Origin of the sequence: Peribacillus glennii (genome assembly GCF_003429105.1) — a bacterium.
Classification (GTDB): domain Bacteria; phylum Bacillota; class Bacilli; order Bacillales; family DSM-1321; genus Peribacillus; species Peribacillus glennii.
Genome location: NZ_QVTD01000007.1, coordinates 1 through 57,671, shown reverse-complemented (window position 1 = coordinate 57,671; position 57,671 = coordinate 1). Strand labels below are relative to the sequence as shown.

General features: G+C 40.9%; 44 protein-coding genes, 2 pseudogenes and 2 riboswitches (1 of these 48 running past the window's edge). Of the genes and pseudogenes, 40 read left to right on the top strand and 6 right to left on the bottom strand.

Translation table 11 applies throughout. The annotated features are described in order from the left end of the window. Positions 1–1,346, bottom strand: partial view of an ABC-F family ATP-binding cassette domain-containing protein gene (locus D0466_RS12615; protein ID WP_117322935.1) — the 5' portion only. It extends 580 nt beyond the left edge of the window; only the first 1,346 of its 1,926 coding nucleotides appear in the window; it begins with the start codon at positions 1,344–1,346; the stop codon falls past the left edge of the window. A gap of 138 nt (positions 1,347–1,484) precedes the next feature. Here D0466_RS12615 and moaC point away from each other — a divergent pair, with 138 nt between their 5' ends. After that, complete coding sequence (moaC, locus tag D0466_RS12610) at positions 1,485–1,985, top strand: cyclic pyranopterin monophosphate synthase MoaC (protein WP_117322934.1); 501 nt, start codon at positions 1,485–1,487, stop codon at positions 1,983–1,985. A gap of 42 nt (positions 1,986–2,027) precedes the next feature. Continuing rightward, the gene (locus tag D0466_RS12605; RefSeq protein WP_117322933.1) at positions 2,028–2,699 is read left to right on the top strand and encodes a redox-sensing transcriptional repressor Rex; all 672 of its coding nucleotides are present in this window, start codon (positions 2,028–2,030) and stop codon (positions 2,697–2,699) included. A gap of 36 nt (positions 2,700–2,735) precedes the next feature. Here the strand turns inward: D0466_RS12605 and D0466_RS12600 are convergent, their stop codons facing one another. Both D0466_RS12600 and D0466_RS12595 read right to left on the bottom strand, forming a co-directional pair. Next, the gene (locus D0466_RS12600) at positions 2,736–2,942 is read right to left on the bottom strand and encodes a YdiK family protein (RefSeq protein WP_117322932.1); all 207 of its coding nucleotides are present in this window, start codon (positions 2,940–2,942) and stop codon (positions 2,736–2,738) included. Continuing rightward, the gene (locus tag D0466_RS12595) at positions 2,939–3,673 is read right to left on the bottom strand and encodes a CPBP family intramembrane glutamic endopeptidase (protein ID WP_117322931.1); all 735 of its coding nucleotides are present in this window, start codon (positions 3,671–3,673) and stop codon (positions 2,939–2,941) included. The genes D0466_RS12600 and D0466_RS12595 overlap by 4 nt, the downstream gene beginning before the upstream one ends. Positions 3,674–4,070: 397 nt before the next feature. On the opposite strand from D0466_RS12595, the gene groES reads away from it, so the two are divergent. Further along, positions 4,071–4,355, top strand: coding sequence for a co-chaperone GroES (gene groES, locus D0466_RS12590; RefSeq protein ID WP_117322930.1), 285 nt, complete (start codon positions 4,071–4,073; stop codon positions 4,353–4,355). 48 nt (positions 4,356–4,403) lie between these two features. Next, complete coding sequence (gene groL / locus D0466_RS12585) at positions 4,404–6,038, top strand: chaperonin GroEL (RefSeq protein ID WP_117322929.1); 1,635 nt, start codon at positions 4,404–4,406, stop codon at positions 6,036–6,038. A 286-nt stretch (positions 6,039–6,324) separates the two neighbouring features. On the opposite strand, the pseudogene D0466_RS12580 reads toward groL, so the two are convergent. Next, positions 6,325–6,769: pseudogene (locus tag D0466_RS12580) on the bottom strand (helix-turn-helix domain-containing protein); the annotation flags it as partial. Between D0466_RS12580 and D0466_RS12575 the strand changes: the two are divergent. Beyond that, a complete protein-coding gene (locus D0466_RS12575; protein ID WP_117322940.1) occupies positions 6,741–6,974 on the top strand; it encodes an Atu4866 domain-containing protein in 234 nt (77 codons plus the stop codon). The pseudogene D0466_RS12580 and the gene D0466_RS12575 overlap by 29 nt on opposite strands. Positions 6,975–7,429: 455 nt before the next feature. Then, positions 7,430–7,795 carry a winged helix-turn-helix transcriptional regulator gene (locus D0466_RS12565; protein WP_117322928.1) on the top strand — a complete coding sequence of 122 codons (366 nt, stop codon included), beginning with the start codon at positions 7,430–7,432 and terminating at the stop codon, positions 7,793–7,795. Between the two features lie 434 nt (positions 7,796–8,229). Here the strand turns inward: D0466_RS12565 and hxlB are convergent, their stop codons facing one another. Together hxlB and hxlA are read right to left on the bottom strand one after the other, a co-directional pair. Next, on the bottom strand, positions 8,230–8,787 hold the full coding sequence (gene hxlB, locus D0466_RS12560; protein ID WP_101592846.1) for a 6-phospho-3-hexuloisomerase: 558 nt from the start codon (positions 8,785–8,787) through the stop codon (positions 8,230–8,232). 8 nt (positions 8,788–8,795) lie between these two features. Continuing rightward, positions 8,796–9,428, bottom strand: a complete 633-nt coding sequence (hxlA, locus tag D0466_RS12555; RefSeq protein WP_101592847.1) for a 3-hexulose-6-phosphate synthase — start codon at positions 9,426–9,428, stop codon at positions 8,796–8,798. A gap of 214 nt (positions 9,429–9,642) precedes the next feature. Here hxlA and D0466_RS12550 point away from each other — a divergent pair, with 214 nt between their 5' ends. From D0466_RS12550 to ptsG, 34 genes and pseudogenes are all read left to right on the top strand, one after another. Continuing rightward, positions 9,643–10,008, top strand: coding sequence for a winged helix-turn-helix transcriptional regulator (locus tag D0466_RS12550; protein WP_117322927.1), 366 nt, complete (start codon positions 9,643–9,645; stop codon positions 10,006–10,008). Between the two features lie 691 nt (positions 10,009–10,699). Next, on the top strand, positions 10,700–12,172 hold the full coding sequence (zwf, locus tag D0466_RS12545) for a glucose-6-phosphate dehydrogenase (protein ID WP_117322926.1): 1,473 nt from the start codon (positions 10,700–10,702) through the stop codon (positions 12,170–12,172). Between the two features lie 197 nt (positions 12,173–12,369). After that, positions 12,370–13,263, top strand: coding sequence for a phosphogluconate dehydrogenase (NAD(+)-dependent, decarboxylating) (gnd, locus tag D0466_RS12540; protein WP_117322925.1), 894 nt, complete (start codon positions 12,370–12,372; stop codon positions 13,261–13,263). A 212-nt stretch (positions 13,264–13,475) separates the two neighbouring features. Next, positions 13,476–13,967 (top strand): hypothetical protein, encoded by a 492-nt coding sequence (locus tag D0466_RS12535; RefSeq protein WP_117322924.1) that lies wholly within the window; start codon positions 13,476–13,478, stop codon positions 13,965–13,967. 216 nt (positions 13,968–14,183) lie between these two features. Next, positions 14,184–15,521 (top strand): glucose-6-phosphate isomerase, encoded by a 1,338-nt coding sequence (locus D0466_RS12530; RefSeq protein WP_117322923.1) that lies wholly within the window; start codon positions 14,184–14,186, stop codon positions 15,519–15,521. A gap of 162 nt (positions 15,522–15,683) precedes the next feature. Then, a complete protein-coding gene (locus D0466_RS12525; RefSeq protein ID WP_117322922.1) occupies positions 15,684–16,541 on the top strand; it encodes a YitT family protein in 858 nt (285 codons plus the stop codon). Between the two features lie 521 nt (positions 16,542–17,062). Then, positions 17,063–17,224 (top strand): hypothetical protein, encoded by a 162-nt coding sequence (locus tag D0466_RS22220; RefSeq protein WP_158555899.1) that lies wholly within the window; start codon positions 17,063–17,065, stop codon positions 17,222–17,224. A gap of 101 nt (positions 17,225–17,325) precedes the next feature. Continuing rightward, positions 17,326–18,852 carry a glucose-6-phosphate dehydrogenase gene (zwf, locus tag D0466_RS12520; protein WP_117322921.1) on the top strand — a complete coding sequence of 509 codons (1,527 nt, stop codon included), beginning with the start codon at positions 17,326–17,328 and terminating at the stop codon, positions 18,850–18,852. A 23-nt stretch (positions 18,853–18,875) separates the two neighbouring features. Then, positions 18,876–19,771: pseudogene (gnd, locus tag D0466_RS12515) on the top strand (phosphogluconate dehydrogenase (NAD(+)-dependent, decarboxylating)). Positions 19,772–20,048: 277 nt separating this feature from the next. Continuing rightward, positions 20,049–20,309, top strand: coding sequence for a hypothetical protein (locus D0466_RS22935; RefSeq protein WP_233522634.1), 261 nt, complete (start codon positions 20,049–20,051; stop codon positions 20,307–20,309). Between the two features lie 156 nt (positions 20,310–20,465). Beyond that, positions 20,466–21,017 carry a DJ-1/PfpI family protein gene (locus D0466_RS12505; RefSeq protein ID WP_101592857.1) on the top strand — a complete coding sequence of 184 codons (552 nt, stop codon included), beginning with the start codon at positions 20,466–20,468 and terminating at the stop codon, positions 21,015–21,017. A 786-nt stretch (positions 21,018–21,803) separates the two neighbouring features. Next, the gene (locus D0466_RS12500) at positions 21,804–22,901 is read left to right on the top strand and encodes an L-dopachrome tautomerase-related protein (RefSeq protein WP_117322920.1); all 1,098 of its coding nucleotides are present in this window, start codon (positions 21,804–21,806) and stop codon (positions 22,899–22,901) included. Positions 22,902–23,150: 249 nt separating this feature from the next. Next, a complete protein-coding gene (locus D0466_RS12495) occupies positions 23,151–23,858 on the top strand; it encodes a hypothetical protein (protein WP_117322919.1) in 708 nt (235 codons plus the stop codon). 840 nt (positions 23,859–24,698) lie between these two features. Then, positions 24,699–25,463 carry an SDR family oxidoreductase gene (locus D0466_RS12490; RefSeq protein ID WP_117322918.1) on the top strand — a complete coding sequence of 255 codons (765 nt, stop codon included), beginning with the start codon at positions 24,699–24,701 and terminating at the stop codon, positions 25,461–25,463. 379 nt (positions 25,464–25,842) lie between these two features. Further along, positions 25,843–26,694, top strand: coding sequence for an STAS domain-containing protein (locus D0466_RS12485; RefSeq protein ID WP_117322917.1), 852 nt, complete (start codon positions 25,843–25,845; stop codon positions 26,692–26,694). A gap of 1,258 nt (positions 26,695–27,952) precedes the next feature. Continuing rightward, on the top strand, positions 27,953–29,119 hold the full coding sequence (locus D0466_RS12480; protein WP_117322916.1) for an iron-containing alcohol dehydrogenase: 1,167 nt from the start codon (positions 27,953–27,955) through the stop codon (positions 29,117–29,119). A gap of 133 nt (positions 29,120–29,252) precedes the next feature. Next, the gene (locus D0466_RS12475) at positions 29,253–29,804 is read left to right on the top strand and encodes a DJ-1/PfpI family protein (RefSeq protein ID WP_117322915.1); all 552 of its coding nucleotides are present in this window, start codon (positions 29,253–29,255) and stop codon (positions 29,802–29,804) included. A 202-nt stretch (positions 29,805–30,006) separates the two neighbouring features. Then, positions 30,007–31,224, top strand: coding sequence for an NO-inducible flavohemoprotein (gene hmpA, locus D0466_RS12470; protein ID WP_117322914.1), 1,218 nt, complete (start codon positions 30,007–30,009; stop codon positions 31,222–31,224). Between the two features lie 436 nt (positions 31,225–31,660). Next, complete coding sequence (locus D0466_RS12465) at positions 31,661–33,112, top strand: aldehyde dehydrogenase family protein (protein WP_117322913.1); 1,452 nt, start codon at positions 31,661–31,663, stop codon at positions 33,110–33,112. 161 nt (positions 33,113–33,273) lie between these two features. Then, positions 33,274–33,897, top strand: coding sequence for a nitroreductase family protein (locus tag D0466_RS12460; protein ID WP_233522633.1), 624 nt, complete (start codon positions 33,274–33,276; stop codon positions 33,895–33,897). Between the two features lie 420 nt (positions 33,898–34,317). Beyond that, positions 34,318–35,703, top strand: coding sequence for a VWA domain-containing protein (locus D0466_RS12455; RefSeq protein WP_117322912.1), 1,386 nt, complete (start codon positions 34,318–34,320; stop codon positions 35,701–35,703). A 399-nt stretch (positions 35,704–36,102) separates the two neighbouring features. Further along, the gene (locus tag D0466_RS12450) at positions 36,103–36,396 is read left to right on the top strand and encodes a WXG100 family type VII secretion target (protein WP_117322911.1); all 294 of its coding nucleotides are present in this window, start codon (positions 36,103–36,105) and stop codon (positions 36,394–36,396) included. An 84-nt stretch (positions 36,397–36,480) separates the two neighbouring features. Further along, positions 36,481–36,720 carry an EsaB/YukD family protein gene (locus D0466_RS12445; RefSeq protein ID WP_117322910.1) on the top strand — a complete coding sequence of 80 codons (240 nt, stop codon included), beginning with the start codon at positions 36,481–36,483 and terminating at the stop codon, positions 36,718–36,720. A gap of 55 nt (positions 36,721–36,775) precedes the next feature. Next, positions 36,776–38,119 (top strand): type VII secretion protein EssB, encoded by a 1,344-nt coding sequence (gene essB / locus D0466_RS12440; protein ID WP_158555898.1) that lies wholly within the window; start codon positions 36,776–36,778, stop codon positions 38,117–38,119. 36 nt (positions 38,120–38,155) lie between these two features. Beyond that, complete coding sequence (gene essC / locus D0466_RS12435; RefSeq protein ID WP_117322908.1) at positions 38,156–42,622, top strand: type VII secretion protein EssC; 4,467 nt, start codon at positions 38,156–38,158, stop codon at positions 42,620–42,622. A gap of 17 nt (positions 42,623–42,639) precedes the next feature. Beyond that, positions 42,640–45,444, top strand: a complete 2,805-nt coding sequence (gene esaA, locus D0466_RS12430; protein WP_117322907.1) for a type VII secretion protein EsaA — start codon at positions 42,640–42,642, stop codon at positions 45,442–45,444. Beyond that, the gene (gene essA, locus D0466_RS12425) at positions 45,434–45,922 is read left to right on the top strand and encodes a type VII secretion protein EssA (protein ID WP_117322906.1); all 489 of its coding nucleotides are present in this window, start codon (positions 45,434–45,436) and stop codon (positions 45,920–45,922) included. Before esaA ends, essA begins: the two co-directional genes overlap by 11 nt. A 254-nt stretch (positions 45,923–46,176) precedes the next feature. After that, positions 46,177–47,136 carry an AAA family ATPase gene (locus D0466_RS12420; RefSeq protein ID WP_117322905.1) on the top strand — a complete coding sequence of 320 codons (960 nt, stop codon included), beginning with the start codon at positions 46,177–46,179 and terminating at the stop codon, positions 47,134–47,136. Beyond that, positions 47,136–48,356: a DUF58 domain-containing protein gene (locus D0466_RS12415; protein WP_117322904.1), complete on the top strand. Its 1,221-nt coding sequence runs from the start codon at positions 47,136–47,138 to the stop codon at positions 48,354–48,356. The genes D0466_RS12420 and D0466_RS12415 overlap by 1 nt, the downstream gene beginning before the upstream one ends. Further along, positions 48,353–50,560 carry a transglutaminase domain-containing protein gene (locus tag D0466_RS12410; protein ID WP_117322903.1) on the top strand — a complete coding sequence of 736 codons (2,208 nt, stop codon included), beginning with the start codon at positions 48,353–48,355 and terminating at the stop codon, positions 50,558–50,560. Before D0466_RS12415 ends, D0466_RS12410 begins: the two co-directional genes overlap by 4 nt. 145 nt (positions 50,561–50,705) lie before the next feature. Further along, positions 50,706–50,807: riboswitch (purine riboswitch) on the top strand. Between the two features lie 128 nt (positions 50,808–50,935). Next, entirely contained in the window at positions 50,936–52,489 is a 1,554-nt protein-coding gene (gene guaA / locus D0466_RS12405; RefSeq protein WP_117322902.1) for a glutamine-hydrolyzing GMP synthase, read from the top strand. 107 nt (positions 52,490–52,596) lie between these two features. Beyond that, a riboswitch (purine riboswitch) is annotated at positions 52,597–52,698 on the top strand. Between the two features lie 113 nt (positions 52,699–52,811). Further along, positions 52,812–54,149: an NCS2 family permease gene (locus D0466_RS12400; protein WP_117322901.1), complete on the top strand. Its 1,338-nt coding sequence runs from the start codon at positions 52,812–52,814 to the stop codon at positions 54,147–54,149. Between the two features lie 134 nt (positions 54,150–54,283). Further along, on the top strand, positions 54,284–55,126 hold the full coding sequence (glcT, locus tag D0466_RS12395) for a glucose PTS transporter transcription antiterminator GlcT (protein WP_117322900.1): 843 nt from the start codon (positions 54,284–54,286) through the stop codon (positions 55,124–55,126). 188 nt (positions 55,127–55,314) lie between these two features. Next, complete coding sequence (gene ptsG / locus D0466_RS12390; RefSeq protein ID WP_117322899.1) at positions 55,315–57,381, top strand: glucose-specific PTS transporter subunit IIBC; 2,067 nt, start codon at positions 55,315–55,317, stop codon at positions 57,379–57,381. Positions 57,382–57,671: the final 290 nt, after the last annotated feature.

Sequence of the window (57,671 nt, the reverse complement as noted above, 5' to 3'; positions counted from 1 at the left end):
CTTAAAGTAGAAACTGTTTTTAGGACATCATCGCCTGAAAACAGGAAATTACCAAGAATGGTACGGATTTCTTTTTCCGGTTTAAGCGGGTGTTCGTCCCATAATTCGTTAAGTACACGCTTATTTGAAAAAAGTTCAGCCTGTTCCTGGTCATAATAGCTTACTTGGACATTTGTCCCGAAACGGAATTCTCCATCCCTCGGATGTAGCTTCCCGATCAACGTCTTAAGCAGTGTCGACTTCCCTACACCGTTTGGGCCAACGAGAGCGATGCTGTCTCCTTTTGTAATCCTCAATGAAATATTTCTTGAAATGGTGTCCTGTTCATAGCCAATGGCCAAATCATGTATGTTCAACACTTCATTGCCGCTTTGCCGTTCTATTTCAAATGAAAAAGTGGCGGATTTTTCATCTCCCTGGGGCTTGTCCAGGACATCCATTTTTTCTAATTGCTTTCTGCGGCTCTGTGCGCGTTTTGTGGTAGAGGCCCTCGTGATGTTTTTCTGCACAAAATCACGTAGCTTTTCGATTTCTTCCTGTTGTTTTTCATATTGTTTCAGGTCCCTTTCATAATCTTCCGCTTTTTTCACCAAGTAGCTACTAAAGTTGCCGTGGAACTTTTTGATGGCATTGCGGGAGATTTCATATACCTGATTGACTACTTTATCAAGAAAATAGCGGTCATGTGATACAATCAGGACAGCCCCATGATATCCTTGAAGATATTGCTCAAGCCAGGAAAGGGTTTCGATGTCTAAATGGTTCGTCGGCTCATCGAGTATGAGGATATCAGGTTTCTTTAGCAGTAGTTTCCCGAGGGCCAGCCTCGTTTTTTGGCCGCCGCTCAAAGTGGAAATCGGGGTTGAGACATCATGGTCGGCAAATTGCAGGCCGTGAAGGACAGAACGGATATCTGCCTCATACTGATAACCTCCCTGATCCTTGAAGGAATGCTGCAATTCATCGTACTCCTTCAACACCTTTTGATAGGAAACTTCGTTTTGAAAAATATATGGATCTGCCATCATTTCTTCCAGTCTTCTTAGTTCCTTTTCCTTTAGAAGAAGCCCGGAGAAAACCGTCAACATCTCATCCCAAATGGAAAGATTCGATTCCAGTCCTGTATCCTGTGCGAGGTACCCGATTGTAACACCCTTAGGTCGGATCAATTCACCGCTATCGAAGGACATTTGCCCGGCGATGATTTTGAGAAGTGTGGACTTACCGGCTCCATTGCGGCCAACTAATGCAACTCTATCTCTATTTTGTACTTCCAGCTTGATTTTGGATAAAATAAGCTCTGCACCATAATATTTGGATAATTGATTGATCTGCAATAAAATCATTATTTTCACCTCTAATGCAATATTAATAGTGTAACTCATTGAGGCTTATCTCGCCAACAGGGCTGATTTGTGAAAAAGTCAACAATCTTCACACAAAAATGGAGAAATAGTGTATTATCAATTTGAGAGGTGTTCATTTTGGCTGAATTTACGCATTTTAACGAGCAAGGCAGGGCGAAGATGGTCGATGTCAGCGATAAGCCAGAGACCGTGCGGACTGCCATCGCGCAATCAAGTATATTATTGAATGATGAAATATTTGAAAGTATTGCTGCGAATACCATGAAAAAAGGGGACGTCCTTGCTGTGGCTCAGGTTGCAGGCATAATGGCAAGCAAAAGTACTTCTACCATAATCCCGATGTGCCATCCAATCCCGCTCTCAGGGGTTAACATATCTTTTCAGTGGGAAAAAGAAAAACGTGGCCATCGGCTGGTGATTACCGTTACAGCTAAGACAAAAGGAAGTACAGGAGTAGAAATGGAAGCGCTAACAGCAGCGTCTGTTACCGCACTTACCGTATACGACATGTGCAAGGCTGTCGATAAGGGAATGGTCATAGGCCCAACCTATTTAGTAGAGAAGACAGGCGGAGTATCGAGCCCAGACTATAAACGGCAAATCAATCAAAAAGAATGACGGTCCATACGGAGGAAAGATGTAAGAAAGCGGGGGAAAACAATGAACCAGGAACCAATGAGGATTCCGCAAGCAACGGCCAAAAGGCTGCCATTATACTATCGCTTTTTGCAAAATCTTCATTCATCAGGGAAACAAAGAGTTTCTTCCGCAGAGCTTAGCGAAGCTGTAAAAGTTGATTCTGCGACGATCAGGCGGGATTTCTCCTACTTTGGCGCTCTTGGGAAAAAAGGGTATGGCTACAATGTAAATTACCTGTTGTCCTTCTTCAGAAAAACGCTTGACCAGGATGAATTGACGGAAGTTGCATTGATCGGTGTAGGGAATCTCGGAACCGCATTTTTAAATTACAACTTTTTAAAGAATAATAATACAAAGATTGAAATGGCCTTTGATGTTGACGAAAATAAGGTAGGAACAAAAATAGGGGATGTGCCTGTTTACCATATGGACGAGATTGAAAAAAGGCTGGAGGAACAAAACGTGACTGTTGCCATATTAACAGTTCCGGCACAGGTAGCGCAGCCGATTACGGACAGGCTGGTCCAGTCAGAAATAAAAGGCATCCTGAATTTCACACCTGCAAGGCTGAATGTGCCTTCCTCAATCAGGATTCACCATATCGACCTCGCTGTTGAACTGCAATCATTGGTCTATTTCTTAAAGCATTACCCGGTAGCGGAGCAAGAAGAGACCGTTTCAACCGATAAGTAAACAAAACGCTGCCTTCGTATGGGGCAGCGTTTTTGTTTACTTCTTATTCTTTTGGATGGATTTTATTTTAATATGCAGCATGATCATGCGAATCCCGGAGCCAAAATCGAGGGTGGCCAGGATCACGAATAGATAAGAGAAAAATCCCCAGCCGGACTCAGAAACATTCTGAACGGCGAAAATGGTAAACAGTACCCCTAAACCCAAGTAAAGTAATCCTGCTGTTAATGGTGAGCGTCTCATAGTAAACCTCCGATGAAGGCCATTGCATTTTCCATTTCCCGAACCATCTTTTCAATATCATCCCGATAAACCGACTGAAAAACAACAACCAACGTGTTCATCGCTATATGGGCAAAAATGGGGACAAGGATCCGTTTTGTCCTGACATATAAAAAAGCAAAGGTGAAACCCATTGCTGAATACAAGAGGATGTGGACCAATTCAAAATGCGCGAGGCCAAAAATGACTGAGCTTATGAAAGCCGAAATAAAAAAATTAAATCGTTTATACAGGGAACCAAATATTATTTTTCTGAAAATGATTTCCTCCAGAATAGGCCCAATGACAGAGCTTACAAAAATCACCAAGGGGACGTGTTCAATGAGTGAAAGGATTTGCTGGGTGTTCTCAGATCCGGGTTTTATGCCAAGCATTTGTTCAATCGCACCTGCAATCGATTGGGAAAAAAGGGCAAGAAATACACCGGCAATCGCCCATCCCACTGAGACGGGAATTGAAGCCTTATTCCTAACGTTGACATCATTCTTCATATCTTCCCGCATAAAGAATAGAACGAGCAGGAGTGCCACAAAAAAACTGATGACAATCCAGTATGCCCCAGATTTCATGGCGACCTCATCTGCCGGATATCCGAGTTTCAATCCGATAACGGTCAGGATGGGCACCCCCACAATGGTTGATAATTGCATTGCGATATAGGTGATGATTACAAACCAGTACTCTCTCTTCAACTAATATTTCTCCTTTAATGGATGGTGGTGACGCCTGCGTATTTATTTTATACGAACATCCGGGGGTTGATGTTGGATGCCGCGTTATTTCAAATAGAAAAACATGGTTGCCAAAAGGAAATTATGGTCATAATAGTTAGGCCCTAACCTAAAGGGTATCAAATTTCCCATCATAACTCCAATGTATGAATCGCAGCCCATTCTTTTTTCTAAAAACGAGATGGATCCTTTTTTATGCTCCCGAATTTTTTCAGGAAATTAATGAGAATTTTTTTATCTTCAGGCTTGCAAAAAAGCAATGATTTATTTAATATAATAATTGTGTTAGCACTCGAGGTTATAGAGTGCTAACAAATTTCAGAACAATATTCAAAGAATCCCGAGGAGGTTGTTTCACTTGTTAAAACCATTAGGTGATCGCGTGGTAATTGAACTGGTTGAATCTGAAGAAAAGACAGCTAGCGGTATCGTATTGCCGGATACTGCGAAAGAAAAGCCGCAAGAAGGCAGAGTAGTAGCTGTTGGAACAGGCCGCGTGCTTGAAAACGGCGAACGTGTTGCCTTGGAGGTTGCACAAGGCGATAAAATCATCTTCTCAAAATATGCAGGCACTGAAGTGAAATATGAAGGTACTGAATACTTAATTTTACGTGAAAGCGACATCTTGGCTGTAATCGGCTAATTGCAAACATACTTAACTGATTTATTAAATTCTGGGAGGTATTCATAAATGGCTAAAGATATTAAATTTAGTGAAGACGCTCGCCGTTCCATGCTTCGCGGTGTGGACGCCCTTGCGAATGCAGTAAAAGTAACTCTTGGACCAAAAGGACGCAACGTGGTACTTGAAAAGAAATTCGGTTCTCCGCTTATCACCAATGACGGTGTAACAATCGCAAAGGAAATCGAATTGGAAGACGCTTTCGAAAACATGGGAGCAAAGCTTGTAGCTGAAGTAGCAAGCAAGACAAATGATGTTGCCGGTGACGGTACAACAACTGCAACAGTTCTTGCCCAGGCGATGATCCGTGAAGGACTTAAGAACGTAACAGCAGGCGCTAATCCAATGGGTATACGCAAAGGGATCGAAAAAGCGGTAAACGCTGCTATCGAAGAATTAAAAGCTATTTCCAAGCCTATCGAAGGCAAAGCATCTATCGCACAGGTTGCGGCTATTTCTTCAGCTGATGAAGAAGTGGGCCAATTGATTGCTGAAGCTATGGAGCGCGTTGGAAATGACGGTGTTATCACAATCGAAGAATCCAAAGGCTTCACTACTGAGCTTGATGTAGTAGAAGGTATGCAATTCGACCGTGGATATGCATCTCCATACATGGTAACAGATTCAGATAAAATGGAAGCTGTCTTAGAAAATCCATATATCTTGATTACTGACAAGAAAATTGCAAGCATCCAGGAAATCCTTCCTGTCCTTGAACAAGTCGTTCAACAAGGCAAGCCGCTATTGTTGATTGCTGAAGATGTTGAAGGTGAAGCATTGGCAACTCTTGTTGTGAACAAGCTTCGTGGTACATTCAACGCAGTAGCTGTTAAAGCTCCTGGTTTCGGTGACCGCCGTAAGGCTATGCTGGAAGACATCGCTGCTTTAACTGGCGGTGAAGTGATCACTGAAGAAGTCGGACTTGACCTTAAATCTGCAACTATCCAATCTTTGGGACGCGCTTCTAAAGTTGTCGTATCTAAAGAAAACACTACAATTGTCGAAGGCGCAGGCGAAACGGCTGCAATCCAAGCCCGTGTTAGCCAAATCCGCGTTCAATTGGAAGAAACTACTTCCGAATTCGACCGTGAAAAACTGCAAGAACGCCTTGCGAAATTAGCTGGCGGCGTAGCGGTAATCAAAGTTGGTGCTGCTACTGAAACAGAATTAAAAGAGCGCAAACTTCGCATCGAAGACGCTTTGAACTCTACACGCGCAGCGGTTGAAGAAGGAATCGTTTCAGGCGGTGGAACTGCTCTTCTTAACGTGTACAATAAAGTGGCTGCTATTCAATTAGAAGGCGACGAAGCAACAGGCGTTAACATCGTATTGCGTGCAATCGAAGAGCCTGTACGCCAAATCGCTCACAATGCAGGACTTGAAGGTTCAGTCATCGTTGAACGCTTAAAGCGCGAAGAAGTAGGCACTGGCTTCAATGCAGCTACTGGCGAATGGGTAAACATGATCGAAGCTGGTATCGTAGACCCTACGAAAGTAACTCGCTACGCCCTGCAAAACGCTGGATCTGTAGCGGCTATGTTCTTGACAACTGAAGCAGTTGTCGCTGACAAGCCTGAAGAAAACCCAGTCGGCGGCGGAATGCCTGATATGGGCGGCATGGGCGGAATGGGCGGCATGATGTAAGCATCATAAAGCCTTGATATATAGGAGTTTTTAAGTGGAAGAAGAATGAATGCTCATGCATTTACTCATAGTGAGTAAAAAATGCTCATTCTATAAACTAAAAGCTCATTATATTAGAGAAGGTCTTTCATCAGTTTAATGAACTGGTGGGAGGCCTTTTCTTCATTGTTGGCAGTGTATGAGCAGAAACATCATAGTTCCATTAATGCTGAATGTCATGAATTCTCCTTAATCTCCTATACTGCTACACCTGCTTCAATCAAAAGGGACAAGTGAAGAGTTATGATTAACGAAAGCGTTTTATATCGCTGAAAGGAGGCAGACCAAACAATCGAGCATATTCACGACTGTATTGAGAAGGACTCTCATATCCAACTTGAATGCAGCATTTGCAGCGTCCTCTGTCTCAGAAAGCATGAGGCGACGAGCCTCTTGTAACCTTAATTGTTTTTGATATTGCAAAGGACTCAATCCCGTAACTTGTTTAAAATGATGATGCAAGATGAAGAACTCATGTTAGCAGTTAAAGCTAGTTCTTCAATGCGCAAAGGCTTAGCAAAATCTTGCTTTATGATATGAATCACTTTGGCGATACGCTGCGCATGACTACAGATCATGGCTGTCTGTTTTACAGAATCACCTTGTTTATCTTGTAGAATTCGGTATAGAATTTCACGGATCACTAAAGGTGCGAGTACGGGAATATCCTCTGGTGCATCTAAAAGAATAACGAAAGACGGATACATCCGTCATGAACTCCTGCCTAACTACCGATACAATGAGGCTCGCGGAAACAGAAAAAGTGCTTATAAAGGAAGTTACACAATTACAGGCGATCATATCGATTATGTAGATGATACTGGTTTTACTGCAGATGGTGATTTTCGACATGGAATTTTTTATCATGCAGGAATGGTTTTCTATCGAGAAGAATAAAAGTAACTCATAATCTGAATATGCGTATTTGGCATCTAAACAAGAGGAAGGGCTACTGCTGCATTCTTAATGTCAATGCTTTTTTGCTTTTTCAGCAATAGAAACTAAGCTTTTTGTTTCCCCGAAACCGGATCCGAGGATTAATATATCCATCTTTTTCATATCGAAATGCTCTCCACTTCTGTAACCAGTACAACTGCTTGTGGAATGTTGACTAAATCTTATGCTAAATGTAATTCCATCTATACTTCTCTCCAAATCATTTTTTTGTTTAACAGCATTGAAAATGCCCGGCTCCCCACTTTAGGTCTCCCGACAAGTGTATCCATGGTCCTAACCTTCTTACAGATGCCAGTTAACTGGATATGTTAAATAATTGGAGGTACGTACTTTATTTTACGTAGTGTCGAAAAGTATACTATATGTTATAATATGTGGTCGTGGAGGTGAAACAAATGGCACGTATGCATGACAAAACATTTAACTGTGAAAAAGAATTGACCCTTTCGGTTATTGGCGGGAAGTGGAAAATGCTTATTTTATGGCATTTAGGCAAAGAATTGACCAAGCGGTTTGGCGAATTAAAAGCCCTTATGCCGGGCATTACGCAAAGAATGCTGGTGAATCAGCTGCGGGAGCTGGAAGATGATTTTATTGTAAAACGTCAAGTATACCCAGTTGTTCCGCCAAAAGTAGAGTATTCACTAACTGAAGAAGGACATACTTTGCTCCCGATTCTGGATTCTATGTACAAGTGGGGAAAAAACTATATGGAAAATGTGATTGGCACTCCAGCAAATAAAAGTGCGTCTATTAAATAGCAATCCTCCCAACTAAAGACCACAAGTAGACGTTAAAAAGTCAAGACTTGTGGTCTTTTTTGTGCAGTGACTAAGGGGAACGTACCTATCACCATGTTATTGGAAATCGGCTATATCAAACGTTCAAGCTATTATAAATGGAAAGCAACTCAGCCACAATGTGAGAAAAGGCTAGGGAGGAACAGGATTTACGGGAACAACACAATGACCAAACGAACTCAAAACAAAATAAAAAACGCGCGCCAATTGAATATCGGCACGCGCTAATTGAACATTGTCTACTTGATGGGAACAAGACTATTATTATTTTAAAGTGTTTTTTTTATTTTACATCTTCGTTGACTCGCTGGTGTCTTCTCAGAATGAACCTTATCATTAATTGTTTAGAAAGCCCGAAAACTAATGTTGTTAATTTGGATAAATGGTTTACTACTTTATTCCAAATTGGCATGTTTGCCGTACATCGTATTGGTATCTAAGCCTTTTTTGTCCATGAACCTCAGGATCACAGCATCGTAAAAAAGTAAGAGAGTTTGCTCAAAAAGAGAGCCCATCGGCTGGATTGTTTTATAGTCGCCTTCTGACTGGTCTTTGGGTGAGCCAGGCAATTTTATTGCGATATCCGCTAATTTCCCGATGGTGGATTCAGGAAATATTGTTGCTGTTGCAATAGTCCCACCGATGTTTTTTGCATTCGCAGCCATGGAGACCAAACTTTTTGTTTCTCCTGAACCTGATCCGATGATCAAAATATCATCTTTTTCAAAGTTAGGGGTTACGGTTTCGCCAATCACATAAGCATCTATCCCCATGTGCATCATTCGCATTGCAAAGGATTTACCCATAAGCCCAGATCTTCCTGCACCAGCTACAAAGACCTTCTCTGATTCAAGAATCCCGTTAACCAGTTTTTCAGCTTCTTCGTCAGCTATTAAGTTTACTGTACGATTAAGTTCTTTTATGATTTCAGCTAAATATTGAGTAGTCTGCATATTGGTGGTTAGCCTTGTTTAACCAATTTTTGCATTTGGGCAGCTGCACCTTTAATATCAGCTTGTCCAGTGATACCGCCACCAACAATGACAAGGTCAGGTTGTGCTTTTATGACTTCCGGAAGTGTTTCTAATTTAATGCCGCCTGCAACTGCAGTTTTTGCATTTTTAACAACACGTTTAATGGTTTGAAGGTCTTCAAAAGAATTTTTCCCAACTGCTTGGAGATCGTATCCAGTGTGCACACAGATGTAGTCAACGCCAAATGCATCCACTTCTTGAGCACGAGTTTCAAGATCCTTCACAGCGATCATATCAACAAGGATTTTTTTGCCTTGTTTTTTAGCTTCTTCAACAGCACCTTTGATTGACATATCTTCGGCTGCACCAAGGATAGTGATGATATCAGCGCCAGCTTCAGAAGCCTTCATGACTTCATATCCGGCTGCATCCATAATTTTTAGGTCTGCTAACACTTTTAATGAAGGGAAAGCTTCTTTCATTTCTTTTACTGCTCTAAGACCTTCATTAATAACAACCGGCGTTCCGATTTCTACGATATCAATATGCTCTTCCACTTCTTTCACCAGTTCAATTGCTTGTGGAATGTTGACTAAATCTAATGCTAATTGTAATTCCATCTATACTTCACTCCTAATAATTTTTTTGTATAACAGTATTAATAATGCCCAGTTCCCAAAATTAGGTCTTTGGCAAGTGTAACCAAGGTTCTCCTTAACCATGTTACAGATGCCATTTTACTGGGTGTGTTAAATTATTGGAAGTACACACTTTATTTTTACATAGTGATAAAAAGTATACTATTGGTTATAATACAAGTCGGAGGTGATATGAATGTCAAGGATACAGGATAAAACATTTAACTGTGAAAAGGAATTGACCCTTTCTATTATTGGCGGTAAATGGAAGATGCTTATTTTGTGGCACCTCGGCAAGGAAGGGACCCAGCGTTTTGGTAAACTGAAGGCTCTCATGCCGGGCATTACCCAAAGAATGCTTGTTAACCAGCTTCGCGAGCTGGAAGAAGATTTGATTGTTCATCGCGAAGTTTATCCAATTGTACCTCCGAAAGTGGAGTATTCACTGACAGAACAAGGTAAAAGCCTGATGCCGATTCTTGATTCTATGTATAATTGGGGTAAAAACTATATGGAGAATGTCGTTGGGAACCAGGCAGAAAGTAAAGAGGCTATCAAGTAGAAAAACAATCCCTTCTTTTAGGATTCGCAATAACGGGCAGTAAAAGCCTACAAAAGGATGTTTCACTTTATCTCGTATCGATACGCATCAAATAAGATTGGAGAAAAAATACAACATTCATTAAAGGAATCAGTAACTAAAAAGCCAAGGGCAGCGATTTATGTATAGTCGCTGCCCTTGGTTTTTTACTCTTGGTATAGGATCAAGTTCACATTCTTATCAATAGTATTATTTTTTATACTATGTTATATAAATGTAACTATATGTCAATAAAGTGCGTACTTACAAAAATAAAACATAGATAATATACTAATTTGGCTCAAGTAATTGCTGGATTTGGGGATACTGCAAGTAAAAAACAACAAACTAATTAGAGCATCAAAAGGATATCAATGATGATAGGTCATTAGAATATAGCGGTATTCCAATAAAATATAGCAACACGCTTTTATTAATTTTTGCATGCATGCTGTTGCTTTAACAAAACATCTACGAGAGGAGAGTCCCAGCCCAAAATGTGGTCATGCTCAATTAAGAGATAATTTTTATCGTACAGGTTGGGAGAGTGAAACGAAACTTACATTCAAAGGTAGGATAAGGCATTAATGAAAATCCTTGTTGTTGTGTATTAGAAATAAAGAAATTAAGGCATTTTTTTTGAATATGTTTTGAAGAAGTGGAGGAATGAAAAGTGGATTCTATGACTTTTGTATTATTTGGGGCGACAGGAGATTTAGCCAAGAGAAAAATTTTCCCCGCCTTGTTTAATTTATATCTGGATCGAAAATTGTCTGACAGTTTTTTAGTTATTGGTGTAGGTTTAGAGGAATTGTCTGATGTGGATTTTCAAACACGTATAAAAGAATCATTATTTACTTTTTCCAGACATTTGTTAAATGACAAATCCAAAAAAGAAGAATTTTCCATGCAATTTCGTTATAGCCAATTAGATGTAACAAATGCTGAAGGGTATAAAAAGTTACTCCAACTCGTTCAACAAAATGAAAGAGAGCGGAACATTAAAGAGAATCGAATGTTCTATCTATCTGTTGCTCCTGAATTCTTTGATGTAATTGCTTTGAACATCAAGGAGAGTGGATTAGGCTCGACAAAAGGATGGAAACGATTAATGATCGAAAAACCATTTGGGCGTGATTTAAAATCTGCTCAAGATTTAAATGAAAAACTAAGCAAAGCTTTTGAAGAAGACGAAATTTTCAGGATTGACCATTATCTTGGAAAACCGATGGTTCAAAACCTTGAAGCTTTAGAATTTGCCAACCCTGTGCTGCAATCACTATGGAACAATCGGTATATTGCCAATGTGCAAATAACGGCTAGTGAAACGGTTGGTGTAGAAGAGAGAGCTAGTTATTATGAAAAAGCAGGGGCTATTCGTGATATGGTCCAAAATCATATGATGCAGCTGTTGATGATGACGGCCATGCATCAGCCAAAACAGATGAGCACGAACGATATCCGTACAGTGAAGAGAAAAGTTATGGACTCTCTTCGGCGAGTACAGAAAGATACTGTAGGTATCCACGTTGTTCGTGGTCAATATGGACCGGGGGAAATAAAGGGTAAACCTGTAGTCGGATATTTAGAAGAACCTGGAGTGAATGCTTCTTCCACAAACGATACATTTGTGGCTGCTCGTTTATGGATTGATAGTTCATTCTGGGATGGGGTGCCATTTTATATCCGGACAGGAAAAAGAATGAAGGAAAAGTCGACGCGGATTGTGATTGAATTCAAGAATCCAACGAAAAATGTGTATACTAACGAGAATCAGTTTGCAGAACCCAATCTATTAGTTATCAAAGTAAGTCCAAATGAGGGTGTGTCGATGCAATTAAATAGCAAAAATTTAACAAATGGAAATTTGGAGCCGATAATTGTTGACTTCTCAGCAAGTACAAAAGACATACCGGAAGCTTATGAACTCTTAATATTCGATGCTTTGCGCGGTGATTCTACCTTCTTTGCTCATTGGGACGAAGTTGAATTATCTTGGAAATGGGTACAGCCCGTTTTAGAGGCGTTTGAGGAAAATGCCCTTCCACTCCACCTATATCATGCCGGTTCGATGGGGCCGCAAGCTGCTTCGCAATTATTGGAGGAGGATGGTTTTAAATGGTGGGAAACTAGGGCGGAAGTTTAATCCGCACCTCCCTGGAATGCTATTGGTATGAAGAGAGCAAACCGGGGTTGGATTTGACCGGTCATTGTTACTCGATTACCCAGGGAACTTAAAGTATTTGTTGAATCCTTATGGTTCCAAAAGGAGACCATGAAGAACAACAAATGGGTAGCATAATAATACAGGCTATTTTTTGTAATTTAAAGGAGGAAACAAAAGTGAAAGTAGGATTAATTGGATTAGGGAAAATGGGACTGAACTTAGGAAAAAACTTAATTGACAACAAACACCATGTAGTGGCGTTTGATCTAAATACAAATGCTATTGAAGAAATAAAAAAATACGGCGTTGAAGGAGCATCCAGTTTACAGGATCTTGTCCAATCATTAGTAAAACCACGAATTGTTTGGATTATGGTCCCGCACTCCGTCGTTGATTCAGTTATCAAAGAAATCACACCATTTCTAAGTGAAGGAGATATCGTCATTGAAGCTGGTAATTCGCATTACAAGGAGTCCATTCGTCGTTACGAACAATTGAAAAAAGTTGGTGTGAGCTTTATGGATGCCGGTACTTCCGGGGGCATGGAAGGTGCTCGTAACGGTGCTTGTTATATGGTTGGCGGAGATGCTGAAGCATGGAGGATTATCGAACCGATGTTCAAAGATACAGCTGTAGAAAATGGGTATTTATATGCTGGAAAATCTGGTAGTGGCCACTACTTAAAAATGGTCCACAATGGAATTGAATATGGAATGATGGCTGCGATTGGGGAAGGATTCGAAGTACTGGAGAAGAGTGAATTCGACTTTGACTACGAACAAGTGGCCAGAGTGTGGAATAACGGTTCTGTCATCCGTTCTTGGCTTATGGAATTGACAGAGCGTGCATTTTTCAAAGACGCCAACTTGAATGAAATCAAGGGAATCATGCAATCTTCCGGTGAAGGAAAATGGACTGTAGAAACAGCGTTGGATTTGCAAGTATCTACCCCTGTCATCGCAATGTCCTTGTTGATGCGTTACCGTTCGTTAGAGAGTGATACATTTACAGGTAAAGTGGTAGCTGCCCTTCGCAATGAATTTGGAGGACATGCTGTGGAAAAATCATAAGGTTATCTCTTGTAATTGTGATATCTGGAATCACGTTGACAACATCCCGGGTCTTTGGAATATAAAAGAATTCGTTGAGATATCTGAAGTTTATTTGATAATACCTAGATTTGGTTGATTTTTCGGAAGTCATTTATAGCTCTGGGATCCGCTTTGCGTTCCTGCCAATATATAGTTTCAAGAACATACAAGACACAATAAGGAGTGACTTCATGAATATATTCGATGCAAAGATCGTAAACACACAATATGGTTTAGAAATGTATTTAGATAGGGTGAAGAATATTGAAATAAAAGAAATCCACTCCCCATCGGATAATGACACCTGTTATGAAATAGAATTAGGGGTAGAGTATTTTCTACTAAGGGATGGAAATTATTACGATAGTGCAAAGAATTATTTTCGGATTCGAATGAACGAAGATTTTAATTCCATCACGTTAAGAGAGACAGATACGGAAAGTTTATTTGCTGTCAAAACCGAACACGAGAGAGACTCAACTAAGCTTCTGGTAGGAGAATGGCTTTTAAAAACCAATGCGTTCAACCAAGTAATAAATGAACTGATCCAACAAAAGAAAAAGGAGAATGTTCAAAATGAGGGAGACACTCGAAAAGTATTAGGAACGATAAGATTCCTGGAAAGATTGCTTGAAATCAAAACCGAAGAGATATTAAGTGCCAAAGTAGAGAGGGAGCATTGAGAATTCTTGATACTACCTATTCTCTCTGTACGCTATGAAAAATTAAGCACTAATGCTTTTATGAAAATAGCTAGGGGAGTCATTAAAGAACTTCCCTTACTTACTGCAGCGAAGAAGAATGTACTACGTTTAATATGCCGAGAGATCCCTTTTACATGGAGAAGGATTTCCGATTGATATAGCTAAGTTAAAGTTGAGCGAAAGGGGAAGTACTGTATGACTATTTCGTTTGATTACTCCAATGCATTAGCATTTATGGAAAAAAGTGAAGTAGAAAATCTAAGTGAATTTGTAAAAGTGACCCATCAAAGGCTTCATGAAAAAACAGGCCCAGGCTCTGATTATCTTGGTTGGGTTGATTTGCCACTAAACTATGATAAAAGTGAATTCGAGAGAATTAAACAAGCTGCTGAAAGAATCAGGAATCATTCAGACGCACTGATTGTAATTGGTATTGGTGGCTCGTATCTAGGGGCAAGATCGGCTATAGAAGCTCTGTCCCATACCTTTCATAACCAGATGGACAATAATACACATATTTATTTTGCCGGTCAGAATATCAGTTCTACTTATATCTCTCATTTATTTGAGCTATTAGAGGGGAAAGATATCTCTGTTAACGTCATTTCTAAATCAGGAACAACGACAGAGCCAGCCCTTGCTTTCCGTATTTTCCGTGACTATATGGAGAAAAAATACGGAAAAGAAGAGGCAAGAAAACGTATTTTTGCTACTACAGATAAGGAAAAAGGCGCATTAAAAAAACTTGCGGATGAAGAAGGATATGAAACGTTCGTTATTCCGGATGACGTAGGCGGAAGGTATTCTGTGCTGACAGCAGTTGGTCTCTTCCCAATTGCCGTAGCAGGCCTTGATATTGATACAATGATGGAAGGTGCGGCAGCGGCTGCTCGTAAATACAACAATCCTGATTTATTGACAAATGAGAGCTATCAGTATGCTGCCGTGCGAAATGCACTCTACAAAAAGGGGAAAGCCATTGAACTGCTTGTTAACTATGAGCCATCCCTGCACTACGTATCGGAATGGTGGAAGCAACTGTTTGGAGAAAGTGAAGGAAAAGATCAAAAAGGGCTTTTTCCTGCTTCCGTCGATTTTTCAACGGATTTGCATTCAATGGGCCAATATGTACAAGAAGGCCGACGAAATCTTATAGAAACAGTTATACAGGTTAAAAAACCTCGAATTGATGTGACCATTCAGGGTGATCCGAGAAATGTCGATGGATTAAACTTCTTAACGGGTAAGACAATGGATGAAGTCAACAAAAGTGCATTTCAGGGTACCCTTATAGCCCATACAGATGGGGAAGTACCTAATCTCGTGATTGAATTGGATGAAATGAATGAATACACATACGGTGAGATGGTTTACTTTTTTGAGAAGGCATGCGGGATCAGTGGTCATCTGTTAGGAGTTAACCCATTTGACCAGCCAGGAGTCGAAGCATACAAAAAAAATATGTTTGCTTTACTTGGCAAACCTGGGTATGAAGCAGAAAGAGCTGCTATCCTGGAGCGTTTATCTAAATGACTCCTCTCAATTGCGGGTTACACAATAAAACGGACGTTGTTTTTCATTTGTTTACAAAAGAGTACACTAGATCGATGATCTAATAATATTTTTATGTTGTAAAAAATTTTTGCGGAACTGTTTATAGTAGGAATAAAAACAATAGACATTTCGGGTGTGATCATGGATAAATTTGTTGAATATTTGTTTATAACTTTCGGGTCGGCAATGGTTGCTATAGGAATAGAAACGATGTTAGCACCAAACGGGCTAGTAGATGGTGGTGTTACAGCGTTATCGATTATGGCGAATGCAATATGGGGAATTCCAATTTATGTTGTGTTATTGGGATTAAACATTCCTATCTTAATCTTTACATCCAAAGAAGTTGGGCAAACCTTTGTAATTAGAACTCTGTATGCAAATATCATTACCACCGTTGGTTTAGTACTATTTAAATCAATCCCGCCTATTACACAGTCAGATGTATTAATTGTCTTATATGGAGGAGTAGTCTTAGGTGTCGGGATCGGGATCGTTGTAAAATTTGGAGGTGCAATAGACGGCACGGAAATGCTTGCAATTTGGTTTAACCAAAACTATCGATTCCCAATTGCTTCATTTTTGTTAGTAGTGAATTCTGCCATCTTTACGGTTACGGCCTTTGTCTATTCGTTAGAACAGGCAATGTTCTCTCTAGCCGTTTTTTATATTGTGACGAAAATGATTAATTATGTTTTAGATGGATTTAATCACGGGAAAGCTGTAATGATTATTTCAGAAAAACCTGATGAAGTAGGAGATAGTATTATCAAAAATCTAAACATCAGCATCACATATTTGTATGGGGAAGGCGGGTTTTTAAGTCAAAGAAAGAAGATTATATATTGTATTACCGACAGATTCGTTTTTTCTAAATTAAAAAGTGTTGTTTTAGCAAAAGATCCATTAGCTATTATGGAGGCTTCCTATGTTTGTGAAACATCTGGTATAGATAGGTCGCTTATATTATCTAATGCAAATCCTTCCGAAAAATCCTAATATTGCTTGACCTGATATAATTTTTTGAGGTGGATACTATTTGATGGTAGGTAAATTATACCGATTTTTGTAATTACACCTACAGAAAACTGCAGGGCCGATGACGCAGTGATAAGCAAAAACATCTCCAAGAACCGTTTATGCTCGGTAATTTTTTTCAACACTATTATCTAAAAAAGTTTTAAAGATCCTCGTAAAACTGACGGGGATCTTTTTGTTTTATGTAATCTTATTTAAAACGAACAAAAGCAACGGTATATAAAAGTATACTATATATATTTTTATATACTATATATTAAAAAAGTGCGTACTATGAATATTTTATTGTAGGTATTATACTAACATCTATGCCGTGAGCAAACCTTATTTAAAGTAAGAGATCGTAAGGAATAAGTACACATAACAATTTTTTTTAGTAGGAAGAATGAAGATATTTTCATCTTTCTTACTCACACATTCCAAAAGATTTGGCGGGTAAAAAATATAGCTTTATTCAAAATAGATCAATTAAGAGGAAAGGAATGAAACGACTATGGTTAGGTCAAAAGCAAAGCACCGAAAAGTTTGCGAAAGATGTTTATCTATTACTACAGATAAAAAATGTCCTAAATGTGGTCATGACCATTTACGGGAATTCATTTTTAATGTTCAAGCTGGAAGAAAAAATCAAGTCTATAAAGTAGATATAGCATAAAAATAGATTTGTATATTTAGGCCGAAAACCACAATTTGAGTATGCACGGGTACCTATATTTGTTAATAAGAATTACTGGAGGATTGGAAAATGGATTCTATGACTTTTGTTTTGTTTGGAGCAACTGGCGATTTAGCCAAAAGAAAAATATATCCGGCACTTTTTAATTTGTTTTTAGATCAAAAACTGCCCCCTTCATTTTCGATTATTGGTTTAGGCAGGAGAGAGCTATCGGATGAAACATTTCAAAACAATGTAGAAAATTCATTACGGATTTTTTCTAGACGTTTTACCGAGAATGAAGCTATATTAAATAAATTTATCGACGCGTTTCGCTATAGCAAATTGGATGTAACAAATGTGCAGGGATACAAAAAACTGCTTGATATTATTCAAAGGCGTGAACGGGATTTAAATATTCCAGAAAATCGGTTGTTCTATCTGTCCGTTGCTCCCGAGTTTTTCGATGAGATTGCTGCTAATATCAAAGAGAGCGGTTTAGGCACTACGAAGGGATGGAAACGCCTGATTATCGAAAAGCCGTTTGGACATGATTTGATCTCTGCCCAAGATTTAAATGAGAAGCTAAGCAAATCTTTTAAAGAAGAAGAAATCTATCGAATAGACCATTATCTTGGGAAACCGATGGTGCAAAACCTCGAAGCCTTATCTTTCGCGAATCCTGTGCTTCAAGCCTTGTGGAATAATAAGCATATTGCCAACGTACAAATAACGGCTAGTGAAACGGTTGGAGTAGAAGAAAGAGCGGGCTATTATGATCAAGCCGGAGCGATTCGAGATATGTTCCAAAATCATATGCTGCAAATGTTGATGATGACAGCCATGCATTTGCCAAAGTCGATGAGTGCGGCAGATATCCGGAATGAGAAGAGAAAGGTATTGGAATCACTGCGACATCTACAGAACGAGGATGTAATTTCTCAAGTGGTTCGAGGCCAATATGCTGTAGGTGACATAAATAATAAGCCGGTTGTTGGATATAGAGAAGAATCAGGAGTAGCGCCTTTCTCAGCAAACGATACCTTTGTTGCAGTACGTTTGTGGATCGATAATGATTTTTGGAGAGGGGTACCTTTCTATATCCGCACGGGAAAGAGAATGAAGGAGAAATCAACACGTATCGTCATTGAGTTCAAAAATCCAGTGAAGGATCTGTATAAATCTAGCCAACAAGCTGAACCTAATTTATTAATTGTCAATATTAATCCCACTGAAGGGGTGTCGCTGCAGTTGAATAGTAAAAATCCTAGGAAAAACGGGAAGATCGAGCCGATTTCGGTTGATTTTTCTATTGGGGAAAGAGACATACCTGAAGCTTACGAATTATTAATTCTTGACGCATTACGGGGCGATCCAACATTCTTTGCACACTGGAATGAAGTCGAATTATCGTGGAAATGGGTGCAACCAGTGTTAGAAGCGTTTGAGTCAAACACTGTGCCATTACATTCATATCGGTCTGGTTCGATGGGACCGGATGCTTCAGATGAGCTATTACAAAGGGATGGATTTAATTGGTGGGAGTCACAAGAATCCAAGGATGGACTGATTTCAAACGATAAATTAGTAAAGGGATTAAAAATAGGTTGGCAGTAGTAATCAATAGGGAGGATAAAAAGATGAAAGTTGGATTAATCGGGTTAGGGAAAAGGGGGTTTAACTTAGGAAAAAATCTAATTGACCACAATTATGAAGTTGCTGCCTTCGATTTAGATGTAAATGCAGTGGAAGAAATCAGTAAATATGTTGCTAAAGGAACATCGAGTGTTAAGGAACTTACTGAAAACTTAGAGGTACCCAGAATTATCTGGATTATGGTTCCGCACGCTGTGGTTGATTCCGTTATAAATGAAAAACACCTCACTTGAGTAAAGGGGACATCGTGATTGAGGCAGGTAATTCTCATTATAAAGAATCCATTCGCCGCTACGGGCATCTGAAGGAATCAGGTATCCACTTTATGGATGTCGGTACGTCCGGGGGAATGGAAGGCGCACGCAACGGAGCTTGCTACATGGTTGGAGGAGATAAAGACGCACGGGATATCTTTGAACCCATATTTCGCGATACCGCGGTGGCTAATGGTTATTTATATGCTGGTCTGGCAGGAAGCTGTCATTTTTTTTAAATGGTTCACAATGGAATAGAGTATGGAATGATGGCTGCGATAGGTGAGGGGTTTGAAGTACTGGAAAAGAGTGATTTTGATTTTGATTATGAAAAAGTGGCAAGGGTTTGGAATAACGGTTCAGTCATTCGTTCGTGGTTGATGGACTTGACAGAGCGTGCTTTTTCAAAAGATGCAAACCTCGACCAAATCAAAGGAATCATGCATTCTTCATGCGAAGGGAAGTGGACTGTGGAAACAGCTCTGGATCTGCAAGCATCCACACCTGTCATCGCCATGTCTCTTTTAATGCGTTACCGTTCTTTAGATACTGACACGTTTACCGGGAAAGTGGTTGCTGCACTGCGAAATGAGTTTGGCGGACACGCGGTCGAAAAAAGCATTTAGGTTCATATGGGATAGATTTTAGTAAACAAGCTGTAAATATGAACTCAATCCGCAAGGTGTAAAAGGGAGTGAAAAATATGAATGTATTGGATGCAAAAATAATAAATACCAAATACGGTATGGAAACCTATTTAGACTTTGTGAAAAATGTGGAGGTTAAAAAACTTATTATCCTACAGAGATAGCCCCATTTTACGAAATTACAATAGGGGTAGAGTATTTTCTTTTAAAGGAAGAAAAATATTATGACCGTAGAAAGAATTATTTTCGTATCCGTATGAATGCTGATATGAGTTGCATGAGACTAAGGGAAACAAAGACGGAAAGCTTATTTGCTGTGAAAAACAAGTTTGAGAGAGATGCAACAAAGGAGCTGGTTGGGGAATGGCTCATCAAAACCAATGCGTTTAACCAAGTTATAAATGATCTGATTCAACAGAAGAAAATGGAAAACGTTCAAACAGAGGAAGACATCCAAATAGTATTAGGAACCCTAAGGTTTTTGGACAAGTTACTAAAACTCAGTCCAACCCATTAAAAAATCCTGTTATCTGGATAAAATCGAATCCTACTTGCGTCAGGCCGGCTTCGATTGTAGCTTATACGGGTATGGATGCCTTGACACATGGTATTGAAGCATATGTGTATGTAAACACTAATATTTCTAATAAAAAGTTGAATGAGAGGTATTTTTATGAGTAAGAAAATATTGATTGTTACTGGAGATGCTGTTGAGGCACTTGAAGTTTTTTATCCTTATTATCGTTGTCTCGAAGAAGGATTCGATGTATCCATTGCTTCTCCTTCTGTTAAAAAGTTGCGCACAGTTAGCCATGATTTTATAGAGGGAATGGAGACATTTGAGGAAAAACCAGCATACAACCTTGAATCACATGTAGCTTTCAAAGATGTTAATCCGGAGCAGTATGACGGATTGATCATTCCGGGAGGACGTGCGCCAGAATACATTCGCATGTTTGATGAAGTGCCAAAGATTGTCAGCCATTTCTTTGAAGCCAATAAGCCAGTTGGGGCGATTTGCCATGCGGCACAGCTGTTGACTGTCATTCCAGACTTAATGAAAGGCCGGGAGTATACAGCTTATCCTTCTGTTGAGCCTGATGTAAGAGCCTGCGGAGCTACGTATATAAATAAAAACGTGCATACTCACCAAAATCTTGTGTCAGGTCAGGCATGGCCGGATTTACCAACATTCATGAGGGAATTTATTAACATGCTGAAGTAATTGTAAACCTATTCAAGTACTGCACCCCAAAAGTTAGAGTGAAAACTACTTTTGGGGTGTATTATTATGGCTAAATTTAATGATGAATTTAAATTAAGGGGAAATTGGGATATATTTTGCTAAGAAGCATGGTATGAAAGAAAGTACCCCGATTAAAAGGTGGGGTTAAAGTCATTCGAGAAATCGGAGTGGAAGGATCAAAGAGGAAGAAGAATAGGGAAACCCAGCATGTAATCATCTCCCACCACCATCAAAGCCGTGTAATAGTTGAGGATGTTACACCTCAGATTATTTAAAACCTTGATATACCGCACTTTTGAAACACAGCGTTCAAGATATTACACACTCTCATCTGACGGGCGGCATGATGTAATAAACATCATAAAGCCATGATAAATAAGGGTTTTCAAGTGGAATAATGTAAATGGTGCTCCATATTTTGCTGCAGAGCAAGCGAAAAAGCTCACTTTCTTCACAAAAATCCCTCTTCAAGAGAAGGTCTTTCATCAGTTTACTGAACTGGTGGGAGACCTTTTTTTCATATTAGCGGTCATATTAGCATAAATGTTAATAGTTGTGTTTATATCTGTATGCTCAATCGTTGCATCGGCCTTTATCGCGAAAGGATTTTTATTATATGTAAATAATCCACAAAATTTGATTATAGATGGCTGTGTTCTCATTTGGCAGGTTAATTACGATTCGTTTTGATTTTACGGTAATGATCAAGAAATGATTTTTAATCATATATAGGTAATATCCCATTCGAATGTTGAGGAGGAAATTATGAAACCTATATTACCTGTTGAAAAATATTTCGGTAAGTTAGAGCAAGTTTATGCATTTTATGGTGCTATGCCTACAGGGGTTACTGTTTCAGAAACAGGGCGTATTTTCGTTTGCTTTCCGAAATGGGGAGATGATGTCAAATATACGGTGGCGGAAATTGATAACGGTAAATTGCAGCCTTATCCCAGTTTAGAAACCAATTTAGTAAGTCCCGAGAATATTGCACAGTCTTTTATAAGTGTCCAAAGTGTGGTTGCGGATGGAAGGGGGACACTTTGGGTATTAGATACTGCCGCACCAAATTTTTCAGAACCTATTATAGGTGGGGCAAAATTAGTCGCAATTGATTTAGAAACCAATAAAATCAGAAAAGTTTATACCTTTTCAGAGGATGTTGTCCTGCCAACAACTTATTTGAATGATGTCCGCTTTGATTTTCGTGTTGGAAAAGCAGGGTATGCATATATTACGGATTCTTCATCTAGAGGACCTGGAGCGATTATCGTTGTAGAATTAGAAAATGGAAACGCGTTTAGGCGGTTAGATGGTGCAAAATCAACTTCACCCGATCCCTATTTTTTACCGAAGGTAGAAGGTAAAGTTTTGATGAATAGAAACATAGACGGCTCCACTTCCCCATTTAGATTGGCGTCTGATGGAATAGCGATTTCTCCCGATGGCAAGGTTTTATTTTTTTGTCCACTAACCAGCCGTCATCTTTTCTCGATTTCAACAGAAGTCCTAAGAGACCGTACTATACCGGACAGAGATTTAATTTATCATGTGGAGTATTGGGGAGAAAAAGGTGCATCTGATGGAATGTTCACCGATGCAAAAGGAATTGTTTATGCTGGTGACTATGAAAATAACAGCATTCGAAGGATATTGCCGGATGGAACAATGGAAACCATTGCCCATGATCCAACAATTTTATGGCCGGATACATTTTCGATTGGCCCGGATCAATACTTATACGTGATTGTGAACCAATTACACAGGCAGGCCAGATTTCATTATGGAAAAGATTTACGAGAAAAACCATATAGTTTACTTCGTATTAAAATTGGTGAATTACCTGCTCCTACCTTTTTATAATAAAATAAAAGTCAGGTTATGAAGCGAAAAACTTTCTTCTTTCAGAAGGTCCTTCATCAGTTTACTGAACTGTGGGAGGCCTTTTTTGATTTTTTAATACTGGTTGTCAAATCACGTTTTGTGTAATTCCTGTATGTCCCAAACGGCACTGTAGTACTACCGAGTTGGGCCGAGCTAGGCTGGATATGGGCGATATGACTCTTGAAAATATATATAGAACCCTTCATATTGAATGGCAGGAGGTGCGATATGCGACACGATATACAACCGAATGAACGAGCTTTCTCTTCCAAGGAGGTGGCAGAAGAAGTAGGAATTGCAACTCCTACGGTTCGAAAGTATGGCCAAATATTGGAACGGAATGGATATGAGTTTTTGAAAGATGGCGAACGGCGTATCTTTGTTCAATCTGACATTAGAGCGCTCATAGCATTACGCGATACGGACAAGCCTCTGGATGATACAGCAAAAGATCTTGTAAATGAACAAAAAGAAAGGTTAGAAGAATATAATGGAACAGATATAGCGGTAACCGATACATACGAAAATTCACTCCAGGATCCAAATCAATTAAAAGAGGTTTTAAGGTTTTTGGTAAATGAACTCGCAGCCGCACGTGAAATGAATATCCAACTGACAAACGATATGTCACAGCTTAAAACAAAGGTTTCCCGGCTCCATCAAGACCATCATATTATAAGCTCCAGTATTGGGAATTCTTCACAAAGAACCAATGCTAAAATTGAAAAATTGGCTGAACAACATAAAAATTATTACGAAACATTGCTGCAACAAGAAAAACAGAAAAGTGAACTCTTGCAAAAAGAGATACAAAATATGCGGGACGAACAGAAAAAAGAATGGAGTTCGCAAAATGATTTTAATAGACGCTTAGAAGAAACGATACAAAAACGCAGGGTGTATTGGGGCGGGCTTCTCTCCATATTTAGAAAGTAAGGGGCCCGTTAAGTTTTTTGTTAACTGTTTAAAAACCTGCGGAAGCAAATTGCGATTTGGCATCGCTGGGCGATATGATAGAAATATATACATGAAGTATGTCCGAATGCATCGAGTTTCTTCTTTCTAAGGGCAAAACATAGAGCGAAGCCAAAATAATTTAAAAAACTGAAGATTGGCCTATCTGTATCCAATCCCACATTGAAGCAATTATAATTTACGCGATTTGGACATGCCGCAACAAGATAAATCAAATTGAGTCGGGTAATTTGGTATAATGAAAATTTAAGCCTCAGGCAATCAGATCAAAAACAGAATTTCCTTTGTTTTATTATATGAATCATCATTTTTCAAATTTCAACAATTTCCCGAGAAATATCTACAAAGTCTGAGTTGAAATCGACAACAATTTGTTTTCTAAATAATAAAGATTATAGAATATACAACTCGCACCGATTAAAATACATCAAACTCTTCCTTCGTTGAAATAATAAAATACTATTACCATCTAAATAGATACCATAACAAAGCCTTTCAAGAGTTCACGGCACTTTTGGAAAGCTTTTTTTTCTGTTTGTATGATATTTTAATGGACATAGGCAGTTGTTACATGCCATATAAAATTACAGTCGATAATTTGAAGAAATGCCCTTCAGAATAATATGCAGCATGTTTTTGGGAATAGTGACTACAGGGGTGAAAGCCTGGTATAACAAGGAGGTGAATACAACCAGATTTTTTCATAATAATTCCATTTGACCATATTTATTGCTATAGGGTGAACTATATTAACAATAGAAAAATTTTGATTCATGTAGCATTAAATGGGGAGGGATTAAGTTGAATATATTGGTGACAGGTTCAACAGGACAACTAGGTTTGGCTTTGCTGGATCAATTCATTCATTCTGATTGTAATGTCAGAATCACTTCAAGAGGAAAACCTGACAACGCAAATCATTTCAATTGGGTTCACAGTGATATTTTAACCGGGGAAGGTTTGGAAGAAGCAGCTAAAGATATTGATGTTATTATTCATGCTGCAACAAGCCCGATGAAAAATTCTAAATCCATCGATGTAACCGGCCTTGAAAAGTTTTTAAGTCAGCTGCAACATATAAAACATTTTATTTATCCATCAATTGTTGGCATTGAAAATATACCGTTCAAATATTATAGGCATAAGTACGAGGCAGAAGGAGTGCTGAAGAATAGTTTGATTCCTTATACCATTGTACGTGCAACACAATTCCACAGCTTTGTTCAAAAAATGTTTTTATCCAAACCATTATTGAAAAGGTATTTTATTCCGGGAGATTTTAAATTTCAAAGTGTGGATACAGGTGAATTTGCACAGCATTTAATTGGTTTAATAAATGTTGGTCCTCAAGGAAGGATTGATGATTTTGGCGGACCGGAAATAATGACATTAGGGGAGATGGCAGAGCTTCAAATCAAAGTAAATAAGGAAAAGAATAAAGTGATAAGCCTGCCTTTACCAGGTAAACTTTCAAAAGCGTATGTTGCGGGCAGAAACACCAATGGTACACGAAAAACAGGAAAAGTGACATTTGAACAATTTCTCCAAAATAGGAGGTTTTACTAACAAAAAAACTGGAAGTTTTAACGTAACTTATAAAGCGGGTTGTTAACCTCATCCAATTTAAGAGATAGTACGATTCATCTTAATACCCCTTATTTGTTGGCCAGTCGTGGAAACCCACCCCTAAAAACCACACTTTCAAAATTACAGCTTTGAATAAGACGATAAAGACCCCTGCTGGAACATTTAAAAATGTAATTGAGTGAAACAGAAATGTCTATGTTTTCGCTTTAATAGCCGATTTCTCCTTTTAAGGTTGGCTAGCCGGCATAAATTTTTTTATTTTTTCGCCGGCGTTTTTTTCCTTAAAAATACCGTTCACCATTAAAAATCTTTATAATGATAGATGTAAAGTTTCGTCAATGCGAAAGAGGGGTATAATTTGACTTCGATCAATCAACAGCTTTATGAATATATTATTGAGAACTCAAGTACTATTACGCAGAAATGGTTTAATGAGAAAAGCAATTTTTCCGGCGAGTTTTATTCGAATAATCCGAATCCAAAAATTGATAAGATTTTAAGGGAACAACATGCTTTGACCATAAAGACTATAGCGTATGCATTTTTAGAAGAAGAAAGTACATTCCATGAGCAGCAATTAATATGGGCGGATACTGTGGCGCAAAGCAGAATTGAAAACAATACCCCAATCCATGATGTGTTGGAAGCTTTAAGTAAAACACGAGAAACGATTTGGGAATACGTTGAAACCTTCGTAAATAAGAATGAGGATATGGTGACGACGCAAAATATACTGAAATGGAGTAATGTATTCAATGCTGGTTTTGACCGGCTGCTTTATCATTTTTCTGAAAGATATTATCAGCTGTCTAACAGTAGATTAACTGCCCAACAATCTCTAATTTTGGAATTAAGCACGCCTGTTATCCCTATTTCGGAAGGGGTAGCTGTGTTGCCTATTGTGGGGGATATCGATACAACCCGTGCAAGGTCTTTATTGGAAATAGTGCCGCAAAAATGTTCAGAACTTGGCATAAATCAGCTCTTTATTGATGTGTCGGGTGTCTCGATAGTGGACACGATGGTTGCAAATGAAATGTTTAATTTAATAAAAATACTTGATTTACTCGGTATGAAGACAAATGTGTCCGGAATCCGGCCTGAAGTAGCACAGACTTCCATTCAACTAGGGCTGGACTGGAGCGGAATTCGTACATTCAGTTCGTTAAAACAGGCATTGGCCATTACCGGGGTTAACCATATGAGATGAATTGGAGGACTATTTAGTCCTCTTTTTTTATGGAAAAGGGGAGGGGGTATTCCATCAAAACTCAACAAACAGATTCTAGCTTCGTTCAGCCACCTAAATTATTAGTTTCATAAGTTCATCCTTTTTCAATGTTGGGGTTTTTTTGTTAAACTTAATGTTTGTTTTTTATAAAAAAAACCGGCCGTAACGCCACCAAAGGTGTAACGCCAGCCGGTTCACCTTTATAGGATAAAGTATGAAACCAGTTTCATGCCAGAGGTTATTTGTTAATTTATTCAGAAAATAGATTTTGGCACAATTTGTTATTAATTTTGGTCAACGATTGATTAAATGTTGGACTGTCTAGGAAACACGGTTTTTAATTAAACGATTGATTAAGAGGGAAATGCCTATTTAACAAGGATTTTATTATTTAATCAAATGATTGATTAATAAAACAATAAGTGCCACTCAAATGAACCAAGAAGAGAAGGGAAGTTCAAAGGGCCTTATTTTGAATAATTTTTTTACTTCATTTTAGGATTATTTTTGTATGATTTTACACTATCAATTGATATGAATAAGACAATAAAACTGCGTCTATGAAAATATACGTCCAGAAGAAGAAGACTATAAATCAGTCAAGACTTGTGGTCGTTTTTTGTACCTAAAAAGACTCGGTAGACAGGAAGAATGAACATATAGCTAGTTGTTTCAGAAAAATAGGAAGCACCTATAAAAATGTATATTTGAATCGCTATTATCAAAAAACCAGTTCAAACTTACAGATCCTCGTTAACTGACGGGGGTCTTTTTTAGTAGGAAAATTTGAAAAACATCACAACAGCAATTGGTATATAAAAAAAGTGCGTACTATTCACATTTTAAAGTAGGTATTATACTAACCTCTGTGCCAGGGTTCTGTTTTCCTTTGTTTTTTGGAATTATACTCCATTTGGGGGAGTGCTGGTTTCCCTCTTTTATTGCCTGAGATTGTTTAATGTTCTGGTTAAGAAAAAAGTAATGATTTCGCTGGAACACCTTTCCTCCCATCTCATTCGCAGCGGAGCAACCAACCAACTTGGTAGCGTGTAGCGGCAAGAAATAATCAAAAAACGGGCAGTTTAGTTATATGTAACATGAGCGTGAGACTTAGTCTGTTCAGAAATTAGTTAGGGATGACCTTAAGTTTTACAATTCGTTGATTTTTGTTTTTTTGACATAACTATAGGGGAAAACTGTTACAGTTCCGATTACTAAAGAATAGGAGAGAGCACATATGTACCGTTTTACTATTCCGAGAGATGTTTACTTTGGGGAAGGGTCCCTGGAAGTATTGAAAAGCCTTGAAGGGAAAAAAGCGACCATCGTTATTGGAGGTCAATCCATTAAAAAGTCCGGTTATTTGGATAAAATCGAATCCCATTTGCGTGAGGCTGGCATAGAAACCCAAATAATTGAAGGCGTTGAAAACGATCCATCAATAACAACCGCCCAAAACGGGGGCAAGAAGATGGAAGAATTCCAGCCGGATTGGATCATTGCCGCTGGTGGTGGATCGCCACTTGATGCGGCAAAGCTAATGTGGATTTTTTATGAAAACCCTGAGCTGCCATTTGATCAGATCAAGGCTCCCAACGTTCTGCCGACATTGCGTAAGAAGGCGCGTTTCATCGCGATTTCAACAACTAGTGGAACAGGCAGCGATGTATCACCATTCTCTGTTATTACAGACTATGATAAGGGAGTTAAGTATCCGGTATTCGGGTATGAGATCACGCCTGATATTGCAATTATTGATCCTGAGTTGACGTATTCCATGCCGGTTTCCATTGTAGCTTATACGGGAATGGATGCCTTAACACACGGTATAGAAGCTTATGTGTCCACTGCGCATAACTCTTTTACTGATCCGTTGGCAATGCAGTCGATCAGGCAGGTGGTAGAAAATATAGAAAAATCCGCATCCGGTGATAAAGCTGCAAGAGCAGAAATGCATTACGCACAAGCCATTGCAGGCATGGCCTTTTCAAATGGATTCCTAGGAATTGTCCACAGCCTGTCCCATAAGAGTGGGGCGATTTTTAAAATTCCGCATGGAACAGCTAATGCACTCTATCTCCCGTATGTGATTGATTATAATAGAAAGTCTGAAAGTTCAAGGTATGCTGACATCGCAAGGATGCTTGGTTTGGATGGTAGCACAGACGATGAATTAATTGATTCACTAACAGAACTGATACGCCGCTTAAACAAATCTTTAAATCTTCCGCTCACTTTAAAGGAATTTGGTGTGGATGAGGCAGAATTTCATAAACACCTGGACCAGATGGCCGAGGGAGCTGTTGAAGACCCGTGTACTCCATCAAATCCTAGACAAGTATCAGTGGAGGATATGAAAAAAATCTACATTGCGGCTTATAACGGAGATCAAATCAACTTCTAATGAGAACCTGAAGAGTTTGTAATATTTCGTTTGTGATGATTGATACTCTTTTATAAGGGGACGCGAAAATCAGGATAAATGTTTTTATTACTGGTCATTCTAGTCTTATAAATGATGAATGTGAGGTATGTTCATGAGTGAAAAAGTATTAATTGTTACGGGTGATGCGGTAGAGGCACTTGAGGTATTTTATCCCTACTATCGCTGTCTCGAAGAAGGTTATGATGTTACCATCGCCTCCCCTTCTGTTAAAAAGCTGCGCACCGTAAGTCATGATTTTATAGAGGGAATGGAGACATTTGAGGAAAAACCTGCGTATCGCCTCGAATCACATGTTGCATTCAAGGATGTCAACCCTGAAGAATATGACGGATTGATCATCCCGGGAGGACGTGCGCCAGAATACATCCGAATGTTTGATGAAGTGCCAAGGATTGTGGGCCATTTCTTTGAAGCGAATAAGCCGGTTGGAGCGATTTGCCATGCGGCACAGCTGTTGACCGTAATTCCAGATTTGATGAAAGGCCGAGAATATACAGCTTATCCTTCTGTCGAGCCGGATGTAAAAGCTTGTGGGGCTACGTATATCAACAAGAACGTGCATACTCATCAAAATCTTGTTTCAGGTCAGGCATGGCCAGATTTACCAACATTCATGAGGGAGTTTATCACCTTACTAAAGTAGACTCTTTGTGACATATCAAGTTTTTACGTTTTGAGCAAAAGGGAATAACATCTTTACTTATAGGCAGCTACACTTCCAAATGGAAGGCAGCTGCTTATTTTATTGCCGAAAATAACAAGAATTGTTTTTTATTGGTATGAAGTTGGGCATGTTAGTAACGACAACGACAATAGTTAACTGATAAAACACGGAGGTCCATTACATGCTTGATGAAAAAACAATCCATATCGTACAATCTACAGCTCCTGTGCTAAAAGAGCACAGTAAAGAAATAGGGAAAAGGTTTTATCAATTATTATTCGAAAAAGTTCCTGACTTATTGAACATCTTCAATCAAACGAATCAAAAAAGGGGTCTTCAGCAGGAAGCCTTAGGATATGCCGTTTATGCAGCCGGAGAACATATTACAAATCTGGATGCCCTGAAATCTGTTATTGAACGGATTTCTCAAAAGCATCGTGCTATCGGAATTAAAGCCGAACAATATCCAATTGTAGGTGAGACGTTACTGCAGGCAGTGAAAGATGTCCTTGGAGATGCTGCCACTGATGAAATAATTGAAGCGTGGGGTAAAGCATATGGTTATATATCAGATGCTTTTATTAGTCTTGAAAAGAAACTTTATGAAGAAACAAAACAACAACCAGGAGGCTGGGAAGGCTATCGGACTTTTTATGTTGATAGGAAAGAAAAAGAAAGTGAAGAGGTCATTTCATTTTATTTAAAACCTAAAGACGGAGAAGCAATCGCTTCATATAAAGCTGGACAATATCTAACAATTAAGACGAAAATACCAGGAGAAAAATATACGCATATTCGCCATTACAGCCTATCAGAAGCACCTGATAAAGATTACTACCGAATTAGTATTAAGCGTGAAGATGAGCATGACGGTGCGCCAGATGGGATCGTATCAAACTTTCTGCATCATCATATCCAATCTGGTGATACACTTGAGTTTTCAGCACCTGCCGGTGATTTTATTCTCACCGATGATAATTTGCCAATTGTTCTGATTAGCGGGGGAATTGGAATTACGCCTTTATTAAGCATGCTAAATTCTATTGTCGAAGAAAAAGACCCTAGGCAAGTTATCTTCATTCATGCAACAAGCAACAGCCAAACACATCCATTTAAAGAACATGTGATGCAATTAAACAGCAAGGCAAATGTAAAATCATATATTTGTTACACTTCACCAACCGAAGAGGATAAAAAAGCGAAAAATTATGATAAGGAAGGATATATTGATTTGGACTTTCTGCAATCTATCATCCCGACAAAAGAAGTCCAATTTTATTTCTGCGGTTCCATTCCTTTTATGGAAGCGATGATTAAGGCGTTAAATGAATGGAACGTTCCGAAAGGAAATATGCATTACGAGGTTTTTCGTCCGGTTGCAATACTCGGGGAGGAATAATATTTTTTGGACAGCTTAAAAATTTGAAATGAACATGAGTAAAACTGGAGGAATGTGAATCAATATAAATACGGAACAAAATCCCAGATATCGGTAACGAAAACGGATATTTCGCAACAAGCACCTAAATGTTCGCAACAAAAATAGAATTCGCAACAAACCCTACTATGTTCACCACTGCACCCTTAATTGTTAGACGCATTAACAATTGTTGGTGTATTTTTTTGCTTTAAAGCAATAATCAATCAGGACTTCAACAGCACCCAGTCTCAGGGTAGGAAGTATAAAAATAAAAACTGTAAAACAGTTCAAAATAGAAACAATGGTATTTCTCAAATGTTTTCGGCAACGATTTTTTGTTGCAGTCATTCTTATTGGTTATAAATTCACCCAGGCCAAAAACTTAAGATAAGAGCAAAAGAAAGGATGATCCCAAATGTACGAAAAGTGGAATAAGCAATTTATTGGAGGAGAATGGAGGGAGGGAAACGGAGAAAGAGTGTATGAGGATAAAAATCCTTATAGTGAAGAAACCCTTGTACAGATTCGCTTAGCCAATACTGAGGATATCGATGAAGCATATCGTTCTGCCCGGGAGGCACAGAAGGAATGGGAAGAGATCAATGCTTATGATAGGGTAGCTATAATGGAAAAGGCTGTTGAGTTAGTGAAAGAACGCAGGGAAGAAATCGTTAAAATTCTGATCGCTGAGAATGGTGCTTCCCATACGAAAGCAAACATTGAAGTTGACGGGGCCATTGGCATCATGAAAGAAGCGTCGACGTTTCCGCTTAGGATGCATGGGAAAATTATGCCTTCCGTTGTACCAGGCAAGGAAAATCGAATTTACCATAACCCGGCTGGAGTGGTGGGAATCATTAGCCCCTTTAATTTTCCATTTCATCTAACTATGCGCTCCCTTGCACCTGCATTAGCGGCAGGAAATGGCGTAGTCATCAAGCCGGATTTGCAAACGATGATTTCTGGCGGACTGTTCATGGGGAAATTATTTGAAGATGCGGGTATTCCGAAAGGGTTATTAAATATAACGGTTTGCAGTTCCTCTGAAATCAAAGACGCTTTTGTTGAACATCCAATTCCTCAAATTATTTCTTTTACTGGATCTACGCCTGTGGGGAGACATATAGGAGAATTGTGTGGAAGGCATCTTAAACGCGTGGCTTTGGAGCTAGGCGGAAATAATGCCATGATTGTACTTAAGGATGCAGATATAGAAAGAGCCGCTGGTTCTGCTGCATTTGGTAAGTTCCTTAATGCGGGGCAAATATGTATGTCGTTGAACCGTATTATTGTGGAGCGTCCCGTATATGAAGAGTTTTTAAGAGTTCTTGTGGACAAAGCATCTCAAATTAAATATGGCAACCCAGCGGATAAAGATGTTGTCGTAGGTCCTCTTATCAATAACAAGCAAGTTGGCCGGATTCAAGAATTAATCGACAGAAGCTTAGAAATGGGTGCCAGTTACGCCTTGAAGGGGGAAATTGAGGGGAATGTGTTTGCTCCTACAATCCTCACAAACGTCACCAATGACATGCCGATTGCACAGGAAGAAATATTTGGGCCTGCTGTAGGGGTCATTGTTGTAGAGGATGAAATAGAGGCTATACGAGTAGCGAACGACAGTGAATATGGACTGAGCGGGGCGGTTCATGCTGGCTCTATTGAACATGGTGTAGAGGTGGCAAAACAAATCGTCACAGGAATGATTCATGTGAATGACCAAGGGGTAAATGATGAACCGATTGTGGCGTTTGGAGGAGAAAAAGCTTCCGGTTTAGGCCGTTATGGCGGCGAATGGGCACTCCATGAATTTACCACAACGAAATGGATATCTGTCCAAACAAATCCTAGAGAGTATCCGTTTTGACAAAGCCCTGATTCCATGTGTGATTGATATATTGAAGATTACATGCCCCGTAAAAATACATGGCCGATGCTACACATAGTGTAAATTTTGACTGACAAAAGGTTATTGTGTTTGTAGGTAGGGTAACATAATTAAGACTTTTTCTAGAAAGGATGATCACCATGGCTATGAACACAACAGAACAATCTCTCCCGGTACAACAAGCAATTGAAACACGCCATAGCATTCGCAAATATAAGCAGGAGCCTATTCCTCAGCAAGACCTAAATAAGATTTTTGAGTTGGTCCGCTTATCCCCAAGTGCATGGAACCTTCAACCATGGCGTTTCCATGTAGTGACAGATAACGATCTAAAGGAAAAGTTGGAAGAAGCAGCTTATGGTCAAAAACAAGTGACTTCAGCACCCGCGGTTGTTGTGGTTACAAGTGATATGGAGGATGTACTTGCAAATATTGCTGACACTGTACATCCGGGACTTCCTCCAGAGCGCAAGGAAGAAGAAGTGGCCAATCTGTCAGGATTTTTCAATGGTATGACGGTGGAAGATCGTGCTCAATGGGGATTAACCCAAACAAATATTGCTTTCGGGTTCTTAATGCTTGCCGTTCAAGGATATGGATATTCAAGCAACCCTATGCTGGGCTTTGATCAGGAAAAAGTAAGAGAGCTCCTGAATCTTCCCGGGCATGTCAAATTTGCCGGCATTCTCCCCATTGGTAAAGCAGATTCTGAAGGATATCCGCATCATCGTTTTGACTTAGAAAAAATCGCTACATTCCATTAACTATACAGGATGCACTGGAGGGCTATTTAGTCCTCCTTTTTTATTTGAAGACATCGACCGTCACGCCACTAAAGAAGAAACGCCAGTCGATGCTTTATTAAAGGTGAAACCATGCCAAGGTTTTTTATTTTTTGAAAAAATTCCTAATATGTTTAATCAAACGTTTGTTTAATCGATACCGTGGGAACAACCTTATATATATAAATGGAGAAAAGAAGTGATAATGGCCTTATTTATGACACTTTTTTTTTGATGTATTTTAGGATTAATTTACCATTTTTCGATGAATTTGTTTTATGGATTGAAATGAACAAGACAAATGTGATAGGAATAAAGAGGTTTAGTTGAATATTGTAAATAATCCCAATTTAAGACAAACTGAACCAACCCATAAAAATGTTTAGGGGGGTCCTATCTGTAATGAACGAAAAAACAAAAAAAATTAAAGTATTGTTAACCTTTTTTCTTGTGACTCTGTTGTTATTTGCATTAACGGCCTGCAATACTGGGGAACAACAGGTAGCAGGAAAAGCGGATAGCAAGGAAACAGGGAAAGCCAAAAATGAGAAAGCAGCGTCAGAAGAAAAGCAGGGAACCGAAGTAGCGACAACTGTAGAGGAAATCCTTAAAGAACAGCCTGGGAATTACTCTGAAAATAAATATAACCAAGCTATCATCCATAAAGAGCTTGATGAAAAGAACTTCCAGGAAAAAGACAGCTTTCAGGTTTATAATTCCCTCTTAATGCTGATGCGCGAAGGGAAAAATTACGAGGAGCAATATACATTCCTTGAAGACTTCAATCCGAAAATCGAAACTGCGCTGACAGATATGCCAGGTGGCATTACACTCAGTGATGATGGGGAGCTCGGTTTGACTGCCAATATTGCGATCCTTCTTGACGCAAGCGGCAGCATGGCTCAAAAGGTTGGCGGCAAATCGAAGATGGAGCTGGCCAAAAAGGCAATTGATGACTTCGTGGCTTCCATGCCGGAGGGTTCTAATGTAATGCTGAGAGTATATGGGCACAAAGGAAGCAACAGTGATAGTGATAAGAAATTATCGTGCGGTAGAACTGAAGTTGTATATGATCTTGCTCCATATGATTCGGCTGATTTCAAAGCCTCCTTGGGAAAGTTCAAGCCAACAGGCTGGACGCCAATCGCTAAAGCGATTTCCGAGACGAAAAAGGATTTTGAAAAGGCGGGCAATGATGGGCAAAATATTATCTATGTTGTCAGTGACGGTATTGAAACGTGTGATGCGAACCCAGTTAAAGCAGCCCGGGAACTTCATGATTCTAACATTAAAGCTGTAGTGAACATCATTGGGTTTGATGTAGATACTAAAGGCCAGACACAGCTGCGTTCCGTTGCAGAAGCAGGAGGCGGCACGTTTGAAACCGTAAATACGGCAGAAGACTTCAATCAAATATGGAAAGAAGAACGCCAGCGCCTATGGAATGAATGGTGGGACTGGGGAAATGAAAACTGGAATAACGTTTGGGATGAACAATCCCGGAAATCAAATTCACTTTACGACACAAAAAACGCTTTTTTCAACAAAGTGTATGATGAAAAAAACCGTTTGACGGAAGCTGCGTACTATCTGCAGCAAAAGGAACAAATCACCTATGAAACAAGAGAGGAAGTCGATAGTCTGATTAATCAACGGTATGAAATACTTAATACTTATTTAGAAGATAAATTTGAGAACCTGAAAACGACACTTGAAACTGAAGGAGATTCGTTAAAAGAATCGATTAAAAAGAAAGAAGAAGAAATGAAGGAGAAATATCAGGATTAGCCATGGAATCACGATAGGAAATGGTCTGAAAAGTGATCGTGAGAGGCGGAAACAAGGGAAAGATACGAAAAACCTCATTGCCAATCAAGGGTAATTCATTGTTTGGTAAGAATAAGCATGCAGGGAGTAATATTAGCTAGATTACCTGCTGTCATGGCTATAATCCTACCGGAAAGAACAATAAAAGAACCTATAAAACAATAAGAGTGAAGGGAAATCCGCATCTCTGGAGTTGGAAATTAGCGAAATAGTGGGAGATTAGTCGTTATTTGTTCTAGATTGTGAAAAAGGTTTTAGTAATATTTTACTGTTTTTGGGGTTTTATCCCTTTGCCATTGGCAAAAAATGTATAACTATTTTACAATTAAACTAATAAAACCCAAGGAGGAATTTAGAATCATGTCAGGAAATATTCGCGTAACACCAGGTGAACTTCGAACTGTTGCAGGTCAATACGGTACGGAGAGTGGCAATGTTGCTGAGTTGGTGAGCCGGTTGGATAGTATGAGAGACCATTTGCGCAATATCTGGGAAGGTGCCTCCAGTGATGCATTTGCACAGCAATATGAGGAGCTAAAACCTTCTTTTGTACAAATGTCTACTTTGCTTGAAGAAGTTTCCCAACAATTGAGCAAATCTGCTGATATCCTGGAAGAGACAGATCAACAGATTGCGAGCCAAATCCGCGGATAATAGCAAAATCGAATGTAAGTGGAAGGAAGAAGCGCTGCAATCTACGGAGATTCTGGCGCTTCTTCTTTTAATGGGGTGATCGACATGTATATTCAGGTAACCGTTGATTTGCAGAATTACACAGGTGAGGTGTTTGATCTACAAATATCCAATTACCTTTCCGTAAAAAAAGTGATTGAAATCGTATGGCAAGTGAAGAAAATCGAAGAACGGCCGAAGGAAGGTTATTGGATAAGGGTCCAAAATAAAGAATTGGTCTGCCCGGGATACGATTCGTTGGTAGATGCCGGAATCACAACGGGGGACAGGGTGGAAGTATTATAGAGCAATCGCAAATGGATTGGCAGTCCCATATACCGGACCAAAGGAGTACAAAGGAATGGAAGAGAACAAAACGTCTTATTTGGAAATACAGCTAGAAGCGGACATTACGAAGGATAACGGTTATGCTTTTATCTTTCAGAGAGCCAGGATTAAAATGCAGGATCCCTTGGAACTCCAGCTGTTGCGGGAGATGGATGGCACTCTTCAAAGAGAGATTGTCGTGACCGATGATGAGGTCAAGATCTCAATCCATCCCCCCGCATCGTTCTCTGCATTTCGTGAAATACGAAAGAAGAATAAGCTGGAAAGATGGATATTTGCCCACCAGCTTATTAAGAAGATAGAGAATCATACATTAGACAGGCTGAATTTGGTCATATGCCCGGAGAATATTGTTTTCGACGCGAGCTTCACTCCATATCTTCTTCATTACGGAGTGAAGGAAAGCATCCCGCCTTATAACAAGGATCAGGAACGTCTGCTTCAGGAGACTAAAGCGACCATTTCGGAAATAGTGGATGGGCAGCACAGTTTTGATCAATATTTTCAATATCATCAAACTCTTAAACTTTCAAATCCTGTTCAGGAAATTTTTGCGGCAACCTCTATGGAACAGCTTTCAGAGGTCATTCAAAGCAATATACAGCAGCTGGAAAAGCAGGAAAAGAATTTCATACATATCCCGATGAGCAAATGGAAAACTGGGCGGTATGCTTTCATTGGTGCGGTGGTTTTACTGCTTCCTGCTCTTATTTATTCGCTTTATTCCCTGTTATTTCTACAGCCAAAGCAAGATGCCTATGTAAATAGCGGACAAAACTATATGGAAAATAAATACAGCGAAGTTATCAACCTCCTGGAAAACTATGATCCTGAAGATATGCCATATGTGGTTCAATATGAGCTGGCTTATTCCTACATGATAAATGAAGACTTGGATGATTACCAAAGAAAAAATATCGAGAATGAACTCACTCTTCAATCTGACAGCCAGTATTTGCTTTACTGGATTTATGTTGGGCGCGGAATGAATGAAGAGGCGATCGATATTGCGCGGTCCCTTGAGCATCAGGATTTGATCGTCTTCGGATTGATCAAGCGCGTCGAAGAAATTAAAGCAGACGAAAACCTTTCCGGGGAAGAGAAGGAGCAGGAATTGAAAAAAGCCGAGGATGAGATAGCGGAGTATAGAAGAGAGCAGGATGAAATGAAAGAACAGTTGGAAGAACAACAGCAAGATGCGAATTCCACAACTGACGGCCAAAGCACCGGAGAATTAATCGAAAATCAGGATAAAACAACCGAAAACAAATCGCAGGTGCCAGCTTCTGCCAAACAGCCAAAGGATGAACCTGAGAAAGATGGGAAGGCAGAAGAAAATGCAAAGGGAACCGAATAGCAGGCACAAAGCTGGCAGTTTGCAGGAGATGAGTCTATGAGTCTATTATGGATATTTTATAAAGAGACATACCAACAGTACACAATAAGGAATAACCAGACGTCTACCATCAAGATTGGGAACGGTCAAAGCGACTCCATCACAATTCAATCGGTTCCATTCAAAAATGGCTTTCTTGAGCTGAAGAGGCAACGGGAGGAAGACCGATTCCTCGTCTTTGAAGAGGAAAAGGAGTTGGGTATCCTCCAAGGAGATAAGCCGTTTTCGTTTGAATCAAGCGGTGAGAATTTCATCCTTTTCTTTTCCCCCGCTACGCTTGAAGAGAATACTTACTATGTCGGCAACCGCAAGGAAATCACCGTATCAGGAGAGGAAGGGGCAGACATACGCAAGGAAGCCATTCCTGAACTGACAAATTGGAAGAGCAGTTTCTCCCTGGTAAGACAAGGTGGAAAATGGTCGATATCCGTAAAGGGCAATGGCCCCCTCTACCTGAATGGGGAAAAAGTAAAAAACCACACTATCCTCCAGAATGGAGATATGATCTTCTCGCCTTTCATGATGCTTTCTTTCACAGAAGACGATTTACTTGCGGCCAAAAGCGCGGCACCTTATGAAACTTCCCTGCCGCAAACATTGCCCCCCGTTTCAGAAATGAAGAAGAATTATCCGGTTTACCGCAGGACGCCAAGAATGATATACGAACTTCCGGATGATAAGGTGACGATTTCATTTCCCAGCCAGGAATCGGATGACCACCAACGGGGACTGTGGCTCATTATTCTGCCGCCGCTCGTTATGCTCATAGTAATGGGAATCATTGCCCTGATCCAGCCGCGCGGCATTTTTATACTGGTTTCACTGGTTATGTTCTTGACAACTATGGTGACATCGACCGTGCAATACTTTAGGGATAAGAAAAATAAAAAGCACAGGCAGGAAAAAAGGCACCGGGTTTACACTGCATATCTGGAACAAAAGCGCCAGGAACTTCATGAGCTCGCCGATAAACAAAAGCAAGTGCTTCGCTATCATTTTCCCGCCTTCGAAAGGATGAAAGAACTGGCTTTCAACATCAGTGACAGGATATGGGAACGTACAATCGAAAGCGATGACTTCCTCCAGCTTCGCATCGGGGCAGCCGATGTGCCGGCGCGCTATGAAGTAGCAGCCAGCAGCAGTGATATGTCAAATCGTGAAATCGATGACTTGCTTGAACAATCGCAGGAGCTGGTAAACCTTTATCGTAAAGTAGGCAAGGTTCCGTTGACAATCGGGTTATCAACAGGGGCAATCGGTCTTGTCGGAAAAGAGTCGATTGTAAAAAATGAACTGCAGCAATTGATCGGCCAGCTTGCCTTTTTCCATAGCTACCATGATGTCCGTTTTATCGCGATTTTTAATGAAAAGGATTATAAAGAATGGGAATGGATGAAATGGCTCCCTCATTTCCAGCTGCCGCATTCATTCGCAAAAGGGTTCATTTATAACGAACAGACACGTGACCAATTGTTGTCGACTATATACCAGACATTACGCGATCGGGACCTGGATGAGGAGAAGGGGAAAGCCAGATTCACACCGCATTTTGTGTTTATCATCGCAGATCAAAACCTGATTTCAGAACATGTGATCATGGAGTATTTAGAAGGAAAAGAAGATCAAATTGGGATTTCTTCGATTTTTGCGACCGATACGAAAGAAAGCTTGACGGAGAATATCCATACGATTGTAAGGTATATCAATGAACGTGAGGGAGAGATCCTGATTCAGGAACGAAAGGCTGTCCATACTCCTTTTAACTTGGATGCCCATTCGAAGGAAGGCAATGAACGGTACGCCCGCCTCCTTAGATCATTGGATCATCAAAAAGGGATGAATAACTCCATACCCGAGATGGTGTCCTTTTTGCAGCTTCATAAAGCCCGAGATGTGGATGAGCTCGCCATCGAACGGAATTGGTTCACCAATCAGTCTTCCCAATCGCTTGCAGTCCCGATCGGGCTTAAGGGAAGAAAGGATTTAGTCGAGCTTAACCTACATGAAAAAGCCCATGGGCCGCACGGCTTGCTTGCCGGAACGACAGGTTCAGGTAAGAGTGAGCTGCTGCAGACCTATATCCTGTCACTGGCCGTGCATTTTCATCCGCATGAAGTGGCTTTTCTGCTGATTGACTATAAAGGCGGCGGGATGGCCCAGCCATTTAAGAATATGCCCCACCTTCTGGGGACGATCACCAACATCGAAGGAAGCAAAAACTTCAGTACCCGTGCCCTTGCTTCGATAAACAGTGAACTGAAAAAACGCCAGCGCATGTTTGACCGGCACGGGGTGAATCACATAAACGATTACACGGACCTGTATAAAGAAGGAAAAGCAGAAGCTCCTCTGCCACATTTATTCTTGATCTCGGATGAATTTGCCGAGCTTAAGAATGAAGAGCCTGAATTCATCAGGGAACTGGTAAGTGCGGCACGCATCGGGCGAAGCCTAGGCGTCCATCTCATCCTCGCAACGCAGAAACCGGGCGGCGTTATAGATAATCAAATCTGGAGCAATGCCAGATTCAGGATTTCTTTAAAAGTCCAGGATGCAACTGATAGTAAAGAAGTTTTGAAGAATGGCGACGCGGCCAACATTACTGTAACTGGAAGAGGCTATTTGCAGGTAGGCAACAATGAAGTGTATGAGCTGTTCCAGTCGGCCTGGAGCGGTGCCCCTTATCTGGAGGACAGCCAGGGGGCGGAAGATGAAATAGCGATTGTAACCGACCTTGGGCTTGTCCGGGTATCCGATGTTGCCGCGAAGGCAATGGGGACGAAAAAAGAGAAGCTGACTGAGATTGAAGCAGTGGTACAGCAGATTATTAAAGTTCAGGAAGAAATGAATATCACTAAGCTCGCTAGCCCATGGCTGCCACCGCTGCGTGAACGCATTTCAAGAATGGAGGCAATCAGCGGTCTGAGGGAGCAATTTTACATTGGATTAAAGGATGAACCGGAAAAACAGAGCCAGTCCCATTATATTTACAATTGGATTGAAGATGGCAATATCGGCATATTTGGTTCATCCGGATACGGGAAATCCTCTACAGCGATGACCCTGCTATTGCATTTTGCGGGCAGTTACAGTCCGGAGGAGCTCCACTATTACGTGTTCGATTTTGGGAATGGTTCCTTGCTTCCGCTCAAGAACCTTCCTCAGACTGGGGATTATTTCCGGATTGATGACCAGAGGAAGATTGAGAAATTCATTGTCTTCCTCAAGGCGGAAATCGACAGGCGAAAACAGCTTTTCTCGGATAAAGAGGTAAGCACCATTAAAATGTTCAATTTACTAAGTACGGAAAAACTTCCGATTATTTTTCTGACGGTCGATAATTTTGACCTTGCAAAAGAAGAGATGCCAGATTTAGAAGCCCAGTTTACCCAATTTGCGCGCGATGGCCAGTCATTGGGGGTTTTTATGATTTTCACGGCAACAAGGATTAACTCCATGCGCCAGCCGCTGATGAACAATCTGAAGACGAAAATCGTCCATTACTTGATGGATAGCTCGGAAGGTTATTCAATCCTTGGCAGGACTCCTTTTGATCATGAACCGGTTCCAGGGAGGGCGTTGGTTAAAAAAGATGAGACTTATCTTGCCCAGGTTTACTTGCCTGCAGATGGGGACGACGATATTGAGGTATTGGAAAACGCGAAAAAAGAAGTGGCTGCCTTGATTAAGAAGCATCAGGGAATGACAAAGCCGCCGGCAATACGCATGCTTCCGGCCCGACTCGATATGGCGGGATACCGGCAGTACCTCACACCTGGATATAAGGCAGGCCTAATTCCAATCGGATTGGATGAGGAAAATGTCAGTCCTGTTTATATTGACACTAAGTCCAATCCCCACTGTTTGGTCCTTGGACAATCACGCAAAGGAAAAACCAATGTCCTGAAGGTGATGCTTGATTCTTTATTGGCACAAGAGATAGCGGAAATTGGAGTATTTGATGCAGTAGACCGGGGATTGTCATCTTATGCGGCAAACGAAAAAGTCAGCTATGTGGAAATGAAGGATCAGATTACGGATTGGCTGAACCATGTTTCTTCGATATTTGAACAAAGAGAAAAGGATTATGTACAAGCCACCCGGCTTGGACAAATCAAACATGAAACATATGAACCTATCATTTTTGTAATCGATAGCATCTCCAGGTTCCAGCAAAGTGTGGACACTAAGATACAGGATAAAATGTCGGCACTCATCAAGCAGTACAGCCACCTGGGCTTTAGCTTGATCGTCAGCGGAAATGCCAACGAGTTCATGAAAGGCTTCGATTCGTTTACCAATGAAATAAAACAGATCAGACAAGCCGTGCTCCTGATGAAGAAATCAGAACAAAGCTTGTTTACTCTTCCATACACAAGAAAAGAAGAAGAGATTCAGCCGGGGTATGGCTACTATATCATTAACGGCAGCGAAAACAAGATTCAAATCCCGCAAAACCATTAAAGAGAGAGGTGAAGGCAATGCCGGAAAAAATGAAGCCGTTCGCAATCATCGTAAAAATGATCGTCATTTTACTGCTTCCCATTCTTTTCTTTACGTACGTCGGTCATGACCCAATGAAAAAACAGGAAACGGCAACCAGAAACATAGCGATTGTCAATGAAGATGTCCAGGCGGCCTATTCGAAAAAACCGAAAGAGTTCGGGCGGGAAGTAGCCGCCATACTTGATGAAGATTCAGGTTATGACTGGTCTGTTGTCAACCGGAATACGGCAGAAAAGGGCCTTGAGAATAAAGAATATGATGCCGTGATTTATTTTCCTTCAGACTTTTCGAAAAACATTTTGACTTTTAATGAAACGGAACCAATCAAGGCAGGGGTTCAATACAAAATCCAAACGAACCTGAATGCAGAAAACCTGGAAAGAGTCCAAAAGGAACTGGAAATTGCCAAAAATAAAATGAACAAGAAAGTATCGACCCTTTATTGGAGCTATGTTTCCCAGTCCGTTGAGGACATCCGGAAGAAGTTCGACGGTATCTTGGAAAAAGAAATAGCTTTCCAGGAAACCATGTATAACTTTTATACTCCAAGTTCAGAAAAGCTTGCAGGTGAAATCAGCCAGCACAAAAAAATGCTGGAAGGCGTATTTGCTTCAACGAAGGATGCTGGCAGGACTTCCAATGAGACAGTAGGGGAAATCGAAGCGGCAAAAGCCGAGGTAAATTCCTTTGTAGAAGACGTGAACCTTTATAAGGAATATCAGGAGGCGCAAACGGAGCTATTCCAGAAAACATCCACGGAAAATCAACAGATGCTTCAAGATGGCATCAGTAACTATGAAACGATGTTATCCGAAGGGGTACAATCTGTTGTAATGAAACAGGATGATCCGAAGCCTGAGTTTGATATGAACGGCAACGATATGCAGCAAAGCGTATCGGGCCTGTCTGAAAAAATCAGTGAAAGTAATGCTTCATTAGATGCCTTAACCAAAGATATAGAAGAAACGAAGGTCGGCGAACAATTTGATGAAGTATTAAGAATCCAAAAAGATTTAATTAAGGAATTTAAGGAAAAATCAGACATTGTGTTATTGGATGACCTCCAACTTGAACTAATCGAATTACGCAAAGGTTTACCGAGCTCTTCCGGGGATACGGATCCATCGAGTCCTACAACTGATATCAAGGAGCCATCTAGCCCACAGGCTGGCGAGGTCACACTTGATGCTTTAAAAGAACAGCTTTCCTTGCTTCAGAAAAATGTAGGGAGTACCAAACCTGAACAACAGCCTGATAATTGGGAGGCAATCAATAAAACACTTGCAAACCTTGAAGCCAGCATCAAGGCAGTGGAAGGACAGGTAGCCCAACAAGCGGCTGCACAAAAACAGATGATTATTGACTATAAAGAGCTGCTTAAGAAGCTGGAGGAAAAACTGCAAAATTTAGATTCTGGAAACCCTTCAGATCAAATTATCAGGGAAATCCTCACAAAGGAAAAAGACATTCTTGGATCTCCCAATTTATCGGAGCGAAGGAAAAACACTTTAGCGCAGTACTTCCAGGCAGATATTGCAAATGGCCAAATTGAAAAGCTTATGCTGTATCACGGCTTGCTTTCCTCTTTCCACAATGCAGTCCAAAATTCGACGGACCAGAAAGACAGGCTAATTGATGGCATCTTAGAGAACCAGGAAGAGCTAGGGGAAATCGAGAAGGATTTTAGTGCAACATTAAAATCAACTGTTGATGGGCTTAATACCAGTGCAAGCAAGATTTCGGGGGTCGGAGCGGACTTCAGCACGTTCGCGGAAACGGTATCCGGTTTCATCGCCCAATATGATGAAAGCGTCAGCAATGAACAGCAGGAAATCTTGGGTGAGCTTGATTCAATCCAGGAAAATGCCGGCTTGATCACGGCTAACCTCGTTGAAAATACAAAGGTTGCTGAAACCGAACAGTCTCCGGTAGATAACCTGAACGGGGAAATCCTGGTGACAGTGCAAGATAATACAGCAGGCAGCCTAAAGGGCATTTCAGAGCTTATAAATTCTCTTGGAGAACGCCAGACCCAGGTAACGGAATACACAAATGAGCTTCAGGCAAAGGTGGGATCAGTCCAGAAGCGGGCGGACGACCTAAATACAAACTGGGCAATGAATGTGGATTCCACCAAAAAAATTAAAGGGGACGTATACAATGTCCTGAACAATACGCTGGTGGATGATCAGCAAAATGGATATGTATATGATTACCTTGCCAATCCAGTCCAAATCAGCGGGGATGTGCTGGAGGAAAAGACCGACTATACACCGCCGATCATCATGCTTGTCATTATTCTGATCAGTGGATTGTTGATTGGATTCTTCCTTCACCTTTATTCGCATGTTGCACCGCTTGTGCATGCGGCAATATTTTCGCTATTGAACTTTATTGTCGGCTTGATCATCAGCATCTACGGCCTGAAGATCTATCCGCTGGAAGATATGGAGGCCTTAAAATGGACAGCATTTACCGTGCTTCTGCTATTTGTCTGTTCGGCGATTGTCCGGCTGGCTTTCTACATCGGGCCTTTTATCGGAAGCATCCTGACGATCGCGCTGATATTGTTCTTTACGACACCGCTTTTGGATTTAATCATGCCAAACTTTAATGTAAACCATCCGGTTTCGGACGTATATATGTCGATTCAATATGGCGATTCGTCCTCCTTCGTTCCGGCTGTTGCGATCCTTGCGATCACAGCGATTATTGCGGCGGCTGTACCGTATATGAGGAACCGCGCCATCATAAAAAGAGAGATAGCACATGAAGGCTAAACGACTGGCATACTATTTACTTCCATTACTGCTGATGGTTTCCCCCGGAATCGGCAGTGCAGAACAAGAGCCTATTGTAGAGCCAAACCAATATAAAGAAAAAGACATCGAGCTGCAAACGGAATATTTCCATGAAGAATCGCTGCTGGAAAAAAAGCGGTCTTTACCGGAGGAACAGAAGTCCCTAACGTTTATGAAAGTAGAAGATCCATATTATGAAAATGCCCGACAGGAACTTTTCCAATCTTCAGCCGCCGATAACAACACAATTAAGGCAAAAGCGGAGCAATTGGAATTATTCAGTTCAGAAGGCAGAATGTCCTTTGGCACGGACAAAACGGAAAAAGACGACGGTTTTAATTTTAACCTGACCGTCTTGTTAGGGATTCTCGCAGTTCTCGCTGTTATATGCCTGTTCCTTATTCTTGTCCCTAAAATGAGCAAGGGGGATTTTCAGGGCGCCAAACGGCAGGCATAAGTTACGAATACGGCACTTCCATCTGCACCAATTCTACATTTTGGTGACTATGGGAGTGTCTTTTCTTTTGTGAAACATTTGTTGTCAGGTAAAATTTAATGAAGGAATTGTATTTCTATAACCCATCGAAAAGTCTGTGCGGGCCCTCTGCTAATCTGATTTGCCTATCGAATTTTGGAGGGGATTGTAAGTTTCATAGAGAATGGTATGAATACATGCATTTTTTAAAATAAGCCCTTTACAGGAGGATCAAGATGATACAGGAAGACAAGCACCCAAGATTAGAGAAGGTTTTGGGAAATATTGAAAAAGTCATTATTGGGAAAAGAGATATTGCTGAGCTGAGCCTGGTTGCCCTTCTTGCTGAAGGACATGTTCTTTTGGAAGACGTTCCGGGTGTAGGCAAGACAATGATGGTACGGGCGCTGGCCAGGTCCATCAACGCTTCTTTCAAGAGGATCCAATTCACTCCTGACCTGCTGCCTTCCGATGTGACCGGCGTTTCCATATTTAATCCGAGAGAGCAGGAGTTCATATTCCGGCCAGGACCAATCATGGGGAATATCATTCTCGCTGACGAGATTAACAGGACGTCCCCAAGAACCCAGGCTGCCCTGCTTGAAGGCATGGAGGAAGCGAGTGTAACTGTTGACGGCGTTACAAGGAAGCTGGACAAGCCTTTTTTTGTGATGGCCACCCAGAATCCGATTGAATACGAGGGGACGTACACACTGCCGGAAGCTCAACTGGACCGGTTTCTATTAAAGATGAAGATTGGATATCCAGATATCCAGGAAGAAATGGAAGTATTACACCGTGCGCAATATGTACCCCCAATTGAAGAACTGGAGCCGGTAATCACCCTTGAAGAGCTCCGAGAACTCCAGCAAGGAGTAAAAACAGTGCATGTAGACGATACACTTAAACGCTATATTGTTGAGCTTTCTTCCCGGACCCGGTCGCACAACAGTGTGTATTTAGGGGCAAGCCCCCGGGGGTCCATCTCGCTGATGAAAGCGGCCCAGGCATATGCCTTTTTGAACGGGAGGGATTATGTTCTCCCGGATGATGTCCAATATCTCGCACCAAGTGTTTTTGCCCATCGCTTGATCTTAAAGTCAGAGGCGAAGTACGAAGGAATTACGGCAGAACAAATCGTGAACGAAATCATAATGAAAATTCCGGTTCCCGTTAAAAGGCTAGTGAATGGATAATGAAAAAGCTTAAGAATAAACTTCCTACAAAATTGAAGACATGCCTGAAGATGGCCGGCCTGCTGTTCCTTGTTGCCCTGTCGTTTGTTTTTGCGATGTTCCAAGGCGGGTTTGTGAGCTGGTTTCTTTTTTATAGCTTTCTCCCTTTCGCCATTTACTCTTCCATCCTGTTTTTTTATCCTATTCACAAGTTTCAAATTGGACGAAATCTTAGCAAAAGGGAAGCCAGGGCAGGTGACCGGGTCGAGGTCACTATTAAGGTCAGCCGGAAAACCAGGTTTCCGCTATTTTTCTTGCTTGTAGAACAAAAATTGCCTCAAAAGCTGGAACGAAGCATGGCGGGCACAAAGAAAATCATGGTGTTTCCATGGTTCAAGCGAAGCTTTTCTCTCACTTACACCCTTGAAAATCTTCCCCGTGGCGAACACTCCTTTGAAGGTATAAGATTGAAAACAGGCGATTTTCTTGGATTGTTTGATAAGGAAGCCGCGTTTGACATCCCGGAACGGCTGCTTGTGTACCCGTCGTACTCTGAACTTACCTATAAACAATTGGATCATTTGTTCGACCAGGGGCAGGCTGGAACAGCAAACCGCTTGCAACGGGAACACTCTATTGTCTCAGGAGTAAGGGGTTATCAGCCCGGTGACCAGCTTTCCTGGATCAATTGGAAGGTGACAGCCAAAAAAAATGACATCATGACAAAGGAATTTGAGGAAATGAAAAGCCATGATGTCTTTCTTGTTCTGGATGAATCCCCTGCCGGACATTTTGAAGCCATAGTGAGCTATGCGGCTTCCTTTGTCCATTCCATTAATAAAAAAGGCATCCAGTTCGGCTTTTATAGAACGGGTATGAACGGGGAAGTTCTGGCGATTCGGGGCGGTGAGCTTCAAAAGCAGAACATATTTTATAGCTTGGCAAAGGCGGAGCCGAACGCAGAATACCCGATTGACAGTTTTTTGGGGAGAAATGTTTTGGTTACAGTCGCCTCGAATGCTTCTTTGGTAATCTTTACCTCAGACTTGTCTATGAAGACAATTGAGTCTGCCGCACGCTCAAAAACAGGCCAGGCAACGACCATTTTGTTTTTGAAGAACAACCCGTTGTCCAGGGAGGAACAAGCGGCTCTGGAATTAGCAAAAGCCAAGGGAATCAATGTGAAATATGTCAATGAAGGCACACTCGAAGGTGGGAAATCAGAGGTGATTGCCCAATGATTCAATCAAGAAAACATGAATCCACGATGAAGCTCGTTCTTTATGTGTTTGCATTTTTCATGCTATGGGAGTGGCTTCGTCCTGTGAAAGAGCTGACTGATGCAAATAATATGACTGTTTTTATCATTTTTATGGCGCTTTCCATGGCCCTTCATTTTTTTAGGGTCAGGGTATGGCTGCGTTTTGTTGTGCTGGCATGTTTCCTGGGATTTTCGATCCATTTTCTTTATTATGAAACCCTTATTCTTGATACTACCTGGCTCTTTGATTTCTTTGGCAAATTTGCCAGTGATGTTTCGCTGTTATTCCAGGCGCGGTTCCTTGAGATTTCATTTGAATTCCAAACTCTGCTCGTTTTTATACTCCTTTGGCTTATCACGTATTTGCTCCATTACTGGATAACGGTCAAAAAAAGCATCTTCCTATTTTTTATAGTCACAGTGATCGTTGTTTCGGTGTTGGACACATTTACTGTGTATGATGCTTCAGTCGCCATTGTGCGCCTCGTAATCATAGGATTTAGCATGCTCGGCTTTCTGTCCCTTTTCCGGCTTTCCTCGCTGGAAAAGCTGTCCATTTCGGTTCCTGCTTTGAGAAAATGGCTCATTCCCCTCATGGTTATGGTTGGATTTAGTTCCTGTATCGGTTTGGCGGCCCCAAAATTGGACCCGCAGTGGCCCGATCCCGTACCATTCATTACATCTTATTCGGAAAAGGCGACGGGAAGCGGGGAAACCAACAGGATTGGATATGGAGTGGATGATACAAAGCTTGGCGGCGGCTTTGAAAATGATGATACCGTTGTATTCCGTGCCGAGGCTCAGTCAAGACATTATTGGAAGGTCGAAAACAAAGACTTTTATACTGGAAAGGGCTGGGTTGTGTCACAGGAGTCAGACGAACTTTATACTGAATTTGTAAATGGAGAGGAAATCACAGGTGGCACCGTGTACCCTCCGGGTGTCAAGAAGATAGATTTAAAGGCGTCTGTTTCTGTTAAGCTTCCTTACAGCCATGTTCCTTATCCGGAATCCTCAAGTTTGAACAAGGTTAATGCTCCTGCCGGTGAGGTGTACCGGTACCATTTTATCACGGAACGAATTACATCTTACAAGGCAACAGGGGGGGGACTAAAACTTAAACAGTTAGAGCTGGCTTATTCTATGCCAAGGTTTGATATTAATGAGTTGAAAAAGGTGAAAATGAGGGATGGGATAGGTATGGGCCCTGAATTCATGAACCAATATACTCAAATACCCACTGCCTTTCCTGAACGTGTAAAACAGCTTGCAGGGAAGATCACAGCGGGAAAAGAGAATTGGTATGACCAGGCAAAAGCCATCGAGGATTATTTCGATAGCGGGGAATTTGTGTATGACCAGAATGACATCCCATATCCGAATGAAACCGAGGACTACGTAGACCAGTTCTTGTTTGAAACGCAAAGGGGTTATTGCGATAACTTTTCTACAGCCATGGTCATGATGCTTCGCTCGATCGATATACCAGCGAGGTGGGCGAAGGGGTATACAGAGGGGACGCAGATTAATCATAACGGAGAGCGCGTCTATGAGGTCACGAATAATAACGCCCATTCTTGGGTGGAAGTATTTTTCCCGAATGTTGGGTGGGTTCCTTTCGAGCCGACAAAGGGATTCAGCAACAGGGCAGACTTTTATTACGCGTCATCTGAGCCAGCAGAGGCTCCTAATAAACAACAGCAAACCGAGCAAACGGTGCAGCCTGCAACAAAGCCCGTCCCGACAAAAGAAGAGGAAGTATCTCAAGAGAGTACAACACAACCAGAAAAAAAGGCCGAGGTCAATTGGTTGACCGAACATTGGAAAAGCATGATTGCCATTATCGCGTCCATTCTTTTTGCCACCCTGCTAATCTACAGGTTCAGGAGAAGGTGGCTCCCTAATGTATTAATTATGTTGTACAAAAGGAAAAAGGATGATCAGAGTTTTACTAAGGCTTACATGGCATTATTGACGCAATTAAACAGGATGGGGCTTAAGCGGCCGGAGGGCCAGACATTGCGGGAATATGCTGAATATGTAGACTCTTATTTTCACTCTGGAGAAATGGGCAAAATAACCCGAAGCTATGAGAAATACATATACCGGGGAGGCCAAAATTCCGAGGAATGGGAACAAAACCGCAAATTGTGGGAAAATTTAATTAAAAAGACAATCTCTTGACCAGGTTTTTAGTCTGTTGGTACAATTGTTTCATTCTTAAATTAATATTCAGAGAGCGTAGCTTCATCAACTTTGAAAAGTATCTAGGTACAACGTACAGCACGTACTAGTGCCGACCTTACTGCCAGATGTTGCAAGGAGCGCTTACGCTTATCTAAAATACCTTCATATATCCTCGATAATATGGATCGAAAGTTTCTACCGAATCACCGTAAATGATTTGACTATGAAGGCAGAATCTGCTTGTTTAAGCATGCTAGGATTCTGCTTTCATTTTTTTGAAGGTGGAATTCTAGCTTTTTTTGTTTTTATTTTCGTTTATTTTTGCATACTAGTAGTACTTATATTCGTTCTATAAAGGAAGAGGTGTCGACAGTGCCGGGGAAAACAGAATTGCAAAACCAGGAAATGATCGTAGTGCTAGATTTCGGCAGCCAATACAATCAGTTGATTACACGCCGGATTCGTGAATTTGGAGTTTATAGCGAGCTACATCCGCATACGTTAACAGCCGAACAAATTAAAGAAATGAATCCAGCGGGCATTATTTTTTCAGGTGGCCCAAACAGCGTCTATGATGCATCCGCTTTTGGCTGTGATGAGAGAATTTTTGAATTGGGCTTGCCTATTTTAGGGATTTGCTACGGCATGCAGCTGATGGCCAAGCATTTTGGCGGCAAGGTGGAGCCTGCCAAAAACCGGGAATATGGGAAAGCGACTTTGACCATCCAGAACGATACAAAGCTATTTCATGAGCTGCCAAAGGAACAACTTGTCTGGATGAGCCATGGTGATCTTGTGGTTGAAACTCCACCAGGCTTCGTTGTGGATGGAACGAACCCGTCCTGCCCGATTTCGGCAATGAGCGATGAGTCCAGAAACTTATACGCCGTCCAGTTCCATCCTGAAGTGCGCCATTCTGTATATGGCAATGAGTTATTAAACAACTTCGTTTTCCAGGTATGCGGCTGCAAAGGCGACTGGTCGATGGAAAACTTCATTGAAATCGAAATGGAAAAAATCCGTCAGGCAGTCGGCGACAAAAAAGTTCTCTGCGCGTTAAGCGGAGGTGTTGATTCTTCAGTGGTTGCGGTGTTAATCCATAAAGCCATCGGGGACCAGTTGACCTGTATTTTCGTTGACCACGGGCTGCTCCGTAAAGGGGAAGCAGACAGCGTCATGAAAACGTTCAGTGAGGGCTTCCATATGAATGTTATTAAAGTGGACGCCAAGGACCGGTTCCTTTCTAAACTGGAAGGCGTTTCTGATCCCGAGAAAAAACGGAAAATCATAGGCAATGAGTTCATTTACGTGTTTGATGATGAAGCAACAAAGCTTGAAGGAATCGAGTTCCTTGCTCAGGGAACCCTCTATACCGACATCATTGAAAGCGGAACAGCGACCGCACAGACCATCAAATCCCACCATAATGTCGGCGGGCTTCCGGAAGATATGCAATTTAAGCTTATCGAACCTTTAAATACCCTTTTTAAGGATGAAGTGCGTGCCTTGGGAACTGAACTGGGCATCCCGGACGAGATTGTCTGGCGCCAGCCATTCCCTGGACCAGGGCTGGGAATTCGTGTTTTGGGAGCTATATCAGAGGACAAGCTTGAGATCGTAAGGGAATCCGATGCGATTCTCCGTGAAGAAATTAAAAAGGCGGGGCTTGACCGCGATATTTGGCAGTATTTCACGGTTCTTCCTGATATACGCAGTGTCGGGGTAATGGGTGATGCAAGAACGTATGATTATACAATCGGCATCCGCGCGGTTACGTCCATTGATGGCATGACTTCCGACTGGGCAAGAATACCGTGGGATGTACTTGAAATTATTTCAACAAGAATCGTCAACGAGGTGAGTCATATCAACCGTGTTGTGTATGATATTACCAGCAAACCGCCTGCAACGATTGAGTGGGAATAACTAAAAGTTTGTTTTTACGAACATTCGCTTTATTTGTTAAAAAAATATTCGTGTTTTATCTTGACGACATTTTTCTCCGATGCTAGACTAAGGATGTTCTTATAAAAATATCTATAAAATGATTTCGTCGTATAATGTTGGGAATATGGCCCAAAAGTTTCTACCGAGCTGCCGTGAACAGCTTGACTACGATGCATATATGAGGGGAGGGCAATGTATATATTCCCCCTCCTTATTGCATACTATAGTCAGGCCCCGTTCAATAGGTTCGGGGCCTTTCCTTTCCTTATATTCGTCGATACATTTGGAGGAGAATAAGAGAATGAAGAAATATTTTCAATTTGATGAACTCGGCACCAACTATCGCCGTGAAATCATAGGGGGATTAACCACCTTTTTAGCAATGGCTTATATTTTGGTTGTTAATCCGCTGACTTTATCCTTAAACAGCGTTAAGGATTTTCCTGACGAGCTCCGTATGGACTATGGCGCAGTATTTGTCGCTACGGCTTTAGCTGCTGCCATTGGGTCACTTATGATGGGACTAATTGCGAAGTTCCCGATTGCTCTAGCACCGGGAATGGGTCTAAATGCTTTCTTTGCGTATACTGTGGTTTTAACATACGGTGTACCTTGGCAGACTGCTTTAACTGGCGTTCTGATCGCGGGAGTAATATTCGTTTTGCTTTCTTTATCCGGTTTTCGTGAAAAAATCATTAATGCAATTCCTGTTCAGCTAAAGCATGCAGTTGGTGCCGGTATTGGTTTGTTTATTGCCTTTATAGGCTTTCAAAGTGCAGGTATTATTGTAAATAATGACGCTACTTTAGTAGGTCTTGGAGATTTAACAAACGGCACGACATTACTATCAGTATTTGGAATATTGATTACGGTGTTACTTTTAACCAGAGGAGTAAATGCGGCTGTATTTATCGGTATGGTTGCTACAGCCATCGTGGGAATGATATTTGGCTTGATCGATCTTCCGACAAAAGTGGTAGGTGCTGTGCCTAGCCTGCAACCTACTTTCGGAGTCGCGTTTGAGGCATTTGCGAATCCAGGAGAAGATATATTCAATCTTCAAATGCTGGTTGTTATTCTGACATTCCTGTTCGTTGCTTTCTTCGATACTGCTGGAACACTGGTTGCGGTAGCCAATCAAGCTGGCTTGATGAAAGGGGAAGTCCTTCCGCGCGCCGGAAAAGGCCTATTCGCGGATTCCATGTCCATTGTTGTTGGTGCGGTTCTTGGAACGTCGCCCACTACCTCTTATGTTGAGTCATCAGCTGGGGTGGCAGCAGGCGCCCGTACAGGATTTTCTGCAATTGTTGTTGCTATTATGTTTATTTTATCTTTATTTTTCTTTCCATTATTATCCGTTATAACAGCTCCGGTTACTGCACCTGCTTTGATCGTAGTTGGGGTATTAATGGTTGCATCCTTGAAAAATATTGAATGGGACCGTTTTGAAATTGCTGTTCCTGCATTTTTCACCGTCATTGCAATGCCCCTGACCTACAGTATCGCTACAGGCATTGCGATTGGTTTCGTTTTCTACCCGATCACCATGTTGGTGAAAGGTAAAGCAAAAGAAATTCATCCGCTTATGTATTTCTTGTTTGTCGTATTCCTTTGTTATTTCATTTTCTTAGTGGAATAATCTGCAAAAAGGGTCTCCATCTGGAGGCCTTTTTTTTATGTGTGCCTTATTATTTGATTTGGCGTGATTACTTTACTAACATTAAAGGGAAGCTAAAAATTATGTAAATGTTATCGTGTAAAGAGGTATTGAATATGGCGCCCTTTTCTATAAAGAAAATTTTAAATAATAACGTAGTCATTGCTAACCATCCTGCCCACGGAGAAGTCATACTCATTGGCAAAGGAATTGGGTTTAATCGCGGAAAAGGCGAAGAAATTCCCAGGGAACTTGCCGAAAAGATGTTTGTCTTAAAGAGTGAAAAGGAGCAGGAAAATTATAAAAAGCTTATTCCTGACATAGATGAACAGGTTCACGCAGCCATCATTGAAGCGATTCAGCATATTAGCAGCAAAGTGTCAGGGGAACTCAATGAACATATCCACGTTGGGTTGACGGATCACTTAGTATTTGCCATGAACCGTTTGCTTAAAGGAATGGAGATCAAAAACCCATTCCTGGTGGAAACCATTAATTTATATCCCTTCGAATACAGTGTCGCCCAGGATGTAGTCGAGATTATTAAGAGAAAGACCGAAATCCACCTGCCGAAAGGTGAAATTGGGTTTATTACGCTTCATATCCATAGCGCGATTACTAACAAAGAGCTTACTGATGTAAATCAGCATTCTCAACTGGTAACTCACCTCATTAATGTGATTGAAGAGCAATTCCAAACCTCCATAGATAAAGATAGTGTCGATTATATGAGGCTTATCCGCCATTTGCGGTTTACGATTGAACGGGTCATTTTAGGGGAAAAAGTCGAGGAACCGGAAAACATAACATTGCTATTGAAACAAACCTACCCTGTGTGTTATACTTTGTCGTGGAAACTGATAAAGATTATGCAGCAGGCGCTGAAAAGGCCGGTATATGATGCAGAAGCTGTATACCTGACCATGCATCTTCAACGCTTGCAAAAGAAAATAAAATAATTTAACCGTTTACTTTACGTGTTACTGATCCGATCAGGCATAAGTGAAGAAAGGTAATTGATTTGGTTTATTTTGGGTAAGATATACCCATCTGCCACTCATTGCTTTCCTTTGCTTATGCCTTTTAATTTTGGTTCATTGTAACCGCTTTATCGGTTTACTGAAAATATATCAGGAGGTTGTCTACCTTGTTTAAAAAACTATTTGGTGTTTTGCAAAAAGTCGGTAAAGCCCTAATGCTTCCGGTAGCGATTTTGCCTGCGGCAGGTATCCTGCTTGCATTTGGTAATGCCTTGCAGAATCCTACCTTGCTTGATATTGCGCCATTCTTGGCAAATGGCGGTGTCGAGATGGTCGCTTCTGTCATGGAGAATGCCGGGAATATTATCTTTGGAAATCTGGCCCTATTATTTGCGGTTGGGGTAGCGATCGGCCTCGCCGGCGGAGATGGGGTTGCTGGTTTAGCAGCTATTATTGGTTACTTGATCATGAATGTAACAATGGGTACAGTCTTAGGTATTGATGCAGAAGCTCTTAAGAACAGCACCGAATATACAAGTGTACTTGGAGTTCCAACCCTTGCAACAGGTGTTTTCGGCGGTATTATCGTCGGGATTATTGCGGCGTATATGTATAACAGGTTCTTTGAAATTGAGCTTCCTTCCTATTTAGGATTCTTTGCTGGTAAACGTTTTGTGCCTATCGTCACGGCTGCGAGCGCAGTATTATTGGGATTGGTTATGATCGTGGTTTGGCCGCCAATCCAGCATGGCCTCAACACTTTCTCGGAAAATATGCTTGGGGCGAACCTGACCCTTTCCGCATTTATCTTTGGATTGATTGAAAGATCATTAATTCCTTTTGGGCTTCACCATATTTTCTATTCGCCGTTCTGGTTTGAATTCGGCAGCTATACAAATGACGCCGGACAAATCGTAAAGGGTGACCAGGCTATCTTTATGAACCAGATTAAAGATGGTGTAGAAAACTTAACCGCTGGTACGTTTATGACGGGTAAATTCCCGTTCATGATGTTTGGACTTCCGGCAGCGGCGCTTGCCATTTATCATGAAGCGCGTCCAGAAAAGAAGAAGATTGTCGGCGGCCTTATGGCATCAGCGGCCTTAACCTCTTTCTTAACAGGTATCACAGAACCATTAGAGTTCTCATTCTTGTTTGTCGCTCCTATACTATTTGGAATTCACGCGGTTTTCGCAGGTCTTTCTTTCATGACTATGCACTTATTGGACGTGAAAATCGGCATGACTTTCTCAGGCGGTTTGATCGACTATATCTTGTTCGGTTTGATTAATCCGCAAACAAATGCATGGTTAGTGATACCGGTTGGCCTTGTTTTAGCTGTGATTTATTACTTCGGTTTCCGCTTTGCGATCCGTAAGTTCAACCTAAAAACTCCGGGCCGTGAGCTTGAATCAGAAGACAATGAAAATAAAGGGAAAGCTGTCCAGGGTGGAAGCTTGGCCGGCAACATTCTTGACGCCATGGGCGGAGAAGGAAATATCGCTCACTTGGATGCTTGTATCACCAGACTTCGTGTTTCCGTGAATGATGTTAAGGACGTTGATAAAGACCAATTGCAGAAACTTGGTGCTGCCGGGGTGCTTGAAGTGGGGAATAACATTCAAGCTATTTTCGGGCCGCGCTCTGAAACGATAAAAGGGCAAATGAAGGATATAATGTCCGGTAAAAAGCCAAGGATGGTCGAGGCTTCTCAAAAGAAAGAAGTAGAACAACAAATTGAAGAAGTGAATCCGGAAGCTTTGCAAACCCATGAACCTAAGCAAGAGAGTTTTGTTTCGCCGATCAAAGGTGAAATCAAGCCAATTACAGAAGTGCCGGATCCTGTATTTTCCCAAAAGATGATGGGTGATGGTTTTGCCATCATGCCAGAAGATGGACTGATCGTTTCCCCTGTCGGTGGGACAATCGTAAATCTCTTCCCGACAAAGCATGCTCTTGGCATCGAATCGGATGCTGGCCGTGAAATCCTTATTCATGTGGGCATTGATACGGTTAAGTTAGAAGGCAAAGGCTTTGAAGCTCTTGTTTCACAGGGAGATAGAGTGGAAAAAGGACAGCCTTTGTTACAGGTTGACTTGGACTATGTGAAAGATCATGCTCCTTCCATCATGACTCCAATTGTCTTCACTAACCTTAAAGAAGGAGAACAAGTGAAGCTTGAGAAAGGTGGCAAGGTAAATAGCAAAGAAGAGAATATCATCTCTATTAAATAAGAAGTGTAAGATGAGAGCAGCTTCCCTTTAAGGGAGGCTGTTCTTTTTCTTGACCAACCGCGTATATAAACAGTGTTTCATATATTTTCATAATAAAATCACGAAACTTTGTTGACTTGTCCATTCTAAACATGTTATTATCTTAAATACACAGCAGGACATCACAACGCTTCAGAAAAAAAAGAAGAAATGTGTTGACTTGTTGATTGTGAAATGTTATATTAATAAAGTCGCTTCTAAGAGAAACGACAAAGAAATTGCTCTTTGAAAACTGAACAAAACAAAGCGCC

Coding starts and splice junctions, on each gene's coding strand:
- D0466_RS12605 (WP_117322933.1), top strand. CDS start 2,028: ATGAACCAGGAACCAATGAGGATTCCGCAAGCAACGGCCAAAAGGCTG.
- D0466_RS12600 (WP_117322932.1), bottom strand. CDS start 2,942: ATGAGACGCTCACCATTAACAGCAGGATTACTTTACTTGGGTTTAGGG.
- groL (WP_117322929.1), top strand. CDS start 4,404: ATGGCTAAAGATATTAAATTTAGTGAAGACGCTCGCCGTTCCATGCTT.
- D0466_RS12565 (WP_117322928.1), top strand. CDS start 7,430: ATGGCACGTATGCATGACAAAACATTTAACTGTGAAAAAGAATTGACC.
- hxlB (WP_101592846.1), bottom strand. CDS start 8,787: ATGCAGACTACTCAATATTTAGCTGAAATCATAAAAGAACTTAATCGT.
- hxlA (WP_101592847.1), bottom strand. CDS start 9,428: ATGGAATTACAATTAGCATTAGATTTAGTCAACATTCCACAAGCAATT.
- D0466_RS12550 (WP_117322927.1), top strand. CDS start 9,643: ATGTCAAGGATACAGGATAAAACATTTAACTGTGAAAAGGAATTGACC.
- D0466_RS12535 (WP_117322924.1), top strand. CDS start 13,476: ATGAATATATTCGATGCAAAGATCGTAAACACACAATATGGTTTAGAA.
- D0466_RS12530 (WP_117322923.1), top strand. CDS start 14,184: ATGACTATTTCGTTTGATTACTCCAATGCATTAGCATTTATGGAAAAA.
- D0466_RS12525 (WP_117322922.1), top strand. CDS start 15,684: ATGGATAAATTTGTTGAATATTTGTTTATAACTTTCGGGTCGGCAATG.
- D0466_RS22220 (WP_158555899.1), top strand. CDS start 17,063: ATGAAACGACTATGGTTAGGTCAAAAGCAAAGCACCGAAAAGTTTGCG.
- zwf (WP_117322921.1), top strand. CDS start 17,326: ATGGATTCTATGACTTTTGTTTTGTTTGGAGCAACTGGCGATTTAGCC.
- D0466_RS22935 (WP_233522634.1), top strand. CDS start 20,049: ATGAATGCTGATATGAGTTGCATGAGACTAAGGGAAACAAAGACGGAA.
- D0466_RS12505 (WP_101592857.1), top strand. CDS start 20,466: ATGAGTAAGAAAATATTGATTGTTACTGGAGATGCTGTTGAGGCACTT.
- D0466_RS12500 (WP_117322920.1), top strand. CDS start 21,804: ATGAAACCTATATTACCTGTTGAAAAATATTTCGGTAAGTTAGAGCAA.
- D0466_RS12495 (WP_117322919.1), top strand. CDS start 23,151: ATGCGACACGATATACAACCGAATGAACGAGCTTTCTCTTCCAAGGAG.
- D0466_RS12480 (WP_117322916.1), top strand. CDS start 27,953: ATGTACCGTTTTACTATTCCGAGAGATGTTTACTTTGGGGAAGGGTCC.
- D0466_RS12475 (WP_117322915.1), top strand. CDS start 29,253: ATGAGTGAAAAAGTATTAATTGTTACGGGTGATGCGGTAGAGGCACTT.
- hmpA (WP_117322914.1), top strand. CDS start 30,007: ATGCTTGATGAAAAAACAATCCATATCGTACAATCTACAGCTCCTGTG.
- D0466_RS12465 (WP_117322913.1), top strand. CDS start 31,661: ATGTACGAAAAGTGGAATAAGCAATTTATTGGAGGAGAATGGAGGGAG.
- D0466_RS12460 (WP_233522633.1), top strand. CDS start 33,274: ATGGCTATGAACACAACAGAACAATCTCTCCCGGTACAACAAGCAATT.
- D0466_RS12455 (WP_117322912.1), top strand. CDS start 34,318: ATGAACGAAAAAACAAAAAAAATTAAAGTATTGTTAACCTTTTTTCTT.
- D0466_RS12450 (WP_117322911.1), top strand. CDS start 36,103: ATGTCAGGAAATATTCGCGTAACACCAGGTGAACTTCGAACTGTTGCA.
- D0466_RS12445 (WP_117322910.1), top strand. CDS start 36,481: ATGTATATTCAGGTAACCGTTGATTTGCAGAATTACACAGGTGAGGTG.
- essB (WP_158555898.1), top strand. CDS start 36,776: ATGGAAGAGAACAAAACGTCTTATTTGGAAATACAGCTAGAAGCGGAC.
- essC (WP_117322908.1), top strand. CDS start 38,156: ATGAGTCTATTATGGATATTTTATAAAGAGACATACCAACAGTACACA.
- esaA (WP_117322907.1), top strand. CDS start 42,640: ATGCCGGAAAAAATGAAGCCGTTCGCAATCATCGTAAAAATGATCGTC.
- essA (WP_117322906.1), top strand. CDS start 45,434: ATGAAGGCTAAACGACTGGCATACTATTTACTTCCATTACTGCTGATG.
- D0466_RS12420 (WP_117322905.1), top strand. CDS start 46,177: ATGATACAGGAAGACAAGCACCCAAGATTAGAGAAGGTTTTGGGAAAT.
- D0466_RS12415 (WP_117322904.1), top strand. CDS start 47,136: ATGAAAAAGCTTAAGAATAAACTTCCTACAAAATTGAAGACATGCCTG.
- D0466_RS12410 (WP_117322903.1), top strand. CDS start 48,353: ATGATTCAATCAAGAAAACATGAATCCACGATGAAGCTCGTTCTTTAT.
- D0466_RS12400 (WP_117322901.1), top strand. CDS start 52,812: ATGAAGAAATATTTTCAATTTGATGAACTCGGCACCAACTATCGCCGT.
- glcT (WP_117322900.1), top strand. CDS start 54,284: ATGGCGCCCTTTTCTATAAAGAAAATTTTAAATAATAACGTAGTCATT.